This window comes from Vibrio paucivorans (assembly GCF_054053395.1).
On sequence record NZ_CM133230.1, the window covers coordinates 1,495,729 to 1,553,399 of the forward strand.

Consider the following 57,671-nt stretch of genomic DNA (forward strand, 5'->3'; position numbering starts at 1 on the left):
AAGCGTTTGCTGCTTGTATACGAACGAGACTTTAAGTTCTATCTCAGCCGTGAAGCAGCAATGCATAAACCAATGATTCAAGCGGCACTTAAAAAGGCGAAAAAAACGGGGTTGATGGACCGATTGATTAAAAAATATTGGTACGACTCATTTATCAAACTCGATCCGGATAATAGAACCGTTATCTTTTTGGACCTGCCTGATTAGTACGACTAACGAATGTCTAGGCTACTTACTTGCCGCTCTAAGCAACGCAATCAGTTCGCTTTCCGTTTTGGGCTCCCGTGCTAGCTCGAGTTTTGGTGAAGAGCCACCTTTGAGTACATATGCGTCAGTGCCACAATGATCGTAGTGATACCAGTAGCCATCGACACATACATCGGTGTAACAGCGTGGATCTTGTTTTAATTCCATTTTACAGCTCCTTGTTTTTACACTTGTGTAACAGTTACGACACTAAATCATCACTCTCGGCGGGAAAATGATCTAAATCAATAAAGATTCTATTCAACGGATGCGATTTGGATAAATTCAGAGCGCTTATCTCTCATAAACTCAATCAGAGATAGCAAAAACCTCGAACTTCATATATTAATTAGTAAGTTATCTAGCATTGAGAATTCGAGACTAAATGGAAAACATTTTCATCATTGTTGTATTGCTGGTCGTGTTTTTTTTCTTCGTTCAAAAACGGCTCATCAAGACGGAAACGTATAAAGACTGCAAATACAAACGCAAAGGTGCTTTGCTTAACTCACAAGAAACGGCGTTTCTCAATGCATTGAAAACGGCGGTGGGGGAGCACGGTGTTGTGTTGGCAAAAGTGAATATGGCCAATGTAATTGCACCTGTTGCAACCAACAAAAAACAGTGGTTTGTGGCAAATTCAAAAATAGCCAAAAGTTACTTTGATTTTTTAATTTGTGACCCTCGCTCGTTAGAGCCTAGAGTGGCGATTGAATTGGACAATGGTAAAGAACTAGACAAAGGCAAAATGGAACGCCAGAAATTGCTGATGCACGTTTGTAAGTCGTCGAATGTCCCTCTCATTGGTGCGTCGATCAAACACAGCTATCAAGTAGGTCGTTTAAGACGTTTGCTGGCGGCACACATTGATTTGATAGAGCCAGATAAAGAAGTTCGTTTCTGTAAAAAATGTGGCAGCCCGATGGTGATCAAGATTGCTAGTCAAGGCGAGTTCAAAGGTCGGCGTTTCTTCACTTGTAGCCGTCAGCCTCAATGTACTTACACCGAAAACTACAACGTTGTATTTGATGAACCGGAACCAGAAAATCCAAACCCAAATCAAATTGATTGGTCTTAAATGAAAAAAGCTCGCTATTGCGAGCTTTTTTATTGAGCGGATTGTGTTCGTTCTTTCAATGGCTTACTCAGCTGAGAGGCGCAAACCATAACCTGATTTCGCCCGTTCTGTTTGGCTCGATAAAGCTCACTATCTGCCTTAAGTAACACATCCTCAAGCTCTGTGATGCCATCACAGGCACACACGCCGATACTCACTGTCAGATTGATGGCTTGTGAGCCATGATGAAACTGATTAACGGAGACTTCATGTCGAATGGCTTCAGCAACCGCTTCAGCTTGTTTGAGATCGGTGTGCTGTAATGTGATACAAAACTCTTCACCACCGATACGGAAAACTTGAGATTCTCCAACAAACTTTTGTAGCAGTAGGGCTGTTTCGATAAGTACCTTGTCTCCAACAGAGTGACCAAATTGGTCGTTCACTTGCTTAAAGAAGTCGACATCTAGAATCAACAAGCACAGCGGGGCGCTTTCTTTACGTTGAAGAACGGGAAATTGATAAGTGAGAGCCAATCGGTTGTACGTATTGGTTAATACATCCTTAGAAGCCAGAACCCCTAGGCTGACTTCCGCTTTCTTCCTGTTGGACTCAAAGATATGAGAAACCACCCAAATACTGAGGTAGCAAAATAGCAAGTTCAGGATAAGTGGAGTACCAATGAAACTTGTACCAAGTTGGATTTTGTATAACACCACGGCTATCTGGATGATCGCCATAAAACCTGTCGCGAGCAGGCCGTTCTTTTTACCTAACAGTAAATAAAAGAAGATGGGGAAGAAACAGGTCCAAATAAATAGGCCACTTTCTAATGGGCGATTCAGTGTGCCGCCTAACACAATGACGGCCAAAAAGGCGACAAAGAGAATTATCGAAAGGTAATTGTGAGTCCGTTTTTTAGCTGCGGAGTATAACCAAAATGAGTAGACCGCAAACAAGGCTTCAGAGATCACAAGGAACCAGCCAGTCCCAACTGCGTAGTTGTACACAGCAAAACCGCTGGCGATAAAGCCAAGTGTAATACTGATCCAAGTTAGGATCGCTGCTCGCAACTTATGTGAGTTGCTCAGTACGTCTAAGTCCATGACTCAAGTTCGGTTAGGAAGCCTGTTTCCGTAAAGCGATTGGTAAAGTGCATACTAATCCAATTTGCATAATAAGCAATATAAAAGTGGAATCAAAATCACGTTTGTTTATGTTTTGTTCCGACAATGTAGGATCGATCAAATCAGTTTTGGGTTAAAAGTTCATCGCTTTGTCTATATCAACGCCAAACAGTTCAAAAATAGAGAATTTGCACTTGCGCCAGCAAAGAAGTCTCGCTAATATCGCCTCCGTTCCAAAGGAATGCGTCCGTAGCTCAGTTGGTTAGAGCACCACCTTGACATGGTGGGGGTCGGTGATTCGAGTTCACTCGGACGCACCATTCCTTACTGCTTTTAAAGCAGTGACAAAATTTGGGTCCGTAGCTCAGTTGGTTAGAGTACTACCTTGACATGGTAGGGGTCGGCGATTCGAGTTCGCCCGGACCCACCAAATTTAGTTCTTCGTGAACAATCGAAAAAGCCCGCTTATCGCGGGCTTTTTTGTATCTATTCATTCTCTATCGTGACAAACAGTTGCACCTAACAACTTCATCAGCCTCCACCGATAAGCGATGACATTCAAGTCTTAAAAACTTTACCTGTAGATTAATCCACCCCCAACAATCATTACTTTGTGATTCGGTGGCTTACTTCATTCCCAATATTTCTTCGTGCTAGCGAGCGAAATGTTCGTCTTTTCTCAAGACTCATCGTCTTACCATTGCGTTTACAAATTTCAACCGATTTTGGTGGGTGACTTTTTTGAACTTACAGCACATTTTTGTCATAAATTTTATTGATTGTTACAAATTGTAAACTGAGATCTTGGTTTTAAATCCATATTAAAATAGTGGTTAAAAGGTGCTGAAAATCTCATTTTGTACCACTTAAGGGGTGGTTTATGATTGTTTTTTGCCCGATATTGGCGGTTTAGGGTAGTTAACAATAGTTTACTGAATATTGTTTTAATACTTAAGGGGTAGTAATCTGAGTTCGTTAAGTAAACTTTTGTAAACGAAGATTATGAACCTAAAACAAGTCACTTTTTCGCAGCAAGACAGAGAACTTCTCGATAACTATTTTCGTATCGCAGACACCATTGCGGATCTGATTGGCCCACATTGTGAGGTGGTGATTCACTCGTTTGAAAGCTTTGAACAGTCGGTCGTGAAGATAGTGAATGGCCACCACACCGGCAGGGCAATTGGATCTCCAATCACCGATCTCGGTTTAAAAATGTGGAGCAACTATGAGAAGACAGGTGAAGTGTCGCCAAAGAGCTACTTTACCAACAGTAGCGATGGCTCTTTGCTCAAATCGACAACATGTATTCTTGCCGGCGCAGACAACAAAGCCATAGGCATGCTGTGTATCAACATGAATTTGTCTTTCCCATTCCCTGAAATTGTAAAAACGCTCATGCCAGATGTGTCCATAGCGACATCTGTTGTGAATGAAAACTTCAGCACTAACGCGAGCGATGTCATTAATCAGGCTCTAACTAGTGCGATAGACGACATAGAAAAAGACGACTCGGTGAATACAAAAAGCCGAAATAAAGCGATCACAAAGCGTCTATATGACAACGGTGTTTTTGAATTGAAAGAGACCACGACACTTGTCTCTGAAAGGCTCGGCATTACTCGCCAAGCTGTCTACAAATTTCTACGCGAGTTCAAAGCTGAATTCGCGACCAACTAATTTTTTAAAATAGGGTGAAACAATGAAACAAAAAATTGATACCAAAGCAGCTCCAGAAGCCATCGGACCATATTCTCAAGGCATGATCTTCTCGGATTTGGTGTTTACCTCGGGTCAGTTACCGTTAGTACCTGAAACGATGGAGTTTGTACAAGGTGGGATCACGGAACAAGCAAGACAATCACTAGAAAACTTAAAAGCCGTTCTAGAAGAAAGTGGCGCAGGAATCGATACAGTGATTAAAACGACTTGCTTCCTGTCAGACATGGAAAACTTTGCAGCATTTAACGCGGTGTATGCCGATGTGTTCGGAACGGAAAGTGCGCCTGCTCGTTCATGTGTAGAAGCAGCCAGATTACCAAAAGATGCATTGGTTGAAGTTGAAGCCATTGCGTACAAAAAATAACAATTTTCAGAATTTAAATGGGTATCAATAGGAGATTCTCATGAGCTTGTCATTCATTGGATTAAGCGTACTGTTTTTCGGGTTCTATGCGATATTAGCGAACTTCAAAAAACAAAAGAAAACCTTTAACTTCCGAGTGCTTAGCGCTCTTGCTGCCGGCTTGATGTTTGGTGGTGCGATTCAACTTGTATTTGGTGTGAGTAACGAAGCGACAGCAGGTTTTGCTGAACTGATTTCTGTATTCGGTAAAGGCTACATCAAACTGCTACAAATGATCGTAATCCCACTAGTATTCGTGGCGATGATCTCGTCGATCATGAATGTAGAAGGTGGCGGTGCACTGTCACGTATCGCACCAAAAATCATCGGTATTCTACTTTTCACTTGTGCAATCTCAGCAGCTGTTGGTATCGCAAGTATTTACCTATTCGGTATCGATGCGAACGCGTTAGTCAGCACAATTGGCACTAACAGTGCGATTGAAGCGCGCGGCGATTCACTGGTAGCAACTCAAGATGCAATGGCAAGCAGTGGCTTGTCTGGAATGGCACTATCAATCATCCCAACCAACATCTTTGACATGCTAACGGGCTCTCAGCGTACTTCGACATTATCGACTGTATTGTTCGGTATGTTCCTTGGCTACTGTATCCTGCAAGTGAAAAACCGTAAGCCAGAGAAAGTGCAAAACTTCGTTGATTTCATCAATGCAGCTAAAGAAGTCGTACTTTCAATGGTACGTGAGATTCTTAAGCTGACGCCTTACGGTGTATTCGCTCTGATGACTACGTTCATGATGACCAACGATTTATTCGCACTAGCAGAAATGGGTCGTTTCCTACTAGCAAGCTATGTGGCAATCGGTGTAATGTTCGCTATCCACTTTGTGATGGTGTCCATGTTCGGTTTGTCTCCAGCGAAGTTCATGAAGAAAATCTGGCCAGTGCTAGTATTTGGCTTCGGTTCTCGCTCTAGTATGGCGGCTATTCCACTAAACGTTGAAACTCAAACTCAACGTCTAGGTGTGGACGAAGAAACAGCAAACATGTCAGCAACATTCGGTACCAGTATCGGTCAGAATGGTTGTGCGGGGATCTACCCAGCAATGCTAGCGATTATGGCTGCACAAGTAATGGGTATGCCAGTTGATTTAGGTTTCATCATTCAGCTGATTGCCGTTATCGCGATTGCTTCATTCGGTATCGCTGGTGTTGGTGGTGGTGCAACGTTCGCAGCAGTAGCAGTACTGACCATCATGGGCCTAGACATTACGGTTGTAGCGATTCTGGTTTCTATCGAAGCTCTGATAGACATGGCTCGTACCGCGCTTAACATCTCGGGCTCGATGTTGTCAGGTGTGTTAACCGCGAAGAAGAATGGCTCACTAAATGCAGAGCAATACAACGCTGATGTTGCAGAAACAGTATCAAAAGAAGCGGCTGTATAATTTCCAAACTTAATAAAGAGCACCCAATGCGGGTGCTCTCTCGTTTTTCCTGAGTTCAGGTTATTTAGGTAATAAATATGAAAGTTGTTGTCGTAGGCGGAAGCGCTGCAGGTATGAGTTTCGCAGCAAAATACAAACGTAATCAGCCATCGGATGAAGTGATTGTGCTGGATAAGCGTGATTACATTTCATTCGGTGCATGTGGCTTACCTTACTTTGCTGGTGGCATGTTCGATGACACCGAACGCATGATCTCTCGCACGCCAGAACAAGCAATGAAATCAGGTTTGGATGTGCGCATCGAAACTGAAATGGTGGCACTAGACCGCGTCAAAAAGCAGATCACCGTTTGCCAGAAAGGCGAAGAGAGTAGTATCGACTACGATATGTTGGTGATCGCCACAGGTGCGCGTCCAATCGTTCCTTCATTCGGCGAGTTCAACCCAGAGCGTGTGTACACGCTAACCAGCATGGAAGATGGCTTGGCAGTAAAAGAAGCGCTTAAGGACAGCAACAACCAACGCGTATGTGTGATTGGCGGTGGCTTTATTGGCCTTGAAGTGTTCGATGCTGCACATGAGCTAGACAAGCATGTGACTATCATTGAGCGCGAACAGCATGTAATGAGCCGCCAGTTCAGCCCTGAGATGATTGAAGTGGTCGAAGGTGCGATTCGTGAGTCAGGTGCTGAGTTAAAAACGGGTACCAGCGTATCGGCTATCCGCGACGCAGAGCAGGGTGGCTATATCGTAGAGACGGATAACGGTACTGTTGAAGCAGACGTGGTGATCATGTCACTTGGCTTCAAGCCAAATACAGAGGCTTTCGAGCTGCCAAAAGCAGGTAACGGCGCTCTACTCGTCGATGAGTTTGGTGCTACAGAAGATGCACACATATTTGCTGTTGGTGACTGTGCTGTTGTCCATCATTTAGCGCTTGGCAAATCGGTTTACGTTCCATTAGCAACGACCGCAAACAAACAAGCACGTATGATGGCAGACAAACTAGCAGGCAAAGACACGTACATGAGTGGCTTCCTAGGTTCATCGTGCTTGAAAGTTCTGGATTATGAATTAGCGTGCACGGGCGTCAATGAGCTTCTGGCAAAAGAGCACAATTTGGACGTCAAAGTTTCTACCATTTCTGATAAAAACCAAACCGATTACTACCCAGGCCAAGAAGACATCAAAGTGAAACTGGTTTATCACCCAGAAACTAAGGTGTTACTTGGTGGTGAAATCGTCGGTAAGAAGGGGGCAGTAGGCAGAATCAACGCCCTTGCTGTTGCTATCACTGCTAAGATGACCACACAGCAGCTAGGTTATATGGACTTTTGCTACGCACCACCATTTGCGCGTACATGGGACGCGCTGAACGTGGCAGGTAACGTAGCAAAATAAGCACGTTGTCATTACTAAAAAGCCAACCGTAAAGGTTGGCTTTTTTGCATCTTGATTCTGGCAATACGCTTCGCACGCAAATGACTAACGAAACAAATAGGGGAAAAGTTTTCTTTGTTCTTCGGCGGTTAGAGATTCAACTCGAGCGATATTGGTATCTGGAATGGCTTCAGGATTCGGGTAGTGCTTCAGCACCTTTTCCATGCTTTCTTCACGAATTAAGTGGAAGACAGGATAAGGAGAGCGATTGGTTAAGTTTTCCGCATCTTCTGGCTCTGTGCCCCCAAAACAGTAGTCGGGGTGAAAAGTTGCAAGTTGATAAACACCTTCCCAGTTTTGCTGCTTAATCAGTGCTTCTACCCAATCTATAAAAAGGTTGTAGTCGTAAAAGTCAGCGAGCATATTAGGTGAAACCACCAATGTGGTCTCGAGTTGCTCTGCGGTGTGTTGTTCTAGATTGAGTAACTCGTTCAGTATGTCTTCCAGCAACTGTTCTTCAGTGACGGCGTCACTCACAAAGATCTTTATCTGTTTGTTACGTTGTGGCTTGGCGGCGAACGGGCATAGGTTCAGGCCGATCACAACATCGTTCAGCCATTGATTGACTTGTGATGCGATTTCATCGTTGTTAGGTGTTGAGCTTTCAGTAGCCATGGTTTTTTCTGGTGCTATTGCTTTTGTATGTGCGGGCAAGAATAGCAGAATCCCGTGACGAATGATGACTCTTTATTTTCTGTATTTACCTGCATTACTTGCACATTTGAACGTCTATGGTCTCGAGTTCTTCTTTGTCCCTTTGCTCAATTCTGGACAATACGTAACAGAGTACGAATATTATCGCATACAGAATCAAACCACCGGCTACAACCGCAGGCCATTGGCCGTGTTGCCAACAATAAATCAAGAAGAACCCTCCTAGGCTTCCCCCTGTGTAGTAGTGAACCAAGTAAAGCGCCGTTGCTGTTGCTTTAGCGTGTGTGGCGTTTTGGCTAACCCAAGCATAGGCAAGAGTATGAGTGAAAAATGCACCAAAACTTATCAGTGCCAACCCAATTAACATGAATGGAATAGAGTCGACCAGTGCAACCAACATTCCAAGCATGCTGATGATGGTTCCTGTGACCATACCTGAAATTGGGTTTTTACGTTGTGTCCAATTTCCGGTTAGTTTAGAACTAACGGTTCCAGCTAAATAACAAACAAAGATCAATGACGCTAGGCCAATAGGCAGGTTGTGTGGCTCACTCACTAATCTAAAGCCCATCACCGAATACAGATTTACAAACAATGCGAAATTCACACCACCAATCAGCATTGCAGTCCAGATGGTTTTGTTCTTAATGTGCTTGATTAGAGCACGGTTATGGTGAAAAAAAAGGCCTCGTTGAGGGGTGAAGTTTTTCTGTGCAGGCAACATATAGCTGACTAACAGCGCGCAAATTAGGGTAAACACAGCCATAGATGCAACGGCGACTACCCAGCCATAGGCATCGGTGAGTATGCCCCCAGCGATACGTCCAGCTATTCCACCCAATGAGTTCGCCGCAATATAACCGCCAATGGCTCGCGCGAATGCTTTAGCGTCCATTTCTTCCACCATATAGGCGACCGCTACTGAAGCAAACGCTGCTATGGCAATGCCCATTAATGCCCTTGCCGCAACAAGCAACCACAACTGTTGGGTGATCAACATTAAACCGCCTACTACTGGCATTGCAAACAAGCCGATTAACATGACTTTTCGACGACCAAACGATTCTGAACCTACTGCCCATGGAACTAAGCACAAGGCGAGTGCTAGGGTAGATGCGGCGAGAAGCCAGTTAATTTGGGTTTCGGACACAGTAAAATGCTGTGCCATAAATGGCAGCATCGGCTGGAACAGGTATAAGTTACAGAAAACCAGAAAGGAGCCGAGTGCTAGACTCCAAGTGACTTTCTTATACTCAATACTGCCATATTCAATCATGTTGCTTCTTCTTATCGTGTGACTGCGTATTTGTAGTCGCGGTTGGTGGGGATGTGATCAAATTAGCAGTTGCCCGCTGATTTATGAAATATATTGAAAATATCAACCTCATATATTTTGTTAATGGCATGGATATACGTCAACTAAAGCACTTTGTAGCTGTCGCGGAACACGGTCATTTCACAATGGCAGCGAAGTCGTTGAATATTGCCCAACCTGCATTGAGTATCTCGATTAAAAAGTTTGAGCAGCAACTTGGTGTTCAACTGTTTAAACGTTGCGAGCGACACATAGAACTTACGTCAGAGGGAGAGGTTTTATACCCTCACGCTAAGCGCATACTTCAGCAGGTCGATGATGCGAAGCTCGCGATGGACGAGTTAATTGGCCTAGAGAAAGGAGAGGTGAGGCTTGGAGCTCCAAGTATGATGGGTTCGTATTTTTTCCCAGAAATACTAATGGCGTTTAAGACTCATTATCCAAATCTTAAACTTACGCTTATTGACGCGGGTACCCAGTCGATCAGGAAAATGTTATTGGCTGGTGAGTTAGACATTGGCGTGATTGTTGACCAAGACATTCCTGATGATCTTGCAGTGGATCATTTGGTGGATGTCGAAATGGTAGGGGTGGTTGGCGAACATCATCCGCTAGCCCAGAATGAATCAATCTCATACGCCGACTTCTTTGCCAATGAATTAGTGATGTTTAAGCCCGGTTACTTTCATCGAGACTTTATCGATAAGGTGTCTTCTGAATATGGATACGCACCGAGGTTATCGTTCGAAACAAACTTAATCCCCATGATTTTGAACATCCTAAAGCGTGAGTTTGCTATTACAGCATTGCTCAAACTTGTGACAGACAATGAAACTGGTATCGTTGGGATACCGTTTGAAGAGAGAGTAGAGCTTGGTTTGGCATTAGCGTGGCGCAAAGAAGGTTATCAATCCAAAGCCGATAAAACCTTTATCGACTTTGTTAAGCAGTATGTGTGATAGAAAAGGCACGGGAGTTAAAAGCGCAGCCCAATACCAATGTTGAATGCACTTGCGTCACCAAAATCTGCATCGATATTTTTATAGCTCGCGTCAAAGAATACCTTGGTATTAGGGATAGAAGCTTGAAGGCCAACACCGTAGCTAAGGTACATTTCGGAATCACTATCTGGCGCTGTCGACGTCACATTTCCTTTAAAGACTGAAGCGCCAACCATCGGGTAAACTCTTAGCCAATTCAGTTTCTCTGGGCGGTAAACGATCCCTCCCATAACATCGTAGTAGGAAGCATCTAAAGCACTACTTGAAGAAGAGGCATAGTCGGCGAGCAAAATCACACCAATCTGTTGACGTCTTTCAAATCGGCTGTAAGTAAAGCCAACACCATCCATCTTTTCGCTTTCAGATGCGTAAGACGCGTCTACTTGGGTATAACCCAGCGATAAGTAATGATCGAAGCTATTTGCCAGTGTGCTCGAAGAGAGTAACGCAGTGGCTAACGCAAGAGTCTTTTTCATGATGTGCCTCGTAACTGTCTGATTCAACGATGGTATATCAAGTGGTTCTTAAGTGCACTTCGTTTGGTTAGTCAATTGTAAGCGTTTAAGAGCGATAAATTTTATCAAAGTTACCAGGGTTCCAGCCGATCATGACACGATCGCCGATTTTCAACACAGGAACGGAGCGAGCACCTAATGCATCGAGCTCTTTTCGGCCACGTTGCATTTTTGCATTACACAGACGGTACTTAATGCCCTTTGACTCTAAATAGCGTTGTGCATCTTTGCAGTGAGGACATTTATCTTTGACATAAAGAACGACGCGTTTCATATGAGTCTCAATCTATAGGTTATGGCTAAATTATCGCGCGAAGTTTAACGGAAAACGCTGATTGGGAAAAGTATGGGTAAATCACTGGAAGAGCGGTAGGACAATAAACGCTATGATTCAGTAATTCAATTGGGCTAAACTTAGCGCCTTTCTACGCTGCTACGGTGATTTTTATGCACGCATTACTGCGTTACGTTCAAGGCTATCCAGAAAATATCGTCTCCCAAATTGATACATTAATTAGCAGCAACAAGTTGGTACCCTGGTTCGAGGCTCGTTATCCCGAAAATCACACTATCAAAAGTGAGAAGGCGTTATTCGAGTATACGATTGAGATTAAAAATCGGTACATGAAGAAGACGGCACCGCTGAGTAAAGTGGTGTACGACAACAAAATTCACCTAATTAACAACGCGCTCGGGCTTCACACTTATGTGACAAAAAATCACGGTGGAAAAACCAAGTCTAAAAACGAAATTCGTATCGCAAGTATATTTAAGGAAGCACCAGAGCCACTGCTGCGAATGCTAGTCGTCCACGAGTTAGCTCATATCAAAGAAAAGAACCACGATAAAGCGTTCTATCAGCTGTGCTGCCACATGTTACCTGACTATCACCAGCTAGAATTAGACGCACGATTGTTTATGATTTATCAAGAATTAAAAGAGAGATAACAGCTTGTCATCAGCAAAAAGATTGAAAGAGTTTACTAAGAAAAAGCAAGGCTCTAAGCGGCGAGACTCGAAGGCTCAGGCTGCTTGTATAAAGGTGACTACCGTTAAGTCCAAAGCCGGCTTACACCCAAAGAATAAACATCATGGTCGTTATGATTTCAAAGCGCTAGTTGCGGTCTCTCCTGAACTCGAATCGTATGTCATAAAGAATCCAAAAGGCGATCAAAGCATCGACTTTTCCGATCCTATTGCAGTTAAGTTGCTCAATAAAGCGCTGCTTGCGCTGCATTATGATGTGCGAGAGTGGGATATCCCTCAAGGGTATTTGTGCCCGCCAATTCCTGGTCGTGCAGACTATATTCATCGAGCGGCAGAATTGATCTCTCAAGAGTGCAGTCAAGTAAAACACGCTCTGATACGCGCGCTAGATATTGGTGTCGGTGCTAACTGTATTTATCCGATTGTCGGAGTAACGGACTACGGCTGGCAGTATGTTGGCAGTGATGTGGATCCAGTTTCCGTCGAGAACTCACAGCGCATTGCCGATGCAAATGCCACCTTGGCGACTAATATAGATTGCCGTTTGCAATCGGATAGTCGTCATTTTTTCAAAAATGTCATCCGTGAAGGCGAGCATTACGACATCACAACCTGCAATCCACCTTTTCACAAGTCTCTTGAGGAAGCGCAGCAGGGCAGCTTACGTAAGGTGAATAATCTTGCGGCGAATAAGAAAAAACGAGGTCAAAAGGTCGATAGCCGTTCCATGGCTACAAAGGCGGAACTAAACTTTGGCGGCCAAAAAGCAGAGTTGTGGTGCCCTGGCGGCGAAGCGAGCTTTGTTAAAAACATGGCCTTTGAGAGCCGCGAGTTTGCTAAGCAAGTACTTTGGTTTACCACACTTATTTCCAAGAAAGAGAACGTTCGATGGCTGAGGAAAAACCTCGAAAAGGTTGGGGCATCCGAAGTTAGAATTGTCGAAATGAGTCAAGGCCAGAAGAACAGCCGATTTGTTGCTTGGACATTTAAAGATGAAGAAGAGCGACGTGAGTGGTTGAAAATCAAATGCTAAGCTTGTTGTAGGCATGTTAGAGGGAAGAGTTATGGAGTTTGAAATCTATCTTCCCTGCAACCCAGAGTGGGTATGCGACATCCTACTGTATGGCTTTGCGGGTGTGTTTGGCTTAGTGATATTGGTGGTCGTGGCGTATATCATTCGTGAATACCGTGTGATTCACCGAGTGCGTGTTGTTCGTCGCCGAAAGCGAACGCGCCGAAAATAGGTCAATACGGCCTAGTATCAACTTACTTCCATCATTTGATCGAGTTGGTTTTGGTATTTTATCTGCAGTGATTTGTTACCTGCCGCTTTCTCTAATTGTATTAACAGCTGAAGTGATGGTTTCTGCAGGCCGTAGCGCTGGTGGATTTGCATCAATTTTATTCTCGCCTCCGTATACTCTCCGGCTTCAATTTCCAACTTTGCCAACTGCAAGATAGAGCGGACACGATTTGGATCGTGGTCGATGGTTCTTGCGAAGTAATACTTGGCTTGGTCTGTCTGGCCTGCTTTCAATGCACAAAAGGCCGCATTTTCATAGCTGGCTGATACTAAGTAGTAATAAGGCTGCTCGATGGCTTTATTAAAGTACTTATCAGCTTGTTGGTATTCGCCTTGTTTACATAGAAAAGTACCGTAATTGTTGAGTATGTTGCCATTCTTTGGGTGCTGACGAAGGGCTTTTCGATAGGTATTTCGTGCTGAATCCAACTCTCCAACTTGTTCGTAGTAGTGAGCCATAGAGAGTTGAGCTCGGTAGTAGGACGGCGCATGTTTTAGCGCAATTTCTAAGTTTTCTCTCGCTTTGAGCATGTTGCCTTGTTCTAAATAACCCAGCCCCAAGGTGATTCGAGATTCTGCCATATCGATTGGATCGGATTTAACTTCCGGTTTCCCATCTTGGGTGACCGTGACACAACCGAACAGGTTCGCAAGTAGAAAGAGGACCGCTGCGCGTTTCATTGGCAACACCTTTATTTGGGTAAGTTCATGATATTTCGCCCAATAATGGCGACAGCTTAACTAGAAAAACAATGGCTCGCAGAGGGAATGCGAGCGAGTTGGCAATAAAAATGGCCGCATACAGCGGCCATGATAAAGAGTCGAGACAGACAACAGATGTTTCCGTTGAGCTTTTACTTGATAGAAACAGTCGTTGCTATAGATCTTTAGTGAACTTGTCTTCACTGAAGTGTTCGAGATCGTAAGGCGTTTGTTGGTAAACACAGTAATTCAACCAGTTTGAGAACAGCAAATGTCCGTGGCTTCGCCAGCTCGCGCACGGTTTGTTGTCTGGGTTGTTGTTTGGATAATAGTTAATAGGAATAGCAGGCTCCATACCTTCGCCCAAATCTCGAATGTACTCGTTATGTAGAGTCAATGCATCGTATTCTGGGTGGCCAGTTACAAACACGTTTCGCTTGTCTTTCGTTGCCGCCAAATACACGCCTGCGATGTCCGAGGTGGCTAGAATATCGAGGTCGGTATGCTCTTCTAAAAATTCAGGTGAGAAGTCGGCATATCGAGAGTGCGGAGCAAGGAAAGTATCGTCAAAGCCCCTTAGAACAGGGTGGTATGGGTGATGAATTTGATGGTGATATACGCCTGACAGCTTCTCTTTTCGAGTTCGCTTAGGTAAGTCATAGAGCAACTTAAGGCCGGCTTGCGCCGCCCAACACACATACAAGGTTGAAGTCACATGTTCTTTCGCCCAATTCATGATGGTTTTGAGGTGATCCCAATACATCACATCTTCGAACTGAACTAAGCCTAGTGGAGCACCGGTGATGATTAGGCCATCGAAATTACGGTTTTTAACCATATCGAACTGGCGATAGAAGTTGTCGAGGTGCTCAGTTGGCGTGTTTTTGCTTGGTCGATCATCAATACGTAGTAACTCAACATCCACTTGCAGTGGGCTGTTGGAAAGTAGGCGTAAGAATTGCGTCTCGGTTTCAATCTTCTTAGGCATAAGATTTAGGATCAAAACCTTGAGTGGGCGAATCTCCTGAGTGGAGGCTCGTGACTCGGGCATCACGAAGATATTTTCTTCGCGTAGTACATCGGATGCAGGTAGTTGATCGGGGATCTTAATTGGCACAGCTTTCTCCCTAAGCTTTCTGGACGTCTATACATCCAAACTTAACTCAATAAGATTCAGATGTCGATAGCTATCTTTGATACAATTGAGGCAGTTTTTTCACTCGGTGTTGTTTATGTCATTAACACTGACTCTAATTCGCGGGCTGCCAGGCTCGGGAAAATCTACGTTGGCCAAGACCATGGGTATCGCTCACTATGAAGCCGATATGTATTTCATTGATGCTAATGGTAACTACGTGTACGACGCAGCAAAAATCTCTCAAGCGCATGATTGGTGCCGTCAACAAACGGAACAAAGCTTACGGTCAGGCGATAGCGTGGTGGTGGCAAATACTTTTGTACGGTTATGGGAAATGAAACCCTATCGTGAGCTAGCCAAGCGCTATCACGCTGAATTAAAAGTGGTGGAATGTACCGGGCAGTACGGCAACATTCATGGGGTCGCGGAAGAGACCATTAATAATATGAGAAAGAGGTGGCAAAGGTGGCCAAGCGCTCAGCAATCGTCGAAATGACATCCTACGGTGTGTATTCCACTTGGGATTCCAAATCCAAGCATTTACCTAAGATTAAAGAGTTCACCACAGACGTGTATGCAGAAGTAGATGTGGAGTTTGGGTTTATCGTTAACATCAAGAAAGCGAAAGGCGCCTTGATACGCTACTGCATCGATCATCCCGGTGTGCTAAGTAAGAAAGGACAGGTACTTGCCCCGTTTGACGGTGAGGAATATGTGGGCAGTAACGATTGGGATTTCTACCTAGGTGACACGATCCAACTTCTTTGCCCTGAAAATGGTTTGGAGTCCAACATTGGTCATTGGCGAATGTCGATTGAGCTAGAGGGCAATGAAGTCGCAGTTAAAACCTTTAATGTGCTCGCCAAAGACGAAGCGCAGTTTTGGAAACATCGCGGGTTTTAACCTAATTTAGAGTCTTTGAAAACTGCTTGCAGATCCACAATGCCCATCGGTTTATAGAAGTGATAACCCTGAAGGTATTGAACATCGAAGCCCGCTAGGTACTCGGCTTGTTGAGCAGTTTCTACACCTTCAGCAACAATCTTAACCTTCAGTTTGTGCCCCAGTTCAATGATTGTGGTTAGAACCGGTGCATTAACGGTTTCTAGGCCGATGGTATCAACAAAACACTTATCAATTTTTAAATGATCAAGCGCTGTGTCTTGCAAGATAGATAAAGACGTATGGCCAGTGCCGAAGTCATCAATCGAGACGATTAGCCCGTTATCGCGCAATTCTTTAAGTACGTCTCTACCGAGTTTATCAAGCATCTGCCTTTCTGTTACTTCGATACACAGCTTAATCCCAATGGCCTCAAACTGCTCTTTGTAGTGAGTCAACTCATTCACGCATGTGGAGGTATGTAAATAAGCTGGGGGTACATTGACTCCAAGGTGAATATCGTTATCTGGTTGAAGGCTAGCGAGGTTGTAGAGTGCATGTTGCAGCACATAGTCCGTTAGCGGAATGATCAAATTTTGTTCTTCAGCGAGAGGAATAAACACATCAGGTCGCACTAATCCTAGCGTTGGGTGATTCCAACGGATTAATGCTTCGATTCCTCCAATCTTATAGCCTTGGCTAGTAACTATTGGTTGATAGGCTAAGTAAAGCTCACCACGTTTTAGCCCTTTTTTTAAGTCATCGACCAACGAGTCGCGTCGTTTGAGCAATCGGTTAGCGGCGAAAATCAGCAGCGAAATTAAAAGAGAAACGGGGACGCTTCCCGTTGCAGTGTAAAGCAGCCTAGCGTTGATGTAATCTTCACTCGCTTCTGCAAGCATTGAAAAACCATATTTTTTCGAAGTGTGGATATAGTGGTAGGTATCGGACGTGAAAGTGGTGTTCGCTGGGTAGATACGTGGTCCGAATTTCACTTTAACGTAACTAAGTCTGTCGCTTTCAATTCGTCCTAGCCTTTGTAGCAGGAAGTTTCGGTCTACAACAGAGAACGCCCCAGAGAAGCCATCACCTTCAATAGTATCAACAATCACTATGGTCCTTTGCGTTGGGTCACCATTGATATCAAACAAGTACTCGCCAGTTCTGGTCCCTTTTTTGCCGATGAGAAGGGATATGTCCTGGTCAATTTCGCCACGTTTAGAAGAACAAATAGCGATGCCATCTCGCACTATGATCATTTCACGTACTAGGCTTTCAAATAGTAAATCTTCACGGATAAGACCACAGCTATCTGGATGCTGCATCGCCTGTTTATTTTCGCTATGGAGTTCTGAAATGATATCGTCGACACGTGTGCTGTAGGTAATAACAGTAGAGCGTAAGTTTGCTTGTATACCATCGACGGCAACATAAAAAGAGGCGGGTAAAACGATCAATAGCGGAATAATAAATACCGCTAGGAAAGACTTTATTTCAATAGTGAGTGTTGATCTAGAACTGCTGCTTTCCATAGATACCGCGATTTTTAATTGCTTTAGTTATTGACTGTGTGAATCCGTTGATAATAGAAGACAATAGTAAACTAAGCATTATAAAAAGTGCGACCAACTTCATGATATATAACAGAAGTCTTACAAACGAGAGGGCTAATCCGGGTGATTGATAAACGATTAAGCGCTCTTTCGAGCGCTTAACGAATACGTAGCGAGCGCTAGCCAGCCGATTGCTTGTAGCCAGAGAGTGGAAAACTCTTGGCTGATTTGAGGCCATGATGCCCCCATTTGATTGGTTTTAAGAAAACCTTGAATGGCTGGAGTGCTTGGAAATAACTGAGCAAGCCAATTAATGGGAGCTGGGATCATCTCCGTTGGCCATATAAAACCCGCCGAGAAAATGAGCGGCATTGAACTGATTAGGACAATTAGAGTGACGAGCTCTCTCCTCGGGGTAATTTGCCCTAGCCAAATCCCAATCGCACAAGAGCTGAGAAGGAAAGGAAACAGAAGAGCCAACAGTTGGGAAATATTGGCCAATTGGTTGATACCATGCGAGGTAAAACTTGAGCCAAAATAGTACATGGAGAGCAAAGTATAGATTCCGCAAAACACTAAGCTTCTAATCAAGACAAGTTTGATTGCAGAAAGCTGGCTCCAATACCCAGTACCAAATTTTTGGCTGCCTCCCATTAAACCAGACGCCATCGCTAGCGTTTGTTGCAATATCAGCACGAACACAGCGGGTACAACGTAATTAACATACCCCATGTTTGGGTTGAACGTTGGTTTCATATTTAAAGAGAACGCCGCGTAATGGTTGGATGCTAAAGAAAGCGGTTCTCCATCAACTAACAGCTTGGATACTTTTGCTTGCGCGGCGAGCGTTCCACCAGTTTGGGCTAGGCCCTCGATTATTGTTCCATATACCAAGAAATAAGACGCATCACCTGCATACGCCAAAGTAGGGCTTTTACCCAACATCAAATCCTTGTAGAAGTGTTCTGGGATGACTAATAAACCCGTGATGTCCCCGTTTAAAAACGCTTGTTTGGCCGCTTCAATGGAGTGATCTCGCTGTACAACTTTTATTTGCGGTGTCGCATCCACCATACGTTCAAGCTGATAACTCACTTGGCTTCTATCAAGGTTCACCACACTAATCATCTGCTCACGTGGCGTTTGATTGGAGTATGGCAACGGATACAGAAACGAGTAGAAAATCACTCCACCAAATACGGTTAATAGAACGACTGGATTTGATAGTAGCGCAGCTATTTCTGCTTTTATTGCTTGGACGAGGTTCATGATAGTTCCTCTGGCTGACTGATTGTTTTCGGCTTTTCGCTTTTTATCGGTTGGTGAGTATTGAGTTGTTCATTAGTCCAATGCTTTTTAATCAACAACACGGTTAGCCATGCGGGTAGGGCGTAGCCCAACATAGGAACGAGATGACTCAACGAAGCTGCGGCGCTAGCTCCGTAACTGACTTGGCTAACTTGTACCTCGATGTAGTGGCTGATAGGCAATAAAGCTCGCCAAATCTGCGCTAGGTTATTCATATCTGTCACGGGAAAAGTTATGCCCATGAAGGCGAAACTCGGAGCTGTATAAGCACCGGCAAAACTCATGGCTCGAGCAGCATCAAGTGTGATGAAAAAGAAAAAGCTCCCCATGATCATGCAGGCGATGGTGGTGATGAGTTGAGCAAAAATGAGCGGTGCAAATGTGCCGTTCATCGGCCATTTCATCCCGTAATAGAACCAGCATAAAAAGGCGATGCCCTGCAGAACAAAGAGGGGTACATAGCCCAACAAGGTTCGGCTTACATTAACAACGTAGCGTGAACCTAGCCACTGTGTTAGACCGTGATGTCGATAGTTAGCGCTCAAAATCATGATCGTTGAGACGACAATGACCACTTGCCACAATGCCGGAATGATCGCAGACACCAAGAACTGCGCATAGTTTGAATTTTTATTAAACAATGGTGTGATTTGAGTTCGAACCGGTAGGGCTTGCCCGATGGCACTGAGCGGTGTGGAGTTACCCTTTGCCAGATCTTTTATGGTTTCGATTTGTGCGTTGAATGTCCCTTGTGCTTGCACAATGGCAGAGTTAATCAGCTTACCAATGAGAATGTATTGGCTGTTGTAAAACACCGAAACTTGAGGTCGCTGTGCACGAAGAACCTGCTTATCAAACTGGCTTGGAATGACGATGTAAGCATAGATGTCACCTGAAATTAAGGCATCTTTGGCCTGGCCAACGTCACTATAGTTATGGCTGATCTTAAGCGTTGAGGTGGAATTAATGTAAAAGCTAAGCTGCCGAGACATTTGACTGTGGCTTAAATCCACTACGCCCACAGGCAAATTACGCGCTATACCTTGAGAGAAAATCATCCATATCGATAGGGCTAACACCACAGGGACCCACGTTAAACACGACAGCAACCATTTGTCGTGACGTAGCAATGGCGTTTGTGAATGCAGCCATGGCATTTGTTCGTGGGATGTTGAACGCCGCATCAAAGAGCTCATGATTTACTTCACTTCTACTACTAAGCTCATCCCCATGCGTAGTTTAACGCTTGGGTCTACTGGACGCGCTTCTACTTCAAAGGTTCTAAGATCGAATCCTTGAGAGGAATCGGTAGAGCGCCAAGTCGCAAAATCACCCATTACCGCAACATGGCTCACTTTAAACTCTAAGTTTCGGTCAAGTGCAGGTAAGTAGGCGTTGAACACTGCATCTTTTTCGAAGTGCTTTAACTGATCTTCTCGAACGTTCAACATTGCCCATGAATCTTGAGTATCGATGACGGTAACCACAGGAAAACCTTGTGGTGCTAGCTCACCGCTTTGCAACAAGACTTGAGATACTTCTCCATCAAACCAGCTTTCGATTTTGGTATCGGCTGCATAGGCTTCGACTTCCGCAACAGCACCAGCGGCCATGCGTGCTTTTTCCGCCGCAGCAGTTTTTGTCTCGCTACGAGCCCCTTCTTTGGCCATTTGATACATCTGGAATGCGGCACTTTCAGTGTATTTGGCTGCCTGCCACTGCGTTTTTGCTTCGTCACGCTTTTGCTCTGCCACTACACCATCGTTGAATAGGTTATTCACACGCAAGTACGTTTTCTCCATTAGTTCAGAGGCCGCTTTTGCTTTTTGCCATTGATCTTTGGCGGCTTGTACTTGTTGGTCACGTGCGCCTTTCTCAGCCTCTTTGGCGAGTGCTCCTGCGGCTTTTTGACCAGCAATGGCTTGAGCGAGTTTGGCATCTATTTCAGGGCTATGCAGTGTGAAGACCAAATCGCCTTTGTGGATTTCATCGCCTTTGCGAACCATGACTTGGTCAATTCGTCCCGGTACTTTGGACGAGATGCTGTATTGCTGTGATTCGATTTGACCTTGTAGTCGAACTGGTTTTGGTTGGTAGGCTTGATAAAAACTGAAGCCAACCCATGAAGCAATAGCAAGCGTAGAGACGGCAATAATGGCAGGTTTAACACGGTTCATGAGATATCCCTTAGTTTAGGTCGTTCTTTTGATTTTATTGTTGGTCTAGTTGCTAATTGCAGTGGATTGATATTGGGTGAAAGTGTCCATCTCGCTAGTTAGGGCGAGAAGCTTTGTCAGTGATAATAGGTAATTGAAGCTCGCTGCGGACTGTTGGGTTTTTATACTGGCCAAATAGAGCTCGGCATCGACCACTTCCAAAGACGTTGATAGCCCTTGGGTGAAGGCTTTTTTACGCAGGGTAAGGTTTTCTTCCGCTAAATTAATGCTAGACAGCAATCCCTTTACTTCTTCCTGTGATTGTTCAGCTTCTAAATAGGTTTTCTGTACCAGCACTTGCAGGTCTTGCTTGGCTTGCTTACGCAGGTATTTCACCTGTGACACTGCGCTGTGCGCTGCCTTAACGTTTTGGCTGCGACCGCTCGATTCGATTAGCGGGATGTTAACGCCAACGCCAACTAGCCAATCAGGCTTCATTTGGCTGGCTAGAGAATCTTCTTCATACAGGCTGTAGTCACCGTATAGGTAGACTTCAGGATAGTATTTGCCTTTTTCTGCTTTGATTAAGCTGCTTGCTTGTTTTTCTTTGGCATCGAGTAAATCTAACCCAGGGTAAGTCAGTAAGGTTTGATCGACGAATGCACTCAGTGGAGGCAGATTGTCGTTGATGAACAAGGTACCGTTTGGTTGCACTATCTCGCCAGTATTGAGTATTTGCGTCAGTGCTGACTGGGCTATATCCAGCGATTTCTGAGCTTTTTTACGTTCTACAATGGCTTTGTCTAATGATGCTTCTGCCTGCAAGCGTTCGACACGTGCTATTTGACCTTGCTGTTCAAGCTTAACGGCACTATCTCGGTGTTTGGTTAAGCCTTTCTCGACGGCTTGTCGGGTCGAAAGTACATCCTGAGCAAGAAGCACACTGAAGTAATACTTGCTGAGATCTTCAAATCGCGCTTGAGTCTCCATTGCAAGCTGGCTTTTTGCTTCTTCGGTTTTGCCTTCTGCAGCAGATTGAGCCGCGCTAATGCGCCCACCAGTAAAGATCGGCCAGATGGCGCGAATTGAGGAGGTAAAAACATCGCGTTCAGTAATGGTTGAAGTGACATCATTAAATAGCGGTAAGATTGCCGCGCCGATAGGCGAGACATTGCTTAACGAGTCACTAAGTTGCTCGCCAGATAATGTTACGTCTGAATCGAGTCGCGTGTAGTTGGCACCAATACTTACTGAAGGGAGGTTGAGGTTGTCGGTAGCACTTTGCATATGCTGATAACGTTCAACGTTGGCACGTTGCGCCGCTAATGAGTTGTTGTCTTTTTGTAGGATCTCCCACGCCTGTTCAAAGCTAATAGGAGCGGCGGCAATACTCGAACTAATGAGTAATCCGCAAGTGAGGGTGACAAGAGGGCGAAGCTTCATATTGGTCAAACCTACAAAAAATAAATTAGAGTATATACTCTAATTTATTAATCATCAATTGACGTTGTTTCCCATAAGACAAAAAGTTTAATTGAGGAAAGGTTTAATCAATGAAGCCGTTAACGAAAAAAGGAGCTCGAAAGCTCCTTTTGATTGCCGGAATCAACACTGATTCGTTACTGAGATACTTTTACTGGTTGCGCTCTAAAGCGTTGGAACAGCTTAACAAATATCGGACTAGCCAATACCAGTACTGCTAATACAGTAAACGTCAGTGTAATAGGACGCTCCCATAAGAAGCTTAGTTCTCCATCGCTGATCATCAGTGCACGGCGTAAGTTTTCTTCCATTAGTCCGCCAAGGATAAAACCAAGCAGTAGCGGGGCAAGTGGGAAGTTCGCCAACCTCAGTGCAATGGCGGCCATTGCTACCAACAACATAATGAAGATGTCCATAGTGTTGAAGGATACTAGGTAAACACCAGTGATTGAGAAGAACAAAATCATTGGAAGAAGAACCGTCCTTGGTACTGCCAATAGTTTTGAAATGTATGGGATAAGCGGTAGGTTCAAAATCACCAGTACGATGTTACCAAAGTACATAGAGATGATGACTGACCAAAATACATCTGGGTGTTCAACGAATAGGCGAGGGCCAGGTTGAATACCGTAAGCGATTAATGCACCAAGCATGATGGCTGTTGTACCAGAGCCTGGAATACCCAAGGTTAGCAGTGGAACAAATGAACCACTTGAAGCGGCGTTGTTTGCAGATTCTGGGGCAACTAGACCACGGATACTGCCTTTACCAAATTCTTTCTTCTTATCTTTAGGCGCTAGGTTACGCTCCATACCGTAGCTTAAGAATGCTGCAATGGTTGCACCCGCACCAGGAAGTACGCCGGTAAAGAAACCTAAGATAGAAGAACGAATCGATACAGGAGCGACGTCTTTAATCTCTTCTTTAGTCACCTTCATACTGCCGATGTCACTCATTTTTTGCTGTTCTTCTCCGCGGGTGTCTTCAGAAGGTTTTAGTACACCCATTAGAGTTTCACCCAGAGCGAACGTTGCCATAGCAAGGAGTAGGAAGCTAAAGCCATCCATTAGGTCGGTTAGACCAAATGTGAAACGCTCAACGCCAACACCTTTGTCGATTCCCACTGTAGACAACATCAAGCCAAGAACGGTCATCATCCAAGCTTTGATGACTTGACCCGGGCCAGCGAATGCGGCAACTGCCGATAGACCTAGTAGCATCAGTGCAAAGTAGTCTGAAGACTGGAAGCTCAACGACACGCTTGCAAGTGCCGGCGCTGCGACTAGAAGCATGATTGCAGATAGCGTACCACCGGTGAAAGAAGAGTAAGCCGCTAACGCTAACGCTTTACCAGCTTGGCCTTTTTGTGCCATTGGGTAGCCGTCGAAAGCGGTAACAACCGTTGAAGAACAACCAGGAGCATTGATTAAGATTGATGATGTTGAACCACCAAATACTGCGCCGTAGTAAACACCAGCCATTAAGATTAAGCCAGACGATGGGTCCAACCCGTAAGTGATTGGAATCATCAGTGCAATAGCAGAAATAGGACCCAGACCCGGAAGCATCCCGATGAATGTACCAACGAAACACCCAACGATCACCATCATGATGTTCATTGGCATTACTGCCGTAGACAGTCCTTGTAAAATTCCATCTAACATAATACGTCCTACCAGATAGTGAAGATTAAGCCTGGCTCAAGATAGATGTCTAAGCCTTGAGTAAGTAACAGGAAGAAAGCGATAACGAATGGGAAAGATGCGCCAAACAACACTTTCTTGCGGCGTTCGCCAAGTAAATAAAACCCAGCTAATAAGAAGAAGCTAGTTGCGATAACAAAGCCAACATAGGTGAGGCCAATGCCGTACAACGCCATCAAAGCAATGAAGGAAAGAAGAAGCTTCCAGTTAAAACCGACGACAGCACCACTTTGGGTGTCTGGTTGTCCTGTCACCAGCAATAGAATGGATAATCCAATACCTGCAAATGTGAGAAGAGTGGGCAGCGTTCTTGCTGTGAATGGTTCGTACTCGTCACCCGGGAATAATGGGATCAGTGAGGTTTGATAGCCGTAACAAAGGCACACCAAAAGGAAAATCATTGCGCCGACTCGGTCGCGACAAAGAAGGTTTTCCTTGCTAAAGAATGAACTAGTTGGCAAATCCGACATATCCAACTCCATTTGCATAGTTTGTTTAAGAGGGGAAGAAAAAGGCCGTATAAAAGAGAGTTAATGAGTAGTTGTCAGGATATTCATCAACGTGAGTTTGCAGGTTTTACCTTCGATTTCATTTTGGGGGTTATTCCTATGAAACGCTCCGGTAATGGGGCAACCTCGAAAGTAAGCTGATTGCTGCTAGTCAAATTGGCTTACATGTTTATTTTCAACAAGCCGTGCCTAAAAAGCGTGGCTAAATAAACAAAGGAGTTTTTATGGACTCTATCTTAAACCGCAAGATAGAACTCTTTAATACGGCAAAACAGGGACGTAGGGTCGATTCCTCGACCCTACAGGGTCTTACTTAAGGAAACCAAGCTCACGCATTAGGTCGCCCATTTGCTTCTCTTGATCTTCAAGGAAAGCGTAAAAGTCTTTATCGGCTTTGTAGTTGTCGATCCAACCGTTACGGTCACGAACAACTTCCCACTGATCGGTTTTGTACATTTTGGTTAAAGCCGCGTTCCACTCGTCGATTTTCTCTTGGCTAGCCCCTGGTGCTGCGAAGAATCCACGCCAGTTTGCGAATACTGTTTCGTTACCGTATTCAGTAAGAGTCGGAATGTCTGGAGCGGCTTCTAGGCGTTTAGGCGCCGTCACTGCAAGGATTTTTACTTGGCCAGATTTAGACATCTCTAGCACTTCACCTAGGCCAGTTGAAAGCAGTTGTGTTTCACCAGAAAGTAATGCGGCCATTGCTTTACCGCCTGCATCATAAGCGATGTAGCGTACTTTCTTAGCATCAAAGCCTTCGCCTTTAAACGCAGCGGCTACAACTAAGTGGTCCATACTGCCGCGTGCAGAGCCGCCTGCGATCTTCACTTTACGTGGGTTAGATTCGAATTCTTTAACCACATCTTCCCACGTGTTGTATGGAGAGTCTGGCGACGTAACGATGGCACCGTAGTCAGCGATAGTTGCTGCAACAGGTGTTAAGTCTCGGAAAGATTGAGGGAAAATTCCGGTAAGTGAGCGAACCACGATAGGGGTTGAGTTAACCATTAGCGTGTCTTCTTGACGCTCTGCTGTTTCAATTAGGTGAGCAATTGCTTTACCACCACCGCCGCCAGAAAGGTTTTGGAAAGAAACATTTTCTACGATGTCTTCTTTAACTAGTACATCACCAGTACCACGAGCTGTCATGTCCCAGCCACCGCCAGCACCACCTGGAATTAAGAAGTGGATTTTCTCGACGTCTGCAGCAAAAGTGCTGAAAGAAAAGGTCGCTGCAATAATCGATGCGGCTAGTGTTGGTTTCATTACCTTAAACATGATTCACGTTCCTTATGTAGGCGCACCAAAGTTCGTGATGGTGCGTATTGTTATCATTTCACTGCATTGATGGGAAGGGACTCATCAATGAAGATGTGTTTAAGGTTAAATAAGTGTTAACAAAGTGTCTCTAATGCGTAGATAAAAAGAATATTGAGCATATTGGAGGTTTTGTTCATAAAGTTCACGCTGGTATGAAATGCATTTATCCATTCAGGTTTTTGATATGCATCCGGTTTTCTGCTTAACTTGAGTTCTACAATAGATTCGATTTATAGGATGTTGTATTGATATATAAATCATTGAGTTTAATAATCATTATGAATCTCGGGATTGAGAATTGAGTCGGATTGGAAATTGCCATGGAGGCATAAGGATGAACACACCGCTTAAAGGGCGTCGTAAGTATTCAATAAAGTTTACTGTCGGCAGTATGTTCTTGTTTGCGACAACAGTGACTGCCTGTGTGGCGATTGGTATGCAATACTATTTTGGTAAGCAAATGTCCCAAGAAGCTGTTTTGTCCAAACTGACAAGTGCCTCCACCAACGTAAGCGAGTATCTACAACAGGTGGAAACCAATGCGACAAGCAGCGTTAAAATACTACGCGGCGTCGCAACCAGTATTGAGCACGCATTTACCGAAGTCGAGATACGAGACATTTTCAGCCAAATCCTTTCTGATAACCCACTTTTCTACAGTCTGTATTTCGGACGCAATGATGACCGGTTTTTTCAAGTCATCAACCTAGAGTCTTCGCCTATTGTTCGAGAGCGAATAAAAGCTGCGCCTAACGATAGGTGGGTAGTTATCAAGATCTTCAACGAGGATGATAAACGCACGCGTATTACCAACTACTACACAGACGACTTTTCGCTGACCAAAAGTACTACTGAGGAAAGCAACTATTATCCAACCCGCAGGCCTTGGTATGTTGGAGCGGAAGGTACAGATGTTTTCAAAACGGAACCTTACCTGTTTAAGCATTTGAAGATCACCGGTCAAACCTATTCGATTGGTAGCCCTAAAGGGGCGATAGGGATTGATGTGGTTTTGTCTGCAGTAAATCAAAAAATCACAGCGACACAACTTGGTCTGGAAGAAGGGACGGACGCAGAATCGTTCATTTTTAACAGCAAAGGGGAAGTGATCGCTTCTAATCGTCAACTGTTTAATGAAGTGTTGATCCCTTCATCGGCACCTTTAGCAATGAGTGAGGAAGAGCGTGCACTGATTGAGCAGTCTCCACCATTACTGGTGTCGAATCAAAATGACTGGGGCCCATATGATTATGCTCAATCGGGTATGCCAAAAGGGTATGCCGTTGATGTTCTAGAGCTGATCGCTGACCAGACAGGACTTACTTTTGAATTAATTAATGGCTTCACCAGCGTTGAACTCGCCGAGAAATACCGGATAGGCGACCTCCAGATATTGCATTCTGTTCCGGCAAACTCCGTAACACCAGGAATTAAGAGCGATTTACTGTTTGAAGGGCAACTGGCCATTGCGGCAAAAGTGATTCGTAAAATACCTAAAAATTTGAACTCGCTGACGTTTGATACGATTGGAGTAGTAGGCGGGTTTGGTATGAAGTCATGGCTACTAGAGCGATACCCTAAACTGAATATCGTTGAACTGGCGAGTCTCGATGAAGCGAAAGAGTCACTGATGAGTGGTGAGCTGGATTACCTTATCGATACTTACCACACGTTGAGTGAACTCAACGAGTTGGTTGTTGAATCGACAGTTTCTGTGACTGGGCTAAGTCAATCGGACCCTATTTCATTTCACCTCTATATGAAAGAGGAAAACCAAGCGTTAATAGCGGTTATCAACCAAGCGATCGCCGCAATTTCACCTCAGCAGCGAAGAGCTTTAAAAGCAAAATGGCTAGATACGAATCAATGGCGTGGTAGCTTCGTTCCCTATCCAGAGTTGTATCTGGTCACTCAACAACAAATCAACCATGACAAGATGATTGAAATGGAAATCGAAGGCGAGCGTCGATTTGTGTTTGTCACTCAAATGGGGTCGGGTGAATTTGGATATGAGTACTTTGCGGTCGTTGTACCGAACTCAGTAGTCACAGAACAAGTGATTCCAAAGTTAATGACCTCCATCGCGGCTACAGCACTAGTCATGTTTGCGTTGATGCCACTTGCGTGGCGCTTTAGTGCTCCAATAGTTAAGCCTATTCGCGCATTGCGGCTGGAAACCAAGAAGGTGAAAGCGCGTAAGTATAGTGATGTCGGCTTAGTTAATACGCGAATCAAAGAGGTGTATGAGCTGTCGGAGTCCATCGCCAAAATGGGTGACGAATTACAGCAACATGAGAAGCAGCGAGAAGAATTTGTAGAGGCGTTCATTAAGCTCATTGCGCAGGCGATCGATGACAAGTCGCCGTACACTGCAGGGCACTGTAATCGCGTACCTGAAATCGGCATGTTACTCGCAAAGGCCGCAGAAGAGAGCAGTGAGGGTAAGTTTAAAGACTTTTGCTTCGCGAATGATGCTGAACGAAGAGAATTTAGAATAGCTGCTTGGCTGCATGATTGCGGTAAAATCACTACTCCGGAACACATTGTAGACAAAGGTACCAAGCTAGAAGCGAATTACAATCGCATTCATGAAGTTCGAATGCGATTTGAAGTGCTATTGCGCGACGCGGAAATTGAATATATGAAGACCCTGCAGGAAGGTAGCATCGATAAAGAACAAGCGTTGTCACGTCTGAACGAGACTAAAAAAACGCTACAAGATGACTTTGAATTTATTGCTCGTTCAAATGTAGGCGGAGAATTTATGGGCGAGGCGGAAGTTGAGCGTATACAAGCGATCGCACTTAAAACTTGGAAGAGACATTTTGACGATAGCATTGGCTTATCACCATTTGAGGAAATGAGCAAAGTTAAAGCAGACGTTACGTTACCAGCAGGGCAGTCGTTACCTGTCGAAGAGCCACTCCTTTCGGACAAGCCCGAACATATTCACCGGCGTGTTCACCCTCTGGAGTTTGAACCGCATTTAGGTATCAAAGTAGATGTCCCAGAATATCAGTACAATTTGGGTGAAGTGTATAATCTCTCAATTTCACGCGGTACGTTAACAGCCGAAGACCGATTTAAGATTAATGAACATATGATCAGTGGGATCAAGATGCTTGATGCACTGCCATTCCCTCCGGAGCTGAGTCGGGTTCCTCGCTATGCCTCCACCCACCATGAAACTCTCAAAGGGACGGGCTACCCACGTAAGCTAAGTGGTGCAAGTCTATCTATCCCAGAGCGAATTCTGGTGATTGCCGATATCTTCGAAGCGCTGACGGCAGCTGACCGTCCGTATAAGAAGGCTAAGCCTATAAGTGTCGCCATCGATATCATGTACAAAATGGCACTGGATGAGCATATTGATAGGGACTTGTTCATTTTGTTCTTAGAGAGCGGTTGTTACTTAGAGTATGCCCATGCGCATTTGCCAAGCGCTCAAATTGATGAAGTCGATATTAGTCAATATGTGTCGCCCAGCGAGGTTGCCTAACTCCATAATCGAACTGTCGACACTTTGGCTGTTAGTAGTAGTGTTAGCTTGAGCGAGAATGAAAAGGCCAATACACATGTTGTATTGGCCTTTTTGTTTAAAACCCTTGTATATAAGTAGATTTCGCCACAAGTTTCCATAGCGGGCCCACCAATTGAAAAATCATAGCGACTCATACCTTAGTCTAAATTGTCGACAGTTCACTTGATTGTCGACACATCAATAGTCTATTTTATATTCAAGTTAAGGAATTGTTGACAATCTAATGAGTCAACACAATAGGTAGCTTGATTATGAATACGATGCTTACTTCCTCTGTCGAGGGTAAAAGCGACAAAGAAAATACTAAGTCTGAAAACCTGACCGAGTATTTGATTGAAGCGATTGTCGGCGGTGATATTGAACCAGGAAGCAAAATATCAGAGCCAGAGCTTGCCAAGCGATTTGAAGTCAGCCGCGGCCCACTGCGCGAAGCCATAATGCGCGTTGAAGGCTTAGGTCTTATCGAACGCATTCCACATGTCGGTGCCAAGGTCATTACCTTTTCAGCGGAAAAGCTCCTCGAATTGTATTCCGTGCGCGAAGCTCTAGAGGGTATGGCGGCACGACTCGCAGCGAGGCACATTACTGAAGAAGAACTCAATGGGCTTGAAGACGTTCTTTTTCGTCACTCAAAACACATTGATGACGTGGAGGGGGCTTCATACTTTCACCAGCATGGAGACTTCGATTTTCATTATCGAATTATTAAAGCGAGCAGAAACAGCAAGCTGGTTTCACTGCTATGCAATGAGCTCTATCACTTACTACGCATGTATCGCTACCAATCTCCACGCGCTCAGTCTCGGCCAAAAGAAGCCTTAAGGGAGCACGAATTTATTCTTCAAGCGATTAGAAATAGAGATGAAGAGCTGGCTGAGATGCTGATGAGAAGGCATATCTCAGGCAGTCGTAAGCTAATAGAACAACAGATATCTATGTAAATAAGAGACTAATGGACTAGAGGGAAAAACTATGAGTCATTCTCCGGGGGCGAAGTTCCGACTCGCTGTAAAGAACAATGATCCACTGCAAATTGTCGGCACGATCAATCCATACTGCGCCATGATGGCAAAGAACTTAGGTCACCAAGCGATATATTTATCCGGTGGCGGTATCGCCAATGCGTCGTATGGCTTACCTGATCTAGGTATTACAACCTTAAACGATGTGTTGGTGGATGTTGACCGAATCACTAACGCTTGTGACTTACCGTTGCTGGTGGATATCGATACTGGATTTGGTGGCGCATTCAATATTGCTCGGACAATCAAAGGTATGGAAAAGGCGGGCGCTGCTGCTGTTCATATGGAAGACCAAGTAGCGCAAAAGCGCTGTGGACACAGACCTAACAAAGCGATCGTAAGCCAACAAGAAATGGTCGACCGTGTTAAGGCCGCAGTAGATGCTCGTAACGATGAGGATTTTGTGGTGATGGCTCGAACGGATGCGCTAGCGGTTGAAGGCATCGATAGAGCTATTGAACGTGCCATTGCTTGTGTTGAAGCCGGTGCCGACATGATCTTCCCTGAAGCAATGAACAAGTTAGAGCAGTATGTTCAATTTTCGACAGCACTTGAATCTGCGGTCGGAAAGCACGTTCCCATCTTAGCCAACATCACCGAGTTTGGGCAAACACCGCTCTATAATTGCAGCGAGCTGGCCAAATCGAAAGTGGATATGGTGCTTTACCCGTTAAGTGCGTTTAGAGCCATGAATAAAGCGGCAGAGAACGTCTACAAGCATTTGCTAGTTGAGGGAAATCAGGAAGCGTTGCTAGAGACGATGCAGACTCGTAAAGAGCTTTATGAGCACCTGAACTACCACGATTACGAAGATAAACTTGATCGATTGTTCGCTGAAGACAAATAGACAATAGAAGCCCAAGAATCTTCTTACTTAGATATGAAAAATTATAGATAAATCTAATCCAATAACGTGAAATCGGTTTGGTTACAACCGTTCCAAAGAGAACACAGCCAAACGAAAAGGAGTTCAATTATGCCTAACCAAGCATTAGGTGGCGCAGGCCTTCGCGGGCAAAGCGCTGGAAGCACAGCACTGTGTACTGTCGGTAAAACGGGGACGGGTCTAACCTACAGAGGTTATGACATCACTGATTTGGCTAACAATGCTCAATTTGAGGAAGTTGCGCACTTGCTGTTACGCGGTCACTTGCCGAATCAGAAAGAGTTGGATGATTATAAGACTTTGTTGGTGAGTTTACGTGGCTTACCAAAAGCGCTTAAGGAGGCGTTAGAGCTGATTCCTGCCGACGCTCACCCGATGGATGTTATGCGTACAGGCTGTTCAATGTTAGGAAACCTTGAGCAAGAAACCGACTTTTCTATGCAGCAAGCCGCGACTGAACGAATGCTGGCATTATTCCCAGCCATCATTTGTTACTGGTATCGATTTAGCCATGATGGCGTTCGTATTGATACGGAAGATCAATCTCAAGACTGTATCGGTGGGTATTTCCTAAAGCTATTGACGGATAAAGAGCCAAGCGCATTACACAAGCAAGTTATGCACTGTTCGCTGATTCTGTACGCAGAGCACGAGTTTAACGCCTCAACGTTTGCTGCTCGAGTGTGTGCTTCGACCTTATCTGATCTTCACTCGTGCATTACCGCGGCGATTGGCACATTACGTGGGCCATTACACGGCGGCGCAAATGAAGCGGCAATGGAAATGATTCAAGATTGGCAAACCCCTGATGAAGCGGAAAGTAACATCATGCAGATGTTAGCGAACAAAGACAAAATCATGGGATTTGGTCATGCAATTTACCGTGAGAGTGATCCTCGCAATGCATTGATTAAGCGTTGGTCTAAAGAGCTTTCGGATGCGGTTGGTGACACAAGCCTGTATGTTGTGTCAGAAAGAGTTGAGTCGGTGATGAAACGCGAGAAAGGCCTATTTTGCAACGCGGATTTCTTCCATGCTTCTGCCTACCATTTCATGGATATCCCAACCAAATTGTTCACACCGATTTTTGTAATGAGCCGGCTGACAGGCTGGGCTGCACACGTTTATGAACAGCGTGCAAACAATCGAATAATCAGGCCGAGCGCAGATTATGAAGGACCTGATCACCAAGATTGGGTTCCAATCGAGCAAAGATAGCCAGACTTTTTATCGAGACTCTGTAGAGCCTGAAATAGGGCTCTTCAGAGTACGCTGTACAAAAATTCATGGATGAAAGTTATGACGATATCCAATGTAAATATCCCTTCTAATGAGAATAAGCCTTCTAACTTCAATCAGTACCGCAAGCGTCTGCCTGACTCCGACTTAGAGTATTACGACGCTCGTGAGGCGGTGAACGCACTTAGCGAAGGCGAATACGAGTTTTTGCCGTACACTTCTCGAGTGTTGGCGGAACAATTGGTGCGCTGCTGTGACCCGAGCCAGTTAGAGCAATCGTTGCTGCAGCTCATCGAGAGAAAACGAGACTTAGATTTTCCTTGGTATCCTGCTCGCGTAGTTTGCCACGATATTCTTGGCCAAACAGCGTTAGTTGACCTTGCGGGACTACGTGATGCAATTGCCGAACAAGGCGGCGATCCTTCAAAAGTCAATCCTGTGGTAGAAACACAGTTAATTGTCGACCACTCGTTAGCAGTAGAACATGCGGGCTTTGATCCCGAAGCTTTCGAGAAAAACCGACAAATTGAAGAACGACGTAACGAAGACCGCTTCCATTTTATTGAGTGGTGTAAAACCGCGTTTAAGAACGTTAGCGTTATTCCTGCTGGAAACGGCATCATGCACCAAATCAACTTAGAGAAAATGTCCCCTGTGGTGCAAGCCAAAAATGGTGTCGCTTTTCCTGATACCTGTGTTGGTACCGACAGTCATACGCCACACGTAGATGCTCTGGGCGTAATAGCTATTGGAGTCGGTGGACTAGAGGCTGAAACGGTGATGCTAGGTCGGCCTTCGATGATGCGCTTACCCGATATCGTTGGTGTCAAACTGACGGGGAAAAGACAGCCTGGGATTACGGCAACTGACATTGTATTGGCGATTACAGAATTTTTGCGAGAGCAACGAGTCGTATCCAGCTACTTAGAGTTTTTTGGTGAAGGCGCACGCGATCTTACTATTGGTGATAGAGCAACGATCTCAAACATGACGCCTGAGTATGGCGCGACAGCTGGCATGTTTTATATCGATGAGCAAACTATCAACTACCTGAAACTGACTGGGCGTGAGCCAGAGCAAGTCGAACTTGTTGAACGTTACGCGAAACATATAGGCTTATGGGCGGATGATTTAGAAACGGCTCAGTACGAACGTGTGCTTGAGTTTGATTTATCCATGGTTCAGCGCAACCTAGCTGGGCCGTCGAATCCACATCGACGCCTCCCAACAACAGAGCTCGCTGAACGTGGTATAGCTGGTAAGTGGGAGCAAGAAGAGGGCTTATTGCCTGATGGTGCTGTGATCATTGCCGCGATTACTTCTTGCACCAATACCAGTAATCCTCGAAATGTTGTTGCCGCAGGCTTGGTGGCGAAAAAAGCAAATGCACTTGGCTTGACCCGAAAATCATGGGTTAAGACTTCATTCGCACCAGGCTCTAAAGTGGCGAAGCTTTACTTGGAAGAAGCGGGGTTATTGCCTGAACTTGAGCAGTTAGGGTTTGGAATCGTTGCTTACGCCTGCACGACCTGTAACGGTATGAGTGGGGCGCTGGACCCCGATATCCAAAAGGAAATCATCGAGCGAGATGTATATTCCACGGCGGTGCTTTCTGGTAATAGAAACTTCGACGGACGTATTCACCCTTATGCGAAACAGGCATTTCTCGCGTCACCTCCATTAGTGGTTGCCTACGCTTTGGCTGGAACCATTCGCTTCGATATTGAAAAAGACAGCTTAGGTAAAGATCGCGACGGCAATGATGTTTTCCTAAATGACCTATGGCCAAGCGATGAAGAAATTGATGCGGTTGTTAATCAGCATGTAAAACCTGAACAGTTCAACCAGGTCTATATTCAAATGTTCAAACTTGATGACCAGAGTGAGAATACTAACCCACTGTATGACTGGCGACCGATGAGTACTTATATTCGCCGCCCTCCATACTGGGAGGGGGCGCTTGCCGGAGAAAGAACCCTAAAAGGCATGCGTCCGTTGGCCATCCTTGGCGATAACATCACGACAGATCATTTATCCCCTTCAAATGCGATTTTGGCCTCCAGTGCGGCAGGCGAATATCTAGCCAAAATGAAGGTGCCTGAGGAAGATTTTAACTCCTATGCCACTCACCGTGGAGACCACCTGACGGCTCAGCGAGCGACATTTGCAAACCCGAAACTGTTCAATGAAATGGTTACTCAAGGTGGAGAAGTACAGCAAGGCTCCTTAGCGCGAGTTGAGCCAGAAGGCAAAGTGACAAGAATGTGGGAAGCGATTGAAACCTACATGAATCGAAAGCAACCCCTCATTGTGGTGGCAGGCGCCGATTATGGCCAGGGTTCATCGCGCGATTGGGCGGCCAAAGGAGTCCGATTAGCAGGAGTAGAAGCGATTGTTGCCGAGGGCTTTGAGCGAATTCACAGGACTAACTTGGTTGGAATGGGTGTGTTGCCACTGCAGTTTCTATCGGGAGTAAATCGTAAATCATTGCAATTGGACGGCACCGAACTTTATGACGTGTCTGGTGACATAAAGGCTGGTGGTGAGCTTAGTTTGATCATCACTCGAAGTGATGGTTCGCAGGTAGATGTCCCAGTGTTATGTCGCCTGGACACAGAGGACGAAGTGAGCGTGTATCGAGCGGGCGGTGTGCTACAGCGTTTTGCTAAAGATTTCTTAGCGCAGTAGGAGGGAGTGATGGAACACGGAAAACAGATCAAAATCCCGGCAACCTACATGCGCGGTGGAACCAGCAAAGGTGTATTTTTTAACTTGGTGGATTTGCCGATGGAAGCGCAACAAGCGGGAAGCGAACGAGACAGTTTGTTGCTCCGAGTAGTTGGAAGCCCAGATCCTTATGCCAAACATACAGATGGTATGGGCGGAGCGACTTCAAGCACCAGTAAAGTTGTCATTGTCTCAAAAAGCGAAAGAGCTGATCACGATGTCGATTACCTTTTTGGGCAGGTTTCGATCGATTCACCGTTTGTAGACTGGAGTGGTAACTGCGGCAATCTCTCGGCGGCTGTTGGACCATTCGCAATTCACAGTGGTTTGGTCGACAAAGATAAAATCCCACATAACGGCATTGCTGAAGTAAGGGTTTGGCAAGCCAATATCAGTAAAACCATCGTGATTCACGTTCCAGTCCATGAGGGAGAGGTGCAAGAGCTAGGTGACTTTGAGCTCGACGGAGTGACATTTCCGGCAGCAGAAATACGGGTAGACTTCGAAGACCCTGCAGACGGCGAAGGCGCAATGTTTCCAACTGGAAATATCACAGACGTATTGGAAGTACCGCTACTGGGAGAGTTAGAGGTCACGCTGATCAATGCTGGAATACCGACTATTTTCGTTGATGCGAGTGCGATTGGTTATCTGGGAACTGAGCTTCAAGGTGACATTAACAGTGATGAAGATGCGTTAGCACGTTTTGAGTCAATCCGCGCTTACGGTGCGGTGAAAATGGGCTTAATCGATAGCATTGAACAAGCAGCATCACGGCAACACACACCAAAAGTCGCTTTTGTTGCGCCAGCAAAAAGCTATCAAGCCTCCAGTGGTAAATCGGTCGATGAGAGCGACATAGACGTGCTGGTTAGGGCGTTGTCAATGGGGCAACTCCATCATGCCATGATGGGTACGGCAGCGGTTGCTATAGCATCGGCAGCAGCTGTTCCCGGAACAATAGTCAATAGAGCATCAGGTGGTGGTGAAAGAGAGGCGGTAACATTTGGTCACCCATCTGGAACGCTGAAAGTTGGGGCAAAAGCTCAGATGTGTGAAAACAGCTGGAAGATAGAGAAGGCGATTATGAGTCGTAGCGCCCGAATACTAATGGAAGGGTGGGTACGTGTACCAAAGCACGCTACCTCATAATGTGAATGGAGAAGCACTATGTCTGCTTATCAAACTGAATATCAATGGGCACTAAACGAACCAGAGCAGTTCTGGAAAGCCCAGTCGGAAAAAATTGATTGGTTTACAGCGCCAAAAACAACGTTACAGCCTGATGAAAATGGTATTGAACGATGGTTCCCCGATGGTGAGCTCAATACTTGTTGGTTAGCTTTGGATTACCATTGTGCCAACGGTCGAGGAGACAAAACGGCCCTGATTTACGACTCACCGGTAACCAAAACCAAACAGCAATATACATACAAAGAGTTAAAACAGAGAGTAGCCCAAATCGCTGGAATGTTAGTAGAGCAGGGCGTTGGCATGGGAGATCGAGTCGTGATCTACATGCCGATGATTCCAGAAGCTGCAATGGCGATGTTGGCTTGCGCACGAATTGGGGCAATTCACTCTGTTGTATTCGGTGGGTTTGCACCCAATGAACTCGCAGTAAGAATTGAAGACGCTGAACCCAAGGTTATTATGACGGCATCTTGTGGCATTGAAATCAACAAGGTGATTCCATATAAACCTTTAGTTGATAAAGCCGTAATGGATAGCCGATGGAAGCCAGAACAAGTCGTGGTGCTTCAACGGCCGGAATGTAAAGCGGATTTGAATCAATCTAAGGACCTTGATTGGCATAGCGCCGTACAGCAGGCGCAGCCGCATGATTGTGTTCCGGTGCGTTTTACACATCCGCTATATATACTCTATACCTCTGGTACCACAGGAAAACCAAAAGGTGTGGTGCGAGATAATGGTGGTCACGCGGTTGCGATGAAGTATTCCATGGGCACTATCTATAACATGCCCCAAGACGGTGTATTTTGGGCAGCCTCCGATGTCGGTTGGGTTGTGGGCCACTCCTACATTGTCTATGCACCTCTAATTCATGGTTGCGCTACTGTACTGTTTGAAGGCAAGCCTGTTCGAACGCCAGATCCGGGTGCTTTCTGGAGAGTGTGTGAAGAGTACAAGGTAGACGTTCTGTTTTCGGCACCAACGGCATTTCGAGCGATTAAGAAAGAAGACCCAGAAGGTGAACTGCTGTCGGATTACAATTTATCCACTCTCAAAACCATATTCATGGCTGGTGAAAGGCTAGATCCTCCAACATTAGAGTGGGTAGAAAGCAAAACAGATAAACCTGTTGTTGACCATTGGTGGCAAACAGAAACTGGTTGGGCAATTGCCAGTAACCCTACTGGGTTAGAGCTTATGCCGATAAAAGCGGGGTCTGCGACTAAACCAGTGCCAGGTTATCAAGTCGAGATTCTTGATGAGTTGGGTGAAGCTGCCCAACCCAATCGACAGGGCTTTGTTGCTATTAAGCGTCCTTTGCCGCCGGGTTGCTTGCCAACGGTATGGCGTAATCATGATCGTTTTGAAAGTGGGTATTTGACGCAGTTTCCTGGGTATTACGTGTCGGGTGATGGTGGGTACCTAGACGAAGACGGTTACTTGTTTATTATGGGGCGTATTGACGACGTGATTAACGTTGCTGGGCATAGGTTATCTACTGGTGAAATGGAAGAGATCGTAGGCGGACACCCCGCTATTGCAGAGTGTGCAGTGGTAGGGGTTCACGATGACTTGAAAGGGCAGTTACCACTAGGGCTAGTTGTTCTCAAAGACGGTGTAAAAGTCGATGACATAGAGTTAGAGGGGGAGCTAGTCGGCAAGGTGCGTGAGCAGATCGGAGCGGTAGCTTGTTTTAAGCATGCTCTAGTTGTTGAGCGGTTGCCTAAGACTCGTTCGGGCAAGATTCTGCGTAAAACAATACGACAGATTGCGGATGGCGAGCAATACACGGTGCCATCAACGATTGATGACCCAACGAGCCTTGGCGAAATTGAGCGAGTACTCAATGAATCCTAAATGAAAATTTGTCAAAAAATATTAACTTAGCCCCTATTTGTAGGGGCTTTTTTATTAAAGATTCTATACAATCAAGCCAATTCAATAGTTTATTCGTGAAGCGAATATATCATGTCGACGATAGCGATTACTGCAGCTCAAGCTAAAGATCTCGAGACTCTCAACGAGCTGATGTTCGATCTGCATAATGAACACCATCTAGCTTGCCCTGAACATTTCAAAACGGCGGAAGAGATCGAGCAAGAAAAGAGTATTGCTCGCTACTTGGATGATCCGGAGTGTTTGGTATTAATCGCGAAAGTCGACAATAGAGTGATTGGTTTCATTACTGGGCATTTTTGTGAGCTTGTTTCCACAGTCAGCAAACCAATCCCAATGGGGAGTATTGATGAGCTTTATGTTGCTCCCAAATACCGTCAACATAAAGTGGCACACAGGCTGTGCCGACAGTTAGAACAGCGATTTAAGGAATACGGTGTTCAGCAAGTATTTGTTGAAGTTTGGAACTTCAATCAAGTAGCGATCGATTTTTATAAACACAGTGGTTTTGAACATCATATTCATTGGCTAAGAAAAGCACTGTAATTATTTGTTTTAAGGTTTTCACGTGATATCACGACTATTCGTACTGGCAGTTGGATGTATTTCATTACTTTTTTCTACTCTATCCACTGCAAATGAAACTGCTTTACCTGAAGGAATTAAGGGCTCTCTTTGTATTGTGAGAGCGGATGACCGACTAGTGTTGGTCAACGAAATTCTAACCAAACAGATCTCCCTTCCAGGAGGTACCATTTCTTCTGGTGAAGATCCAAAACTGACGGCACAACGAGAAACTTGGGAAGAAACCGGTTTGGTCGTAACGGTCGGTGATGTTCTTGGCTACAGTGAAACCGCAGTCATGTATGACTGTGTATCCGACTCCGATGTTATCGCGTACGATTTCAATAATGCATTAGACGCGCACGAATTACCTATTTGGTTTGCACCTCACTATGGTGTTGAAGTCTCAGGAGCGATGTTACTGGACCCTAGTAAGCTAAAGGATTCTGATTACCGTTACCCTGAGCAGTGGCCTGCAATCAAAGAAATGTACAGCCGTGCGTCAAATCAATCGGTAACCTACGTTCCACACCTTATCGATGCTGCCCCTCAACTTAACCAAACGGAGTTGAATTGGATAACCGGACTGCAACAGTGGGTTTCTGGGGCTCCAGCACCTATCAAATCTACATTGCTGGGGCTTAATCTCGCGTTAAATCAATTAACGCAACCGCTGATGCTTATCTTTTTATTCCCTATATTGTTTTGGCGTTTTGGCAAGGAGTTCACTTACAAAGTCTTTTTTGCCCTAACGGTCACTTCTATTTTGAGCCTAGTGGCTCAGCAAGGGTTTGCTCTGCCAAGGCCTCATGTCTATATCCCTGCATTGGAGCTCGCGCCAAGTTATGGCTATAGTTTTCCAAGCTTGCCAATTGCTGTTTGGTTTACGGTTGGAACAATTGTTTTGTTAGCGCTGGAAAAGCTTTCGATTAATCGCTACTCGATGAGTTTTCTAGGGTTTATGTTTTTGGTGGGGTTAACCAAGTTCTACAGTGGTTCAGCGTTTATATTGGACATGATTGTTGGAGCGCTACTAGGAGCATTAGTCGCTTGGCATATCATTAGGCTTGAGTCTAAGCCCGATCTCAATGTATCTGAACTATTGAGCTCTAAAGGTGTGTGGATCGCTTTATCTGCAGGTATGGTAGTGTTAACGGTGATTTGGCCAATTCCGACTTTTACTGCATGGCTGGCTGTTGTTATTACGGCGTCGGGTCTGGTGATGACATTTAAGCCGAACGAAACTCAACCTGCTGTACGCGATATAGTCTCGATTGTTGTAGGTCTTTTGTTTATATACCTATTGATTAGCTATATCGGCAGCTTCGTCTCTTACAGTGGCATCATGTCGCTAGTAATCGAATCGGTTCGTTACCCAATATTGATGCTGGCATTTGTGTTGCTAAGTAGAAAGTTCGTCCGCTAACCAACCTTCATTCATTACCAAAATTAAACGCCTCGATTATTGAGGCGTTTTTTCTATTAGTTGAGCAATCTATTAGCACCAGTTGTCAGAACTTAAATCGGTCACGCACTTAGCACGATTGAACTAAAAATGAGTTTGATGTTTCTTGTTATTCAAATGTTAAATGTAATAATAGATCCCTGATTACATTACAAATATGTGCGGTTACACGCTTTCGGCACTGTGAATGATAAGGAAGACAGTCAAATGGCCAAAACGGACTTAGAACGATTCAATCAAGGAATAGGGGCCTTACTTACTTTAGGCGCTAAAAATCCAGCGATCTACAAAGCTTATTTCGGTGTTCTCGAATGGATGCAGGCACAGCAAGATGTTCCGAGAGCGAAGGAGACTATTGGCGCAAAGTTAGCGTTAGGTGGATATGCCCTTCATACTGAGAATGCTAAAGCACACCGGAATGCAGTGCGAGGCTACATGTTGCTGATGGCCACGCGCTACGCCAACACTGATGATCAGCTGGCGACAATAGCCGAGGGACATAAGTCGTACAGTAATGCTCAAAGCACTCAAACAGTGGTCAATAAAATTGTAGAAAAGTCGACAGGTATTATTGTTGCTCAAGGTGGTATCGTCGTAATGCCTGAGGTCTATGATGTTGGGCAAGAGAAAGGACTAGCAGGCGAAGCGTTAACTCGGAATATACGTAAGTCCAGAGATGAAGCGAAGCGCATTATCCAAGCTGGCTTATCTAATGTTTCGCTCAAGGATCCAAATGAACATATGAAGCGATGGTTCGGAGCTTTGAGCAATCAGCAAAAAGCGCAGTTAAAGCAAAACTTAACCAATATGCTGGATGGGCTGAACTCCAAATCTATTCAGTTTAAAGTAGCAGTTAAGAAAAAAACGTATGGGACAGCATCACCCCAAAGTTTTGAAAGTTTGATGCAGCAGCAGTACATCAGAATCAATCTCGGACATTACTTCTTCACCAGTTCGGGCGACCATTCAAACCAAACAGTGCATGACCAAGCTTTTTACGACAGAGTGCTAGGTACACATATGGCTTTAAAAGACGAGCGTGCTGAAGTCCAAAGTCAGTTCTTTAAAGATATTAAGGGGAAGTCTTCAGCGGAGGTTGATGTGTTACAGCAAGAATTCGATAGAGCATCGAAAGAGATCAGAAGAAAAATCAAACAGAATGCTGCGCAACTTCCAACAGAAAATGATTCAATTATTTCGTATGCTGGCGTGGTCGTACACGAGGCCACTCACAATATGATAGAAACGGAAGACGTGACGGTCAGTGGACACATGATGTACGGACCTAACTCTTGTTTTTGGCTAGCAGCTCGTCACCCAGATAAGGCACTGAACAACGCGGACAATTATCGCTTGTACTGTGAATGCTTTCTTTGATTGGAAGCGGTAAAGGGGTAGGGAAACTACCCCTAATTATTTCAAGTATTACTGTTCAGAGAGTATGAACTTCTCAATCACCTTCGCTACGCCGTCTTCATCATTAGTTGAGGTGATGTAATTGGCTAGTTGTTTGGTTTCTTCCATTGCATTTTCCATGGCGACACCAAGACCTGCAAACTCAATCATGTGGTTATCATTTTCAGCGTCGCCAACGCAAATGACTTCGTGGGCTTTTATGCCTAAGTGATTGGCGATTGCTTCGACGGCAATGCCTTTATTGGCATTTAGACTCAGAAACTCTAGAAAAAATGGGGCGCTTTGAACCACAGTAAATCGAGACTTAATCTCTTGAGGTATCTTAGTTACCGCTTGGGTTAGCTTACTTGGTTCACCGACGATCATCGATTTTATAATAGGATGATTGTCTTCGAGCGATTCAAAGTCTAATTCGGTTAGCTCAAGCTGATTAAATGAAACCTCGAGGTGAGTGTATTCATTGTTGCGAGGGCTAATTAGCCCATGTTCAGTGCTAAAGGCATGAGTAAACAATCCAAATTGTTGCGCGAGACGAGCAACTTCCTTGGCGGCTTTCCCATCAATAATCTCATTGTGAATTACTTGTTGTGTACCTAAGTCTTTCACTAAAGCCCCATTGCAATAAACGACAAACTCATCGCTGCCCGCAATATCGAGTTGATCGAGCTTACTTTGCATTCCCTTAAGCGGCCTACCAGAAGCGAGCACCACCTTTACACCGGCTTCTCTCGCAGCGGCAATCGCTGCTTGGGTACGTGGAGAAATTTGCTTTTCACTGTTGAGAAGCGTGCCATCCATATCTAATGCAATGAGTTTGTACATGACTTACCTAAACAATTGTTGAAGAGAAATTAGCTTATTGAAATTTATCGGCTAATGCTAGTTGTTAGGTAGCTTTAGACACTTTTGGAGAGGGTTTTGATTTGACCTTGAGCGACTTGTCATTTAAGGTCTCGTTCCTAATTTAAAAGCTCAGGTTTTACAAAGTTGTACAAGATTAATGAAATGTTCGAAACCATTCAGGGGGAAGGTGTTTTTACCGGAGTTCCTTCTGTGTTTGTTCGCCTACAAGAATGCCCTGTGGGATGTGCTTGGTGCGATACTAAGCAGACATGGGAAGCAGAGCCTGAACAAGAGCGACCATTAAATGAAATCTTGGTAAAAACTGAAGACAGCCCTACGTGGTGTTCGGTTACTGCAGATGAGATCGTAGAACAGTACCGAAAATCAGGTTTTAACGCGAAGCACATCGTGATTACTGGTGGCGAACCCTGTATTTACGACTTGATACCACTTTCTGCTGCCTTTGAAGCTATCGGTTGTCAGTGCCAGATAGAAACGAGCGGTACGTCAGAAGTGCGGACGTCTGATGCAACGTGGGTTACGGTGTCACCAAAGGTGGCCATGAAAGGTAAGCTCCCAGTGCTAGATAGTGCAATGATTCGTGCAAACGAAATTAAGCACCCAGTTGCGACTCAAAAAGACATCGACCATCTAGATGCGCTGTTAGATAAAGCAAACGTGGGTGAAAACACCATTATCGCTTTGCAACCAATCAGCCAAAAATCACGAGCAACGCAATTGTGCATCGACACTTGTATCGAGCGAAACTGGCGTCTCTCCATCCAAACCCACAAATTCTTGAGCATTGCGTAGGTAGATTAAGATGAAAAAAGCGGTTGTAGTATTTAGTGGTGGTCAAGATTCGACTACCTGTCTGGTTAAAGCTCTCAAAGAGTTTGATGAAGTCCATGCGATTACTTTTGATTACGGTCAAAGGCATCGATTAGAAATCGAAGTAGCAGAAAGCCTAGCGAAAGAGCTTGGTGTGGCCGCACATAAAGTCATGGATGTTACTTTACTTAATGAATTGGCGATAAGCTCGTTAACACGAGACGATATTCCTGTGTCTCATGAACTTCAAGACAACGGATTACCGAACTCATTTGTACCGGGAAGAAATATTCTATTTCTCACGTTAGCTGGTATCTATGCTTATCAGATTGGTGCAAACACGGTTATAACAGGTGTGTGTGAGACAGATTTTTCTGGCTATCCTGATTGCCGAGATGAGTTTGTTAAAGCAATGAATAACGCTTTGGTCCAAGGCATGGATAGAGACCTTACCATCGCTACTCCATTAATGTGGTTAAACAAGGCGGAAACATGGGCGATGGCGGATCATTACGGTGCGCTAGACCTAGTGCGTGAAAAAACGCTGACTTGCTATAACGGACTGATCGGTGATGGCTGTGGTGATTGCCCTTCATGTGATCTACGCCGAGCGGGGTTAGAAGATTATCTAAACAACCGTGAAGTGGTGATGGCTGATTACATTAAGAAGTCACAGCCATAGACAATGTAATTGGATCTTTGTAAGCGTCGACAATACAGTTTCGTCCGTTAGCCTTTGCTTGATATAAGGCTTGATCCAATATGGCATAAAGTTCATCGAAGTCGCTGAGCGAGCGAGGGGTTGCAATAAAACTCATGCTTGCTGTGATGCTCAGTGACTGCTCTGTTGATGTTTCAAATACACAATCCGAGATGCTTTTATGTATTTGTTCGACCCGACTTCGAACATCAATATCTTCTACATTGTGTAGGTAAACAATAAACTCCTCACCACCAAGTCTGCCTAGTGCATCTCTGTCTTCTAGTTGGTCGGCAATCGCCTTGGAAATTCTTCTAAGGGCTAAGTCCCCAGTAGGGTGGCCATGCTCATCATTCACTTGTTTGAATTTGTCTAAATCTAGCAGTATCAAAACATTATTTCTGTTGAAGTGTCGTGTAGATGGCTGGCTTTTGATATGACGAATAGCAGCACCCCGGTTAAAAGCGTTGGTTAAGCTGTCGATACGGGCTCGTGCTTTATTTCGTTTTTGCGAAAAGTAAAGTAAAGCGAGGCAGATCAACAGTGAGAAAATCACCAGATTATAAATTAAGCGGTACTGACGAGCTGAGTAAAGTGCATTCTCTTGCTCTAGTGTTTTATTTTTAAGTTGTTCGTACGCTAACTGCTGTTGAAAATTGTTTTTTTCAATTTGTAATGCTTCGAACGATTTTTGATTCTCAGTGTTTCGAATACCGATCTCACTTTCGCTGTATTGGCGAAAAAAGGCTAATGCGCTCTCAAAATCTTTGCTTTGCTCTGCTATCTCTGCCATTAAGCTGAGCGAGCGCGCACGTAGGCGTTCACTGCCTATTTGCATGGCGAATTGCTGTGCCTTCTCTGCATAGTCTTTCGCGGGTGAGAGTTGTTGCAGTTGCAAGTATTGTAGAGCCAATACGATGTAGATATCACCACGTAAATTATCATTGTTCTGAGTTTCGGTGAGCTCAAGAGCTCTAAGCAAGTAAGGCAGTCCTTTGTCGAACTGACCATCTTGCACTAACGCTTTGCCTAAACCGAGATTGACATAGGTTAGGCCATACTTGTGGTCCTGCATTTTAAGAATTGCGAGCGACTGTTCTAAGTAATCGATCGCTTTAGTGATGTCGTCTTCAGCGAGGTAAACATCTGCCAAACTGTGGTAAACCTGAGCCTGTTTGAGTGGCTCTGATTTTTGCTCACGGATATCTAGAGATTGGTAAAGATAGGTTTTGGCTTCATTCGTTCGACCGAGCTCTTTTAACAGCAGGCCAATGTCATTATATAGGCCTGAAGGGTCTACATATTCAGGCATTAGTGACAGTGTTTGCTGATAAGTGTCTAGAGCGGAAGCATACTCACCGAGGAACTCCTGATTATTACCAATAATACGGTAACCTCGATATTTGGGGAACAGGGGAGCTTTTGCATCGTCCAAGCTCCCTCTTAATGCCGAGCAATAGTATTGAGCTTGGTGATATTGACCTTGTCGATTCAGCAACCGGCATAAATGGTATTCAAATAGAGTTTTAGCTTCTAGATCACGGGCTAAGTTTGCTTCATTCCACAGTTCTTCATAGCTTGAACGAGCTTGCACGAAGTTAAGTTGCTCTTCGTCGTTAAGTGCAGATATAAATGTGTGTTCTTGCTCGGCGTAATCACTGTTTCGAATGCTAGCGCTTCCATGAAACGGTTGGCCTCTTAAAGTCATGAAACCATGAATCTTGGAACTCACATAGAGCTTTTCAGCACTTGGTGGTAGTGAAGCATATCTTGACTGCAACATCTGCAGCGCACCAGATTCATCGTTATTTTTTAGCTTATTAGTATAAATCGATTCCCAGTTACCACTCTCTGCAGCTGTGACGGAAAATGATGACAGCAATGTGAATGAGGCGATAGCAATTTTAAAATGCGATAACATACTGAAAGCTCGAAATAAATCTAAGAACACAAGACACTATATCTATAATACTAACAATGAGCTTGGTTCAAATGAACTCACAAGCAAGTTTTGTGAGTTGACTCATAACCGCTGAAACTATGAACAAATTAGTGCTGATTAAATGAGGTAGAAGATAGAGAAACGCCGCTGAAATAGCGGCGTTTAGAAAGGTATGAGCTATGAAATTAGCTTAGGTACATTTTTGCAAGATCTGAAGGCTCTACTTCTTTACCTTCCAACGTCTCGTTCCAGTTCGTACCAACAAGAACACCGTCCTCTGCAAGAGTTAGTAGCCAATCTTCTACAAAAATATCCAGCGGAATTTCTAGCACTTCAAAGTCAGCCCACTCTTCTACATTGTGAGTTACCGCATCTTCTTTCGCTGACCAAAACGGCATTACTTCGCTTTGCTCAAACTCAGTAGAATCAACAGCAAGCCATCCTTCTTCGTTACGAAGACCCCAAACAAGCTTAGTTTCCTTAGTTTCGGCAACAAACAATTCCAAGTTCTTTTGGATGTCTGAAGTTAATTTGCTCATAGCATTATTCTCTGTAAGTTAGACGCTGTAAGAGTAGCATTTTAAACGATGTATCACACTCAATAATCAATAAAAAAGGGCGCAAAGCGCCCTTAAGAAAAGTTAAGACCTTTATTTTTCGATCTTATTGAATATGGTCCATTCTTCTTTGACGGAGCCTTTGTGTCCAACCACTGTTGCAACAACTTTCCGGTTCATCGCATGGCTCACTTCGTCGTCGCCAAGCTCTTCAAGGTTGGTGTCACCAAATCCAAGAATTTGGATTCGAGAATGACTGATGCCATTGTTGATGAGTGCCGACTGAACTTCTTGCGCGCGCTTTTCAGACAGCTTTTGGTTGTACTTATGATTACCAACTTTACTTGCGTAGCCTTGGAGTTCAATTGAAGTCGATGGGTAATCTTTAAGGAATTTTGCCATTGAGCGAATTTGACTCAGAAATGCAGGATTGATATTCGATGAGTCGTTAGCGAACAAGATGTGCAATTGCATTGTCTGCTCAGTTTTCACGTAGGTTGCACAACCGTCGTTATCTATCTCAGCTTTCAGTGGTGTTTCAGGACATAAATCTCGTGCATTGATAACGCCATCACGATCATCATCAATAAGGTCGTCGATTTGCTCTGCGACAGGAGTCTCGAGGTATTCAAACTCATCACTTGAAGTGTCACTCTCCGCAAAGGCTATATTACTGGCTAGCAATAAAGTAGTTAGAGGTAAAATCGCTGTCTTCATTCTAGTACTCCACCTCTTTGTTCCATTCTTCTGGCGTATCGACGCGCAGTGACTCTAACAAACTACCTGTCGCATTCATCACACGATACTTAGCGTATTGTTCAGAATATTTGGCATCTAAATAGCCTTTACGAGCTTCGAACAGTTCATTTTCGGTGTTGAGTAGATCGAGTAGAGTTCGTTTACCTAGTTTGTATTGCTTTTCATATGCAATAACCGTGTCTGATGCCGAGTCTACGTGGTCAGCCAAAAACTCTTTTTGTTGAACGGTTAGGTCCAAAGCGCTCCAAGATAATCTTAGGCCTTCCTCAACTGTACGGTAAGTTCTGTCTCTCAGGTCTTTTGCTTTGTTGAGTTGGTATGCAAAACTTTCCGCACGATCTGAGTCTGAACCGCCGTTATAGAGGTTATATCTCATACGAAGCATCGCTGTGGTTTCATCACTGCCACCTTCGATGCCTCCAGCATCGTCACGCCACGTCTGAGCTGCCTCAATAGAGAAAGTAGGGTAGTTGACCCCTTTTGATTGTTTATATTGGAACTTAGCTGAATCGACATCTGCTTGCGCGATTTTGATTACAGGGTGGTGGCTGAATGCTTGGTTAAGCGCATCATCCACGGTGAATGGAATCATGTTTTGATCAGCTCGTGGGAAGATTAACCCTTGAGGAGACTGGCCAACAATTCTTTTGAACTGGGTGTGAACATCGTAAAGGTTGTTCTGCGCAGCGAGAAGGTTACCGTGTGCTTTAGCGATACGCGCTTCAACTTGAGACATATCCGCGGTTGAACCAATACCCGAATCTACTCGCCTTTTGATGTCTTTGTATATCTCTTTATGTATCGCGAGGTTACTCTCGGAAAGTGCTAAGACTTCATACGCTTTAGTGGCGTCTAGATAAATCTTGGTGACTTCCAGTGCGATATCTTGAGCGTCTGATAGCAATTGAAAGCGAACTGATTCAGCGTCTGCCGACGTACGATCCATATCGTTTAGCGTTGCAGAGCCATCCCAAAGAAGTTGAGTCAGAGTGATAGTTGCTTCTTTACGAGTGAGCTCATTTTCGGTACCGGAAGCGAGGTCGACCGCTTCATAACCAATTCCTGCATCTAAGTCTATACTTGGTAAGTATGCGCCACCTGATGCATCTGCTAAGTAGGATTTACTTACAAACTCATTAAAAGATGCTTTGATTTCAGGGTTTGTTTTTAACGTGTGCGCTACAGCTTGTTCTAGGGTTTGGCTGTGAGCAGGAAAACTCAAAGCTACAAGGCAGCTTAGTGTTTTCAGTCTATTCCAGTTCACTCTGTCTCTCCTTGGACAAATTCTTTAGAGGGTGATACTACGAGATTGCTTGTCTCATTATTGAGATGAAGGTATCGAAATCGTCAATAAAGTAACACAGAAAAATAAAAACACTAATTAGTTTGTACCAGAATTTGTAACGCAATCGTTAACGGGATTCTGTGTTGTTTATTGGGTTCATTTAGAGCAAATTTAATACTTTGGATGAAAATATATCAGAATTTCGTGATCTTGCTTCATGGAATGGTTGTGATCAGTGTCATTTAGTGGAGTGAATTTGTTGCTGTCAGGTTACAGATTTCTTCTGTTTGACATTCGAAAATGATAAGTTATCACTAGGATTAATGATAATTAATGAATTGCCAAGAAATTGACATAGTTCTTTGGTGGCAGTTCACATAGGTTAGAGGCTCATATGGGATTTGGTGCTCTTATCGCTGCAGGCAACTTAGCAGCAGGACAAGTAATGGTTATTGATGTAAATGGTAACCTGAAAGTACTAGAGGAAGGTCAGGCACTTCAGCCTGGTGAGGTGCTGCTAAATGCGGATGGAACATTCGACGCGGACACTCAACCTGATATAACCGTTCAGCTTGCTGATGATAATGGCATTCCTCAAGACATCACTGATGAAGTCGACGATATTCTTGCGGCGTTAGAGCAAGGGGAAGACCCGACTCAGCTTGGAGATGAATTTGCAACTGCCGCAGGTACTTCGTCTGGCTCAAGTCTTACCGACTCTGCTAGTGTTGCTAGAGATGGCACCGAAACCATAGCCGAAACTGATTTCGCGACCCAAGGCCTAGAAAGACTTGGTTTATCGCAAACTCAAAGTTTAACCCTACTGGAGCAGTACCAACAATATTCCCCGGTCTTTGTGGATGCAGCGACCAATGAACTCGGCAGCGAACTTGGAATCGACACGGACGAAGATATTCCTTTAACAGGGCAACTCCTTGCTACTGACTCCAATAATGACTCTTTAATATTTAGTGCTTTGGAAGGCCCAGAGAACGGTGTACTAACTCTTGACCCCGATGGTTCTTGGGTTTACACACCTGATGCCAATTACAATGGTTCCGATAGCTTTACTGCTCAAGTAAGCGACGGTACGGGATTTACCGATACCATAACCATCCAAATTACCGTTAACCCTGTTAATGACGCCCCTGTCTTAGTCGATGAGAATAGTATACCTACTGGCGAAGAAGAGTCGGTGACCACCAAGGAAGATTCTTCGGTTAGTGGAAAAGTCCAAGCAGAGGATGTTGATGGAGATGAACTGACTTACGCGATCTCAACACAACCTCTAAATGGTACTGTCTTATTAGATGAAGAGGGGAATTGGGAATACACGCCAAACGAAGAATACAATGGCTCAGATCAATTTGAAATTCAGGTAAGTGACGGTAACGGTGGATTTGATACGGTAACTGTCAATGTTGATGTATTACCTGTCGCTGAACTCACCGTAGTCCCGCAAGATGCTGTTGTTGAAGCCGATAACGCGTACCTTGGTTTTACAATCAACTTAGATCAAGCAGTTACTGAAAATGTAGCGCTTGAACTAACGCTTGGCTCCGATAGCGATACTGCTACAAAAGGTGTCGACTACCTTGATGGCCTCTTTGTCGAAGATGGCAATGGTGGTTATAGACCTATCACAGATAGCGATCTCGAAATAGTATCGGGAGAGACACAGCTAAGCGTCTATGTTCAGGTCATAGATGATAAGTTGCTCGAAAACTCTGAAAGTATTTCCTTATCCGTCACAAGTCCTAGTGAGTACCTTGAGAATAGTGAAGCAACAGGGGCAAATACTATTGTTGATGAGTCGGAGCCTGCGGCCGAAGACACCGTCTACGCCCAAATCTCAGTGGATGAAGCCAGCATTGAAGAAGGTGGTGCACTGACTTACACCATCACGCTGGTTGATGCTGCGGGTAATGCGCTGAGTGATTTACCAAACAACACGTCTGTGGAAGTCGAACTTAACTGGAGCGGCGCTGCGTCTTTAGGTGACGATACCAATTCGTTACCGAACTCAGTGCTCGTGGGTAGCAGTGGTACCGCAAGGTTTGTGGTGCAAACCACCGATGACTTCTTAAATGAAGGCAGTGAAGAACTTAGCGTTGCTTTAGGTGAAGTAGCAGACAATAACAGCAGCTTTGAAGCGGTCGATGCGTTATCTGGTAGCGATTCTGCATCAAGCCAAATTGTGGATGAAGCCGTTCAAGGTGAAGAAGATACTGTTTACGCCCAAATCTCGGTGAATGAATCCAGCATTGAAGAAGGCGGTGCACTGACGTACACCGTCACGTTGGTTGATGCAGCGGGTAATGCGCTGACGGATTTACCAAACAACACCTCAGTGGAAGTTGAACTCAACTGGAGTGGTGCGGCTTCTTTAGGTGATGACACCACGACGTTACCAAACTCAGTGCTCGTGGGCAGCAGCGGTACGGCAAGTTTCGTGGTTCAAACCACTGATGATTTCTTAAACGAAGGCAGTGAAGAGCTTAGCGTTGCTTTAGGTGAAGTAGCAGATAATAACAGCAGCTTCGAATCGGTCGATGCGTTATCTGGTAGCGATTCTGCATCAAGCCAAATTGTGGATGAAGCCGTTCAAGGTGAAGAAGACACCGTCTACGCACAAATTACCGTGGATGAGTCACGCATTGATGAAGGCGGTGAGCTGACTTACACCGTGACACTAGTCGATGCCGACGGAAATCCATTGACTGACTTACCAAGTGATACTTCTATTGACGTAGCGCTTGATTGGAAAGGCAAAGCCTCGCGTGGCGACGACACTGAAGCATTACCAGACAGCATCACCATCGACGCTACAGGTGAAGCGCAATTTACCGTGCAGACTGTCGATGACTACCTCAACGAAGGTACCGAGAAGCTTAAAGTTGAAATTACCGATGTTGATGATGTGAACAACAGCTTTGAAGCAGTGGATGCGCTGGAAGGTGCAGACAAAGTCAAAGTGAAGATCGACGATGAAGATACGCAGGGCACAGAAGATACGGTCTACGCCCAAATCTCAGTGGGTGAAGCCAGCATTGAAGAAGGCGGTACACTGACGTACACCGTCACGCTGGTTGATGCAGCAGGTAATGCGCTGACGGATTTACCAAACAACACGTCAGTGGAAGTCGAACTCAACTGGAGCGGCGCTGCGTCTTTAGGTGACGATACCAATCCGTTACCGAGCTCAGTGCTCGTCGGCAGCAGCGGTACGGCAAGTTTCGTCGTTCAAACTACCGATGACTTCTTAAATGAAGGCAGTGAAGAGCTTAGCGTGTCATTGGGTGAAGTAGCAGACAATAACAGCAGCTTCGAATCGGTCGATGCGTTATCTGGTAGCGATTCTGCATCAAGCCAAATTGTGGATGAAGCCGTTCAAGGTGAAGAAGATACTGTTTACGCCCAAATCTCGGTGAATGAATCCAGCATTGAAGAAGGCGGTGCACTGACGTACACCGTCACGTTGGTTGATGCAGCGGGTAATGCGCTGACGGATTTACCAAACAACACCTCAGTGGAAGTTGAACTCAACTGGAGTGGTGCGGCTTCTTTAGGTGATGACACCACGACGTTACCAAACTCAGTGCTCGTGGGCAGCAGCGGTACGGCAAGTTTCGTGGTTCAAACCACTGATGACTTCTTAAACGAAGGCAGTGAAGAGCTTAGCGTTGCTTTAGGTGAAGTAGCGGACAATAACAGCAGCTTCGAATCGGTCGATGCGTTATCTGGTAGCGATTCTGCATCAAGCCAAATTGTGGATGAAGCCGTTCAAGGTGAAGAAGACACCGTCTACGCACAAATTACCGTGGATGAGTCACGTATTGATGAAGGCGGTGAGCTGACTTACACCGTGACACTAGTTGATGCCGACGGAAATCCACTGACTGACTTACCAAGTGATACTTCTATCGACGTAGCGCTCGATTGGAAAGGTAAAGCCTCGCGTGGCGACGACACTGAAGCATTACCAGACAGCATCACCATCGACGCTACAGGTGAAGCGCAATTTACCGTGCAGACTGTGGATGATTACCTCAACGAAGGTACCGAGAAACTTAAAGTCGAAATTACTGATGTTGATGATGTGAATAACAGCTTTGAAGCGGTGGATGCGCTGGAAGGTGCAGACAAAGTCAAAGTGAAGATCGACGATGAAGACGTGGCGGACGTAGTCACGGTATCGCTGTCTGGACCTTCGATAGTGCTAGAAGGTGAAACAACAGATCAATTTGAAGTGACGCTAGATCAGTTTGCTCCTGAAGGTAGTGTGGTTACGTTAGCATACACGTATACGAATGCAGATGATGAAGACATTACTGAAGTTCACACCGCTACGGTTGGGGCTGATGGTGTAACTGCCACGTTCACTATAGATACCATCAATAATGATGTGTACGAAGAAAATGAATCTTTTGAAGTGTCTGTTGTATCCGTTACAGATCCTGAAACAGATGAGAATGTATTTGAAGCGATTGATGTTTCAAGTGCCAAACAATCGGTAGTGATTGATGACAGACATGATAACCCGCCCGAATCAGAAGACTTTACGGTTGGTGTTGCTGGTAATGGGCGCACGCAAGTTATTTTCGATAGTGCGGATGAAAGCCTAGATCATATTTCAGACAATGAAGATGATGCGAGTGGAGCACAAGTCGGTGTAGTCATCACTGAGCTACCTGAATCTGGTACGTTGTTTTACAAAGGCGTAGCTATTACAGCCGCTGATTTGTATAGCGAAGGTGATGATGATACTCAGTACACAGTGTTTGATCCGTACTTCATCGAATATCAAGCGGACTCCAACTCTGAGGGCTTCTCTTTAGGACTAAATAGCCAAGTGGAGGTCTCTCCACTTGGTGAGGAAGATCAAAACCCAAGTCAAACTGACTTCTATAACTGGGGTGAGAAAGTAGATAGCCATACTCGCGAGTTGGAGCTAGATAACGGTGACATTGTCACGATATCAAGTCCTGATGGTAGGCTTGTTCAATACCGTGGAGATGAAAATGAGGGACATGTAGGGCATGGTATTGGGGTCCAAAACAATAAAGGAATAAATAGTGATGAGACGCTGTCGATCGAGTTTTCAAGTCGTCCAGCTGATTCTGTCACTTTAGGCTTAGACGGTTTGGGTGCTTTTTTCTACGAAGGTACGAACAACGGATTTGAGTCTAGTGTCCAAATTACGGTGTTCTTCGAAGGTGGTAGCAAGACATTTGAATACCAAAAAGAAAGTCCTGGTGATGCCAATCTTTTGCATGAAATTGTTATCCCTTCAGACGACTTCGAGTTACCAGATGGTGCTGAAATCACCCGAGTAGATGTCTCAACCGTTGGTAAAGGCAACTGGGAACTACGTTATTTGGAAACTGATAATAACGACTCTTTTGACTACCGTGCTATTGATGCCGACGGTAACGTGAGCGAAGAATCGACCGTCACGATTGATGAGCAAAACCAAGCTCCAGTGGCAGTCGATGATCCTGTTGGTTTCCAAGTAAGCTTAGGTTCATTTAACAATGGCTCTTGGGATACTGATGGTGCATCTATTAGTGCTAGTTACCAGGATGAATCCAGAGATATCACGGAGCAAGGCGTTAAGCGCGGCGTGAGTGGTCATGAAAACGGTGGTGTTGCTGCTCAAATTCAGTACAACCGTGAAGATGGTGAATCAGAAAAATTCGAGATACAACTAGATAAGCCCGCGACTAAGTTTTCGTTCGAAGTCTCCAACCTTTTCCTAAACGAAGGTGGTTCAGGTAATGATGAACAAGGTATGTGGGTTGCGTATTTGGATGGTGTCCCTGTATCCAGCGGATCATTTGTTGCTAATCAAGGAAGTAATAAAGGTAGTTACGATATCGACTTGGACGGTACGGCTTTCGACAGTATCGTATTTGAAGCGATTGAATTTGATAATGTTCCTGCAAGAGGAAACGATTCATCAGATTATTTCCTAACAGGCTTCGAAGCATCTAATGAAGAAGGCGCTTACGCGGTTAATCAAGGTGGCGTACTTGCTATACCTGTTGATGAACTGCTAGCTAACGATACGGATGCAGATGGAGACTCGTTGCGTATCACTTTCGTATATGGCGAACAAAACGGCGAAGCTTATATCGAAGACGGGATAGTGTATTTCGATTTGGACGATTCGTTTGTTGGTACCACAGAGTTTAGCTACCAAATTACCGATGATAAAGGTGGTTTCAGTGAAGCGTCAGTTGATGTGATTGTAAACCCTCTACCAACCTCTCCTGATGTAAGTGGAATTGAATTGCTGTCCAACAGTGTTCAAGAAGGTGAATCTCTGGCCTATAAAGTTTCTCTAGATGGCGGAGCATTAGTTGAAACTAGATATCCTTTGGAGCTTGGTTCTAGCCTGATTGATTCTGCTGGCGAACAGGATGTAGACCTTTCTCAAATCGTGTTCACCAATGGTGTGAAATACGACGGATCAACTAAAGAGGTAGTTGTTCCAGTTGGAGTATCGGACTTTACGGTATTAATCCCAACTGTGGAGGATGGTATTTACGAAAATACCGAGACGTTCACCATTGTAGTTGATGGGCATAGTAAGTCTGGTTCTATAGAGAATATAGATATTCCAACTATTGAAGTTCAAAACTCTTCAGATGTTAGTGAAGGTAGTAGTGCAGTCTTCGATGTAACTCTATCCAAATATACGGAAGTACCTGTCACTATCAATGTTGCGGTAGTTCATGGTTCCACTGATGCACAAGATTTGGGTAATACTGAGGTACAGCATTTCCTTAATGGCAGTTGGACCAAGTTACCGATAGAAAATAATGGGGATGTCGTCATTCCTGCTGGCATTACAGAACTACGAGTTGTTGTAGAGACAGTAGACGATAGCGGAGCGCCTATTTATGAAGGCGTCGAAGATTTCTCGATTGTGGCTACTGGTGTCGTTGGTGTTCAGGGACAAGATACAGGTACTGCTATTGTTAAAGATGATGGTAGCATCGACTCAGATGGTAACGGGCCTGAACGCGCTGATGACGACAGACCGTTGGTTGAGGCGATTGAGGATATTAGAGTTGAAGAAGGCCAAGTTGCCGTGTTTGACGTTCAAATTTCGAACCCAAGTTTGTCGTCTACGATAGTTAGTTTATCTTTGGCTGAGCATTCAGCGACTTCACCAGAAGACTTTAATTCCGCTACTGTTCAGGTCGTAATTGATGGCGTGGCGGAAACATTGCCTGTGGTTAACGGACAGTTTGACGTTGAACTACCGCCACAGGTTACTTTCTTTGAGGTTCACGTAGTAACAAGCGATGACTCAGTTATGGATGATGGTGAACGCTTTACACTTTCAGCTTCTACTGCTCATCAAACGGCAATGGTTACTGGTGTTGCAACCATTGTTGATAACGAGAAGCCGACCATCGATCTTGATGGAAGTGAGTATCAGTTTGAGTTTGTTAGCGAAAGCGCAGGTTACGACAATGTGTTTGGCTACTATGTGTGGGATGAAGCGTCTCAAACCCAAGAGCTTCATGTGTTGCTAGAAAACTCGCACGACGTGTCAGAGCCGAATCTGGGCACAATCAACTCATTGGATAATGTAGGGTATTTCTTGATCCCTAATGGCGCATCGCTTATCAGTGGCTCAAGCAAACTGGAGGTTAACTCAGACGGTAAACTAGTTGTTGACTCGGTTGTTAAAAACGTCGAAGTGTTTACCAGCCATGATGAAGAAGGTCAGATTCGTATTTCAGCTGACGAACACGGCGACACCATTATTGGCTTCGACGATCAAAGAGGTATTGCACAGGATGACAATGACTTCAATGATTTAGTGATCAAGCTAAGTAAAGTTGATACGAGTGATAGTTTTGAAACTCACTATGAAGAAGGTGATGCCGGTGTCTCTATTGCAGCTGCGAATGCTGATATCTTTGATGATAAAGACTCAATTTCTTCGCTGACCATATCGCTTACCAACAAACAGGAAGCAGATAGTCTTTCTTGGGATAATACACTCGGTTTTGATGTTCAAGTAACTGAAGACAGCGGTTCCATTACGTTAGTGATTACGCATCAAACCGAAAGTGAAGTATCAGCATCAGATTTTGAAGCTTTCCTTAACTCGGTGACGTTTAGTAACAACAGTGATAGTCCATCAGAGCAGCCTAGAGAAATAGAGGTGAGTGTTATTGATGGGAGTGGGCTTCAATCTAACACCGCGACTTCAACTATCAATGTAAATGGTGTTGACGACATCATAGTGACAGAGTCCTCTGTTGGTGCAGAAGATAGCAAGATTGAGGTTTCTGTTGAGCTTCCTGATAGCTCGTCTGTGAGCCAGTTGCTCGTCGCTTCAATCCCTTCTGGAGCTAAATTATTCCTTAACGGTGCAGAAGTCCCAGTTTCTCAAGGTGAAGCTACTATTTCGTTCAGCAACGGCGACAAATTAGAAGTTCAACCACCAGAAGATAGCGATGAAGATTTCGGACTTATCGTCCAAGGCCTTGATTCAGATGGTTCAGAAGTTGAGACTGCTCAGGTTGTAAATGTAGAAGTGACGCCTGTTGCGGACATGCCATCCCTATCAATTTCAGATCCTAAGGTAATTTCGTCAAATGACTTTGAGCATATCGATTTGGGAAGACGCTCGTGGCGCGGCAATGTTTCTGAAGATGAGTTAACTGATGGTGCAGTTGGTGATTGGGGCACAGAAAATGCGAGTTCACGTGTAGAAGTAGGTAGAGAAGGTGTCTATTTAGGTAGAGATGCCGACGACCGACAAAATAAGCTGTTTGAGATCGAAGGCGGCAGAAACGATACCACTTTATCAACTGAATTTACTGCGCAGGGTGGCTCTTTCTACAC

The 57,671-nt window shown here is 44.8% G+C and carries 46 protein-coding genes and 2 tRNA genes (2 of these 48 only partly in view); 27 read left to right on the forward strand and 21 right to left on the reverse strand.

All coding sequences use genetic code 11. The features are described from left to right. Positions 1 to 207 carry the final stretch of a hypothetical protein gene (locus ACXABW_RS07000; protein ID WP_457524771.1) on the forward strand. 585 nt of this gene lie to the left of the window's left edge, so only the last 207 of its 792 coding nucleotides appear in the window; the start codon falls outside the window, past its left edge; the stop codon is at positions 205 to 207. A 21-nt stretch (positions 208 to 228) separates the two neighbouring features. Here ACXABW_RS07000 and ACXABW_RS07005 read toward each other — a convergent pair whose 3' ends face one another. Beyond that, complete coding sequence (locus ACXABW_RS07005) at positions 229 to 414, reverse strand: hypothetical protein (protein ID WP_252030659.1); 186 nt, start codon at positions 412 to 414, stop codon at positions 229 to 231. Positions 415 to 631: 217 nt separating this feature from the next. Between ACXABW_RS07005 and ACXABW_RS07010 the strand changes: the two genes are divergently transcribed. Next, positions 632 to 1,324 carry a DUF2726 domain-containing protein gene (locus ACXABW_RS07010; protein ID WP_252030660.1) on the forward strand — a complete coding sequence of 231 codons (693 nt, stop codon included), beginning with the start codon at positions 632 to 634 and terminating at the stop codon, positions 1,322 to 1,324. 29 nt (positions 1,325 to 1,353) lie between these two features. Here ACXABW_RS07010 and ACXABW_RS07015 read toward each other — a convergent pair whose 3' ends face one another. Further along, on the reverse strand, positions 1,354 to 2,409 hold the full coding sequence (locus tag ACXABW_RS07015) for a diguanylate cyclase (protein WP_457524774.1): 1,056 nt from the start codon (positions 2,407 to 2,409) through the stop codon (positions 1,354 to 1,356). A gap of 264 nt (positions 2,410 to 2,673) precedes the next feature. Here ACXABW_RS07015 and ACXABW_RS07020 point away from each other — a divergent pair. The 6 genes from ACXABW_RS07020 (at position 2,674) to ACXABW_RS07045 (ending at position 7,363) form a co-directional block, all read left to right on the forward strand. Next, positions 2,674 to 2,750 (forward strand) — tRNA-Val (locus ACXABW_RS07020). A gap of 33 nt (positions 2,751 to 2,783) precedes the next feature. Then, a tRNA-Val gene (locus ACXABW_RS07025) sits at positions 2,784 to 2,860 on the forward strand. Positions 2,861 to 3,432: 572 nt separating this feature from the next. Continuing rightward, entirely contained in the window at positions 3,433 to 4,110 is a 678-nt protein-coding gene (locus ACXABW_RS07030; protein WP_457524776.1) for a helix-turn-helix transcriptional regulator, read from the forward strand. Between the two features lie 22 nt (positions 4,111 to 4,132). Further along, positions 4,133 to 4,516, forward strand: coding sequence for a RidA family protein (locus ACXABW_RS07035; RefSeq protein ID WP_457524778.1), 384 nt, complete (start codon positions 4,133 to 4,135; stop codon positions 4,514 to 4,516). A 40-nt stretch (positions 4,517 to 4,556) separates the two neighbouring features. Further along, positions 4,557 to 5,963, forward strand: a complete 1,407-nt coding sequence (locus tag ACXABW_RS07040; RefSeq protein ID WP_457524780.1) for a cation:dicarboxylate symporter family transporter — start codon at positions 4,557 to 4,559, stop codon at positions 5,961 to 5,963. 77 nt (positions 5,964 to 6,040) lie between these two features. Then, positions 6,041 to 7,363: a CoA-disulfide reductase gene (locus tag ACXABW_RS07045; protein ID WP_457524781.1), complete on the forward strand. Its 1,323-nt coding sequence runs from the start codon at positions 6,041 to 6,043 to the stop codon at positions 7,361 to 7,363. 84 nt (positions 7,364 to 7,447) lie between these two features. On the opposite strand, the gene ACXABW_RS07050 is transcribed toward ACXABW_RS07045, so the two are convergent. After that, the gene (locus ACXABW_RS07050) at positions 7,448 to 8,017 is read right to left on the reverse strand and encodes a DUF1415 domain-containing protein (protein ID WP_252030666.1); all 570 of its coding nucleotides are present in this window, start codon (positions 8,015 to 8,017) and stop codon (positions 7,448 to 7,450) included. Positions 8,018 to 8,111: 94 nt separating this feature from the next. Further along, positions 8,112 to 9,332 carry an MFS transporter gene (locus tag ACXABW_RS07055; protein WP_457524783.1) on the reverse strand — a complete coding sequence of 407 codons (1,221 nt, stop codon included), beginning with the start codon at positions 9,330 to 9,332 and terminating at the stop codon, positions 8,112 to 8,114. Between the two features lie 128 nt (positions 9,333 to 9,460). Between ACXABW_RS07055 and ACXABW_RS07060 the strand changes: the two genes are divergently transcribed. Beyond that, positions 9,461 to 10,330 (forward strand): LysR family transcriptional regulator, encoded by an 870-nt coding sequence (locus tag ACXABW_RS07060; protein WP_457524784.1) that lies wholly within the window; start codon positions 9,461 to 9,463, stop codon positions 10,328 to 10,330. 17 nt (positions 10,331 to 10,347) lie between these two features. On the opposite strand, the gene ACXABW_RS07065 is transcribed toward ACXABW_RS07060, so the two are convergent. Next, positions 10,348 to 10,848: an outer membrane beta-barrel protein gene (locus ACXABW_RS07065; protein ID WP_252030670.1), complete on the reverse strand. Its 501-nt coding sequence runs from the start codon at positions 10,846 to 10,848 to the stop codon at positions 10,348 to 10,350. 85 nt (positions 10,849 to 10,933) lie between these two features. Beyond that, positions 10,934 to 11,161: a glutaredoxin family protein gene (locus tag ACXABW_RS07070; protein ID WP_252030671.1), complete on the reverse strand. Its 228-nt coding sequence runs from the start codon at positions 11,159 to 11,161 to the stop codon at positions 10,934 to 10,936. A gap of 173 nt (positions 11,162 to 11,334) precedes the next feature. Here ACXABW_RS07070 and ACXABW_RS07075 point away from each other — a divergent pair, with 173 nt between their 5' ends. Genes ACXABW_RS07075 through ACXABW_RS07085 form a run of 3 tightly spaced genes read left to right on the forward strand, consistent with a single transcriptional unit; the run spans position 11,335 to position 13,118 of the window. Then, positions 11,335 to 11,835: a M48 metallopeptidase family protein gene (locus ACXABW_RS07075; protein ID WP_457524786.1), complete on the forward strand. Its 501-nt coding sequence runs from the start codon at positions 11,335 to 11,337 to the stop codon at positions 11,833 to 11,835. 22 nt (positions 11,836 to 11,857) lie between these two features. Continuing rightward, positions 11,858 to 12,907, forward strand: a complete 1,050-nt coding sequence (gene rlmF, locus ACXABW_RS07080) for a 23S rRNA (adenine(1618)-N(6))-methyltransferase RlmF (protein ID WP_457524964.1) — start codon at positions 11,858 to 11,860, stop codon at positions 12,905 to 12,907. A 31-nt stretch (positions 12,908 to 12,938) separates the two neighbouring features. Then, positions 12,939 to 13,118, forward strand: a complete 180-nt coding sequence (locus tag ACXABW_RS07085; RefSeq protein WP_265686295.1) for a hypothetical protein — start codon at positions 12,939 to 12,941, stop codon at positions 13,116 to 13,118. A 17-nt stretch (positions 13,119 to 13,135) separates the two neighbouring features. Here ACXABW_RS07085 and pilW read toward each other — a convergent pair whose 3' ends face one another. Together pilW and metA are read right to left on the reverse strand one after the other, a co-directional pair. After that, on the reverse strand, positions 13,136 to 13,858 hold the full coding sequence (gene pilW / locus ACXABW_RS07090; protein ID WP_457524788.1) for a type IV pilus biogenesis/stability protein PilW: 723 nt from the start codon (positions 13,856 to 13,858) through the stop codon (positions 13,136 to 13,138). Between the two features lie 196 nt (positions 13,859 to 14,054). Next, positions 14,055 to 14,996: a homoserine O-acetyltransferase MetA gene (metA, locus tag ACXABW_RS07095; RefSeq protein ID WP_252030675.1), complete on the reverse strand. Its 942-nt coding sequence runs from the start codon at positions 14,994 to 14,996 to the stop codon at positions 14,055 to 14,057. A 115-nt stretch (positions 14,997 to 15,111) separates the two neighbouring features. Here metA and ACXABW_RS07100 point away from each other — a divergent pair, with 115 nt between their 5' ends. Both ACXABW_RS07100 and ACXABW_RS07105 read left to right on the forward strand, forming a co-directional pair. Beyond that, positions 15,112 to 15,513 carry an AAA family ATPase gene (locus ACXABW_RS07100; RefSeq protein ID WP_457524790.1) on the forward strand — a complete coding sequence of 134 codons (402 nt, stop codon included), beginning with the start codon at positions 15,112 to 15,114 and terminating at the stop codon, positions 15,511 to 15,513. Further along, positions 15,483 to 15,920 carry a DUF3859 domain-containing protein gene (locus ACXABW_RS07105; protein WP_457524792.1) on the forward strand — a complete coding sequence of 146 codons (438 nt, stop codon included), beginning with the start codon at positions 15,483 to 15,485 and terminating at the stop codon, positions 15,918 to 15,920. Before ACXABW_RS07100 ends, ACXABW_RS07105 begins: the two co-directional genes overlap by 31 nt. Here ACXABW_RS07105 and ACXABW_RS07110 read toward each other — a convergent pair. The 8 genes from ACXABW_RS07110 to ACXABW_RS07145 form a co-directional block, all read right to left on the reverse strand. Further along, complete coding sequence (locus ACXABW_RS07110; protein WP_457524794.1) at positions 15,917 to 17,431, reverse strand: EAL domain-containing protein; 1,515 nt, start codon at positions 17,429 to 17,431, stop codon at positions 15,917 to 15,919. The genes ACXABW_RS07105 and ACXABW_RS07110 overlap by 4 nt on opposite strands. A 159-nt stretch (positions 17,432 to 17,590) precedes the next feature. Next, on the reverse strand, positions 17,591 to 18,721 hold the full coding sequence (locus ACXABW_RS07115) for an ABC transporter permease (protein ID WP_457524796.1): 1,131 nt from the start codon (positions 18,719 to 18,721) through the stop codon (positions 17,591 to 17,593). After that, the gene (locus tag ACXABW_RS07120; RefSeq protein WP_457524798.1) at positions 18,718 to 19,956 is read right to left on the reverse strand and encodes an ABC transporter permease; all 1,239 of its coding nucleotides are present in this window, start codon (positions 19,954 to 19,956) and stop codon (positions 18,718 to 18,720) included. The genes ACXABW_RS07115 and ACXABW_RS07120 overlap by 4 nt, the downstream gene beginning before the upstream one ends. A gap of 3 nt (positions 19,957 to 19,959) precedes the next feature. Beyond that, positions 19,960 to 20,937 carry an HlyD family secretion protein gene (locus tag ACXABW_RS07125; protein ID WP_457524799.1) on the reverse strand — a complete coding sequence of 326 codons (978 nt, stop codon included), beginning with the start codon at positions 20,935 to 20,937 and terminating at the stop codon, positions 19,960 to 19,962. Positions 20,938 to 20,982: 45 nt separating this feature from the next. After that, the gene (locus tag ACXABW_RS07130; protein ID WP_457524801.1) at positions 20,983 to 22,359 is read right to left on the reverse strand and encodes a TolC family protein; all 1,377 of its coding nucleotides are present in this window, start codon (positions 22,357 to 22,359) and stop codon (positions 20,983 to 20,985) included. 176 nt (positions 22,360 to 22,535) lie between these two features. Then, entirely contained in the window at positions 22,536 to 24,062 is a 1,527-nt protein-coding gene (locus ACXABW_RS07135; protein ID WP_252030682.1) for a tripartite tricarboxylate transporter permease, read from the reverse strand. Between the two features lie 8 nt (positions 24,063 to 24,070). Continuing rightward, positions 24,071 to 24,571 (reverse strand): tripartite tricarboxylate transporter TctB family protein, encoded by a 501-nt coding sequence (locus tag ACXABW_RS07140; protein ID WP_252030683.1) that lies wholly within the window; start codon positions 24,569 to 24,571, stop codon positions 24,071 to 24,073. A 348-nt stretch (positions 24,572 to 24,919) separates the two neighbouring features. Further along, positions 24,920 to 25,891 carry a tripartite tricarboxylate transporter substrate binding protein gene (locus ACXABW_RS07145; RefSeq protein WP_265686304.1) on the reverse strand — a complete coding sequence of 324 codons (972 nt, stop codon included), beginning with the start codon at positions 25,889 to 25,891 and terminating at the stop codon, positions 24,920 to 24,922. 376 nt (positions 25,892 to 26,267) lie between these two features. On the opposite strand from ACXABW_RS07145, the gene ACXABW_RS07150 reads away from it, so the two are divergent. From ACXABW_RS07150 to ACXABW_RS07195, 10 genes are all read left to right on the forward strand, one after another. Continuing rightward, positions 26,268 to 29,432: an HD domain-containing phosphohydrolase gene (locus tag ACXABW_RS07150; protein ID WP_457524803.1), complete on the forward strand. Its 3,165-nt coding sequence runs from the start codon at positions 26,268 to 26,270 to the stop codon at positions 29,430 to 29,432. A 293-nt stretch (positions 29,433 to 29,725) separates the two neighbouring features. Continuing rightward, a complete protein-coding gene (locus ACXABW_RS07155; RefSeq protein WP_252030686.1) occupies positions 29,726 to 30,415 on the forward strand; it encodes a GntR family transcriptional regulator in 690 nt (229 codons plus the stop codon). A 31-nt stretch (positions 30,416 to 30,446) separates the two neighbouring features. Then, the gene (gene prpB, locus ACXABW_RS07160; RefSeq protein ID WP_252030687.1) at positions 30,447 to 31,343 is read left to right on the forward strand and encodes a methylisocitrate lyase; all 897 of its coding nucleotides are present in this window, start codon (positions 30,447 to 30,449) and stop codon (positions 31,341 to 31,343) included. A 129-nt stretch (positions 31,344 to 31,472) separates the two neighbouring features. After that, positions 31,473 to 32,600: a bifunctional 2-methylcitrate synthase/citrate synthase gene (gene prpC, locus ACXABW_RS07165; protein ID WP_457524805.1), complete on the forward strand. Its 1,128-nt coding sequence runs from the start codon at positions 31,473 to 31,475 to the stop codon at positions 32,598 to 32,600. 81 nt (positions 32,601 to 32,681) lie between these two features. Further along, positions 32,682 to 35,309, forward strand: coding sequence for a Fe/S-dependent 2-methylisocitrate dehydratase AcnD (gene acnD, locus ACXABW_RS07170; protein ID WP_457524807.1), 2,628 nt, complete (start codon positions 32,682 to 32,684; stop codon positions 35,307 to 35,309). A gap of 9 nt (positions 35,310 to 35,318) precedes the next feature. Beyond that, positions 35,319 to 36,500, forward strand: coding sequence for a 2-methylaconitate cis-trans isomerase PrpF (prpF, locus tag ACXABW_RS07175; protein ID WP_457524808.1), 1,182 nt, complete (start codon positions 35,319 to 35,321; stop codon positions 36,498 to 36,500). 18 nt (positions 36,501 to 36,518) lie between these two features. Further along, positions 36,519 to 38,399 carry a propionyl-CoA synthetase gene (locus tag ACXABW_RS07180; RefSeq protein ID WP_457524810.1) on the forward strand — a complete coding sequence of 627 codons (1,881 nt, stop codon included), beginning with the start codon at positions 36,519 to 36,521 and terminating at the stop codon, positions 38,397 to 38,399. A gap of 111 nt (positions 38,400 to 38,510) precedes the next feature. After that, the gene (locus ACXABW_RS07185) at positions 38,511 to 38,984 is read left to right on the forward strand and encodes a GNAT family N-acetyltransferase (RefSeq protein ID WP_252030693.1); all 474 of its coding nucleotides are present in this window, start codon (positions 38,511 to 38,513) and stop codon (positions 38,982 to 38,984) included. Positions 38,985 to 39,006: 22 nt separating this feature from the next. Next, the gene (locus ACXABW_RS07190) at positions 39,007 to 40,428 is read left to right on the forward strand and encodes a bifunctional NUDIX hydrolase/phosphatase PAP2 family protein (protein ID WP_457524812.1); all 1,422 of its coding nucleotides are present in this window, start codon (positions 39,007 to 39,009) and stop codon (positions 40,426 to 40,428) included. Positions 40,429 to 40,674: 246 nt separating this feature from the next. Continuing rightward, the gene (locus ACXABW_RS07195; protein ID WP_457524813.1) at positions 40,675 to 41,844 is read left to right on the forward strand and encodes a M35 family metallo-endopeptidase; all 1,170 of its coding nucleotides are present in this window, start codon (positions 40,675 to 40,677) and stop codon (positions 41,842 to 41,844) included. A gap of 48 nt (positions 41,845 to 41,892) precedes the next feature. On the opposite strand, the gene ACXABW_RS07200 is transcribed toward ACXABW_RS07195, so the two are convergent. Further along, positions 41,893 to 42,705: a Cof-type HAD-IIB family hydrolase gene (locus ACXABW_RS07200; protein ID WP_457524815.1), complete on the reverse strand. Its 813-nt coding sequence runs from the start codon at positions 42,703 to 42,705 to the stop codon at positions 41,893 to 41,895. A 183-nt stretch (positions 42,706 to 42,888) separates the two neighbouring features. Here ACXABW_RS07200 and queE point away from each other — a divergent pair, with 183 nt between their 5' ends. Further along, positions 42,889 to 43,539: a 7-carboxy-7-deazaguanine synthase QueE gene (queE, locus tag ACXABW_RS07205; RefSeq protein ID WP_457524816.1), complete on the forward strand. Its 651-nt coding sequence runs from the start codon at positions 42,889 to 42,891 to the stop codon at positions 43,537 to 43,539. Between the two features lie 10 nt (positions 43,540 to 43,549). After that, the gene (queC, locus tag ACXABW_RS07210) at positions 43,550 to 44,239 is read left to right on the forward strand and encodes a 7-cyano-7-deazaguanine synthase QueC (RefSeq protein ID WP_457524818.1); all 690 of its coding nucleotides are present in this window, start codon (positions 43,550 to 43,552) and stop codon (positions 44,237 to 44,239) included. Here queC and ACXABW_RS07215 read toward each other — a convergent pair. From ACXABW_RS07215 to ACXABW_RS07230, 4 genes are all read right to left on the reverse strand, one after another. After that, complete coding sequence (locus ACXABW_RS07215; protein WP_457524820.1) at positions 44,220 to 46,178, reverse strand: diguanylate cyclase; 1,959 nt, start codon at positions 46,176 to 46,178, stop codon at positions 44,220 to 44,222. The genes queC and ACXABW_RS07215 overlap by 20 nt on opposite strands. A gap of 206 nt (positions 46,179 to 46,384) precedes the next feature. Then, positions 46,385 to 46,738: a DUF2750 domain-containing protein gene (locus ACXABW_RS07220; protein WP_252030701.1), complete on the reverse strand. Its 354-nt coding sequence runs from the start codon at positions 46,736 to 46,738 to the stop codon at positions 46,385 to 46,387. 111 nt (positions 46,739 to 46,849) lie between these two features. After that, positions 46,850 to 47,473 (reverse strand): OmpA family protein, encoded by a 624-nt coding sequence (locus tag ACXABW_RS07225; RefSeq protein WP_457524822.1) that lies wholly within the window; start codon positions 47,471 to 47,473, stop codon positions 46,850 to 46,852. 1 nt (position 47,474) lies between these two features. Then, positions 47,475 to 48,779, reverse strand: coding sequence for a TolC family outer membrane protein (locus tag ACXABW_RS07230; RefSeq protein WP_252030703.1), 1,305 nt, complete (start codon positions 48,777 to 48,779; stop codon positions 47,475 to 47,477). Between the two features lie 415 nt (positions 48,780 to 49,194). Here ACXABW_RS07230 and ACXABW_RS07235 point away from each other — a divergent pair, with 415 nt between their 5' ends. After that, on the forward strand, positions 49,195 to 57,671 hold the 5' portion of the coding sequence (locus ACXABW_RS07235; RefSeq protein WP_457524824.1) for an Ig-like domain-containing protein. 3,466 nt of this gene lie beyond the right edge of the window; only the first 8,477 of its 11,943 coding nucleotides appear in the window; it begins with the start codon at positions 49,195 to 49,197; the stop codon falls past the right edge of the window.

Coding starts and splice junctions, on each gene's coding strand:
- ACXABW_RS07130 (WP_457524801.1), bottom strand. CDS start 22,359: ATGAAGCTTCGCCCTCTTGTCACCCTCACTTGCGGATTACTCATTAGT.
- ACXABW_RS07155 (WP_252030686.1), top strand. CDS start 29,726: ATGAATACGATGCTTACTTCCTCTGTCGAGGGTAAAAGCGACAAAGAA.
- ACXABW_RS07135 (WP_252030682.1), bottom strand. CDS start 24,062: ATGTTAGATGGAATTTTACAAGGACTGTCTACGGCAGTAATGCCAATG.
- ACXABW_RS07180 (WP_457524810.1), top strand. CDS start 36,519: ATGTCTGCTTATCAAACTGAATATCAATGGGCACTAAACGAACCAGAG.
- prpC (WP_457524805.1), top strand. CDS start 31,473: ATGCCTAACCAAGCATTAGGTGGCGCAGGCCTTCGCGGGCAAAGCGCT.
- ACXABW_RS07140 (WP_252030683.1), bottom strand. CDS start 24,571: ATGTCGGATTTGCCAACTAGTTCATTCTTTAGCAAGGAAAACCTTCTT.
- ACXABW_RS07060 (WP_457524784.1), top strand. CDS start 9,461: ATGGATATACGTCAACTAAAGCACTTTGTAGCTGTCGCGGAACACGGT.
- ACXABW_RS07115 (WP_457524796.1), bottom strand. CDS start 18,721: ATGAACCTCGTCCAAGCAATAAAAGCAGAAATAGCTGCGCTACTATCA.
- ACXABW_RS07220 (WP_252030701.1), bottom strand. CDS start 46,738: ATGAGCAAATTAACTTCAGACATCCAAAAGAACTTGGAATTGTTTGTT.
- ACXABW_RS07030 (WP_457524776.1), top strand. CDS start 3,433: ATGAACCTAAAACAAGTCACTTTTTCGCAGCAAGACAGAGAACTTCTC.
- ACXABW_RS07010 (WP_252030660.1), top strand. CDS start 632: ATGGAAAACATTTTCATCATTGTTGTATTGCTGGTCGTGTTTTTTTTC.
- prpF (WP_457524808.1), top strand. CDS start 35,319: ATGGAACACGGAAAACAGATCAAAATCCCGGCAACCTACATGCGCGGT.
- ACXABW_RS07150 (WP_457524803.1), top strand. CDS start 26,268: ATGAACACACCGCTTAAAGGGCGTCGTAAGTATTCAATAAAGTTTACT.
- ACXABW_RS07045 (WP_457524781.1), top strand. CDS start 6,041: ATGAAAGTTGTTGTCGTAGGCGGAAGCGCTGCAGGTATGAGTTTCGCA.
- ACXABW_RS07215 (WP_457524820.1), bottom strand. CDS start 46,178: ATGTTATCGCATTTTAAAATTGCTATCGCCTCATTCACATTGCTGTCA.
- ACXABW_RS07050 (WP_252030666.1), bottom strand. CDS start 8,017: ATGGCTACTGAAAGCTCAACACCTAACAACGATGAAATCGCATCACAA.
- ACXABW_RS07070 (WP_252030671.1), bottom strand. CDS start 11,161: ATGAAACGCGTCGTTCTTTATGTCAAAGATAAATGTCCTCACTGCAAA.
- ACXABW_RS07100 (WP_457524790.1), top strand. CDS start 15,112: ATGTCATTAACACTGACTCTAATTCGCGGGCTGCCAGGCTCGGGAAAA.
- ACXABW_RS07110 (WP_457524794.1), bottom strand. CDS start 17,431: ATGGAAAGCAGCAGTTCTAGATCAACACTCACTATTGAAATAAAGTCT.
- ACXABW_RS07120 (WP_457524798.1), bottom strand. CDS start 19,956: ATGAGCTCTTTGATGCGGCGTTCAACATCCCACGAACAAATGCCATGG.
- ACXABW_RS07035 (WP_457524778.1), top strand. CDS start 4,133: ATGAAACAAAAAATTGATACCAAAGCAGCTCCAGAAGCCATCGGACCA.
- queE (WP_457524816.1), top strand. CDS start 42,889: ATGTTCGAAACCATTCAGGGGGAAGGTGTTTTTACCGGAGTTCCTTCT.
- ACXABW_RS07075 (WP_457524786.1), top strand. CDS start 11,335: ATGCACGCATTACTGCGTTACGTTCAAGGCTATCCAGAAAATATCGTC.
- ACXABW_RS07125 (WP_457524799.1), bottom strand. CDS start 20,937: ATGAACCGTGTTAAACCTGCCATTATTGCCGTCTCTACGCTTGCTATT.
- acnD (WP_457524807.1), top strand. CDS start 32,682: ATGACGATATCCAATGTAAATATCCCTTCTAATGAGAATAAGCCTTCT.
- ACXABW_RS07040 (WP_457524780.1), top strand. CDS start 4,557: ATGAGCTTGTCATTCATTGGATTAAGCGTACTGTTTTTCGGGTTCTAT.
- ACXABW_RS07225 (WP_457524822.1), bottom strand. CDS start 47,473: ATGAAGACAGCGATTTTACCTCTAACTACTTTATTGCTAGCCAGTAAT.
- ACXABW_RS07185 (WP_252030693.1), top strand. CDS start 38,511: ATGTCGACGATAGCGATTACTGCAGCTCAAGCTAAAGATCTCGAGACT.
- pilW (WP_457524788.1), bottom strand. CDS start 13,858: ATGAAACGCGCAGCGGTCCTCTTTCTACTTGCGAACCTGTTCGGTTGT.
- prpB (WP_252030687.1), top strand. CDS start 30,447: ATGAGTCATTCTCCGGGGGCGAAGTTCCGACTCGCTGTAAAGAACAAT.
- ACXABW_RS07065 (WP_252030670.1), bottom strand. CDS start 10,848: ATGAAAAAGACTCTTGCGTTAGCCACTGCGTTACTCTCTTCGAGCACA.
- queC (WP_457524818.1), top strand. CDS start 43,550: ATGAAAAAAGCGGTTGTAGTATTTAGTGGTGGTCAAGATTCGACTACC.
- ACXABW_RS07005 (WP_252030659.1), bottom strand. CDS start 414: ATGGAATTAAAACAAGATCCACGCTGTTACACCGATGTATGTGTCGAT.
- ACXABW_RS07145 (WP_265686304.1), bottom strand. CDS start 25,891: ATGTTTAAGGTAATGAAACCAACACTAGCCGCATCGATTATTGCAGCG.
- ACXABW_RS07055 (WP_457524783.1), bottom strand. CDS start 9,332: ATGATTGAATATGGCAGTATTGAGTATAAGAAAGTCACTTGGAGTCTA.
- ACXABW_RS07195 (WP_457524813.1), top strand. CDS start 40,675: ATGGCCAAAACGGACTTAGAACGATTCAATCAAGGAATAGGGGCCTTA.
- ACXABW_RS07200 (WP_457524815.1), bottom strand. CDS start 42,705: ATGTACAAACTCATTGCATTAGATATGGATGGCACGCTTCTCAACAGT.
- ACXABW_RS07085 (WP_265686295.1), top strand. CDS start 12,939: ATGGAGTTTGAAATCTATCTTCCCTGCAACCCAGAGTGGGTATGCGAC.
- ACXABW_RS07015 (WP_457524774.1), bottom strand. CDS start 2,409: ATGGACTTAGACGTACTGAGCAACTCACATAAGTTGCGAGCAGCGATC.